This window comes from Pseudomonas sp. FP2300 (assembly GCF_030687595.1).
In the GTDB taxonomy this organism is placed as follows: domain Bacteria; phylum Pseudomonadota; class Gammaproteobacteria; order Pseudomonadales; family Pseudomonadaceae; genus Aquipseudomonas; species Aquipseudomonas bijieensis.
Genome location: NZ_CP117440.1, coordinates 5,041,892 through 5,098,544, shown reverse-complemented (window position 1 = coordinate 5,098,544; position 56,653 = coordinate 5,041,892). Strand labels below are relative to the sequence as shown.

The 56,653-nt window shown below is 60.9% G+C and carries 52 protein-coding genes and 1 pseudogene (2 of these 53 cut by a window edge); 33 read left to right on the top strand and 20 right to left on the bottom strand.

What is annotated here, in order from left to right:
• The 4 genes from PSH86_RS22505 to PSH86_RS22490 all read left to right on the top strand — a co-directional run.
• A protein-coding gene (locus PSH86_RS22505; protein WP_163857280.1) for a long-chain-acyl-CoA synthetase crosses the window boundary here: on the top strand, positions 1–850 show its final stretch. The gene continues 977 nt to the left of window position 1, outside the view; the window shows 850 of its 1,827 coding nt (coding positions 978–1,827); the start codon falls outside the window, past its left edge; its stop codon occupies positions 848–850.
• A gap of 94 nt (positions 851–944) precedes the next feature.
• On the top strand, positions 945–1,463 hold the full coding sequence (locus PSH86_RS22500; RefSeq protein ID WP_305485027.1) for an ankyrin repeat domain-containing protein: 519 nt from the start codon (positions 945–947) through the stop codon (positions 1,461–1,463).
• A 233-nt stretch (positions 1,464–1,696) separates the two neighbouring features.
• Entirely contained in the window at positions 1,697–2,227 is a 531-nt protein-coding gene (locus PSH86_RS22495; protein WP_305485025.1) for a hypothetical protein, read from the top strand.
• Between the two features lie 71 nt (positions 2,228–2,298).
• Positions 2,299–2,490, top strand: a complete 192-nt coding sequence (locus tag PSH86_RS22490) for a PLDc N-terminal domain-containing protein (protein ID WP_003204476.1) — start codon at positions 2,299–2,301, stop codon at positions 2,488–2,490.
• Positions 2,491–2,549: 59 nt separating this feature from the next.
• Here the strand turns inward: PSH86_RS22490 and PSH86_RS22485 are convergent, their stop codons facing one another.
• From PSH86_RS22485 to gcl, 9 genes are all read right to left on the bottom strand, one after another.
• Positions 2,550–3,737 carry an MFS transporter gene (locus PSH86_RS22485; protein ID WP_109754477.1) on the bottom strand — a complete coding sequence of 396 codons (1,188 nt, stop codon included), beginning with the start codon at positions 3,735–3,737 and terminating at the stop codon, positions 2,550–2,552.
• A 251-nt stretch (positions 3,738–3,988) separates the two neighbouring features.
• Positions 3,989–4,987 (bottom strand): sulfate ABC transporter substrate-binding protein, encoded by a 999-nt coding sequence (locus PSH86_RS22480; protein WP_109754476.1) that lies wholly within the window; start codon positions 4,985–4,987, stop codon positions 3,989–3,991.
• 94 nt (positions 4,988–5,081) lie between these two features.
• Complete coding sequence (locus PSH86_RS22475) at positions 5,082–5,906, bottom strand: ion transporter (RefSeq protein ID WP_109754475.1); 825 nt, start codon at positions 5,904–5,906, stop codon at positions 5,082–5,084.
• Positions 5,907–5,926: 20 nt separating this feature from the next.
• Entirely contained in the window at positions 5,927–6,826 is a 900-nt protein-coding gene (locus PSH86_RS22470) for an urea transporter (protein WP_305485021.1), read from the bottom strand.
• A gap of 126 nt (positions 6,827–6,952) precedes the next feature.
• Positions 6,953–8,368: a pyruvate kinase gene (pyk, locus tag PSH86_RS22465; protein ID WP_305485018.1), complete on the bottom strand. Its 1,416-nt coding sequence runs from the start codon at positions 8,366–8,368 to the stop codon at positions 6,953–6,955.
• Positions 8,358–9,638, bottom strand: a complete 1,281-nt coding sequence (locus PSH86_RS22460; protein ID WP_305485015.1) for a glycerate kinase — start codon at positions 9,636–9,638, stop codon at positions 8,358–8,360. Before PSH86_RS22460 ends, pyk begins: the two co-directional genes overlap by 11 nt.
• Before the next feature lie 148 nt (positions 9,639–9,786).
• Positions 9,787–10,677 (bottom strand): 2-hydroxy-3-oxopropionate reductase, encoded by an 891-nt coding sequence (locus PSH86_RS22455; RefSeq protein ID WP_109754471.1) that lies wholly within the window; start codon positions 10,675–10,677, stop codon positions 9,787–9,789.
• Between the two features lie 138 nt (positions 10,678–10,815).
• Positions 10,816–11,589 carry a hydroxypyruvate isomerase gene (gene hyi / locus PSH86_RS22450; protein WP_305485010.1) on the bottom strand — a complete coding sequence of 258 codons (774 nt, stop codon included), beginning with the start codon at positions 11,587–11,589 and terminating at the stop codon, positions 10,816–10,818.
• Positions 11,590–11,718: 129 nt separating this feature from the next.
• Positions 11,719–13,494, bottom strand: a complete 1,776-nt coding sequence (gene gcl, locus PSH86_RS22445) for a glyoxylate carboligase (RefSeq protein WP_212801291.1) — start codon at positions 13,492–13,494, stop codon at positions 11,719–11,721.
• Positions 13,495–13,761: 267 nt separating this feature from the next.
• Between gcl and PSH86_RS22440 the strand changes: the two genes are divergently transcribed.
• Together PSH86_RS22440 and PSH86_RS22435 are read left to right on the top strand one after the other, a co-directional pair.
• The gene (locus PSH86_RS22440; RefSeq protein ID WP_109754468.1) at positions 13,762–14,202 is read left to right on the top strand and encodes a heme-binding protein; all 441 of its coding nucleotides are present in this window, start codon (positions 13,762–13,764) and stop codon (positions 14,200–14,202) included.
• 123 nt (positions 14,203–14,325) lie between these two features.
• Positions 14,326–14,586: pseudogene (locus PSH86_RS22435) on the top strand (transposase); the annotation flags it as partial.
• Positions 14,587–14,719: 133 nt separating this feature from the next.
• On the opposite strand, the gene PSH86_RS22430 reads toward PSH86_RS22435, so the two are convergent.
• Positions 14,720–15,328, bottom strand: coding sequence for a TetR/AcrR family transcriptional regulator (locus PSH86_RS22430; protein ID WP_305485005.1), 609 nt, complete (start codon positions 15,326–15,328; stop codon positions 14,720–14,722).
• Positions 15,329–15,459: 131 nt separating this feature from the next.
• On the opposite strand from PSH86_RS22430, the gene PSH86_RS22425 reads away from it, so the two are divergent.
• Positions 15,460–16,374 (top strand): DUF808 domain-containing protein, encoded by a 915-nt coding sequence (locus tag PSH86_RS22425; protein ID WP_163857297.1) that lies wholly within the window; start codon positions 15,460–15,462, stop codon positions 16,372–16,374.
• Between the two features lie 132 nt (positions 16,375–16,506).
• Here PSH86_RS22425 and PSH86_RS22420 read toward each other — a convergent pair whose 3' ends face one another.
• Together PSH86_RS22420 and PSH86_RS22415 are read right to left on the bottom strand one after the other, a co-directional pair.
• A complete protein-coding gene (locus tag PSH86_RS22420; RefSeq protein WP_109754466.1) occupies positions 16,507–17,295 on the bottom strand; it encodes a VacJ family lipoprotein in 789 nt (262 codons plus the stop codon).
• On the bottom strand, positions 17,288–18,586 hold the full coding sequence (locus PSH86_RS22415; protein ID WP_109754465.1) for a serine/threonine protein kinase: 1,299 nt from the start codon (positions 18,584–18,586) through the stop codon (positions 17,288–17,290). Before PSH86_RS22415 ends, PSH86_RS22420 begins: the two co-directional genes overlap by 8 nt.
• A 426-nt stretch (positions 18,587–19,012) precedes the next feature.
• Here PSH86_RS22415 and PSH86_RS22410 point away from each other — a divergent pair, with 426 nt between their 5' ends.
• The 3 genes from PSH86_RS22410 to PSH86_RS22400 all read left to right on the top strand — a co-directional run bounded on the left by PSH86_RS22410 (position 19,013) and on the right by PSH86_RS22400 (position 22,149).
• Complete coding sequence (locus PSH86_RS22410) at positions 19,013–19,864, top strand: glycine betaine ABC transporter substrate-binding protein (RefSeq protein ID WP_109754464.1); 852 nt, start codon at positions 19,013–19,015, stop codon at positions 19,862–19,864.
• Positions 19,865–20,182: 318 nt separating this feature from the next.
• Positions 20,183–20,494: a DUF485 domain-containing protein gene (locus PSH86_RS22405; protein ID WP_060741155.1), complete on the top strand. Its 312-nt coding sequence runs from the start codon at positions 20,183–20,185 to the stop codon at positions 20,492–20,494.
• A complete protein-coding gene (locus tag PSH86_RS22400) occupies positions 20,491–22,149 on the top strand; it encodes a cation acetate symporter (protein WP_116833184.1) in 1,659 nt (552 codons plus the stop codon). The genes PSH86_RS22405 and PSH86_RS22400 overlap by 4 nt, the downstream gene beginning before the upstream one ends.
• A gap of 277 nt (positions 22,150–22,426) precedes the next feature.
• Here PSH86_RS22400 and gltA read toward each other — a convergent pair whose 3' ends face one another.
• The gene (gene gltA / locus PSH86_RS22395; protein WP_092224685.1) at positions 22,427–23,716 is read right to left on the bottom strand and encodes a citrate synthase; all 1,290 of its coding nucleotides are present in this window, start codon (positions 23,714–23,716) and stop codon (positions 22,427–22,429) included.
• A gap of 365 nt (positions 23,717–24,081) precedes the next feature.
• Here gltA and sdhC point away from each other — a divergent pair, with 365 nt between their 5' ends.
• From sdhC to PSH86_RS22340, 11 genes are all read left to right on the top strand, one after another.
• A complete protein-coding gene (gene sdhC, locus PSH86_RS22390; RefSeq protein ID WP_003179220.1) occupies positions 24,082–24,456 on the top strand; it encodes a succinate dehydrogenase, cytochrome b556 subunit in 375 nt (124 codons plus the stop codon).
• On the top strand, positions 24,450–24,818 hold the full coding sequence (gene sdhD / locus PSH86_RS22385) for a succinate dehydrogenase, hydrophobic membrane anchor protein (protein ID WP_003204438.1): 369 nt from the start codon (positions 24,450–24,452) through the stop codon (positions 24,816–24,818). The genes sdhC and sdhD overlap by 7 nt, the downstream gene beginning before the upstream one ends.
• 3 nt (positions 24,819–24,821) lie before the next feature.
• Positions 24,822–26,594, top strand: coding sequence for a succinate dehydrogenase flavoprotein subunit (gene sdhA, locus PSH86_RS22380; protein ID WP_116833183.1), 1,773 nt, complete (start codon positions 24,822–24,824; stop codon positions 26,592–26,594).
• An 11-nt stretch (positions 26,595–26,605) separates the two neighbouring features.
• Entirely contained in the window at positions 26,606–27,310 is a 705-nt protein-coding gene (locus tag PSH86_RS22375) for a succinate dehydrogenase iron-sulfur subunit (protein ID WP_018610098.1), read from the top strand.
• 262 nt (positions 27,311–27,572) lie between these two features.
• On the top strand, positions 27,573–30,404 hold the full coding sequence (locus tag PSH86_RS22370; RefSeq protein WP_109754461.1) for a 2-oxoglutarate dehydrogenase E1 component: 2,832 nt from the start codon (positions 27,573–27,575) through the stop codon (positions 30,402–30,404).
• A 44-nt stretch (positions 30,405–30,448) separates the two neighbouring features.
• Complete coding sequence (gene odhB / locus PSH86_RS22365; protein WP_092201798.1) at positions 30,449–31,672, top strand: 2-oxoglutarate dehydrogenase complex dihydrolipoyllysine-residue succinyltransferase; 1,224 nt, start codon at positions 30,449–30,451, stop codon at positions 31,670–31,672.
• 111 nt (positions 31,673–31,783) lie between these two features.
• Complete coding sequence (lpdA, locus tag PSH86_RS22360) at positions 31,784–33,220, top strand: dihydrolipoyl dehydrogenase (RefSeq protein ID WP_109754460.1); 1,437 nt, start codon at positions 31,784–31,786, stop codon at positions 33,218–33,220.
• 196 nt (positions 33,221–33,416) lie between these two features.
• Positions 33,417–34,583: an ADP-forming succinate--CoA ligase subunit beta gene (gene sucC, locus PSH86_RS22355; RefSeq protein WP_003179235.1), complete on the top strand. Its 1,167-nt coding sequence runs from the start codon at positions 33,417–33,419 to the stop codon at positions 34,581–34,583.
• Positions 34,583–35,467 carry a succinate--CoA ligase subunit alpha gene (sucD, locus tag PSH86_RS22350; RefSeq protein ID WP_014339581.1) on the top strand — a complete coding sequence of 295 codons (885 nt, stop codon included), beginning with the start codon at positions 34,583–34,585 and terminating at the stop codon, positions 35,465–35,467. The genes sucC and sucD overlap by 1 nt, the downstream gene beginning before the upstream one ends.
• Before the next feature lie 486 nt (positions 35,468–35,953).
• The gene (brnQ, locus tag PSH86_RS22345; RefSeq protein WP_116833182.1) at positions 35,954–37,267 is read left to right on the top strand and encodes a branched-chain amino acid transport system II carrier protein; all 1,314 of its coding nucleotides are present in this window, start codon (positions 35,954–35,956) and stop codon (positions 37,265–37,267) included.
• A gap of 232 nt (positions 37,268–37,499) precedes the next feature.
• Complete coding sequence (locus tag PSH86_RS22340; protein WP_176689297.1) at positions 37,500–38,237, top strand: DUF599 domain-containing protein; 738 nt, start codon at positions 37,500–37,502, stop codon at positions 38,235–38,237.
• Between the two features lie 70 nt (positions 38,238–38,307).
• Here the strand turns inward: PSH86_RS22340 and PSH86_RS22335 are convergent, their stop codons facing one another.
• The gene (locus PSH86_RS22335; RefSeq protein ID WP_109754457.1) at positions 38,308–38,556 is read right to left on the bottom strand and encodes a hypothetical protein; all 249 of its coding nucleotides are present in this window, start codon (positions 38,554–38,556) and stop codon (positions 38,308–38,310) included.
• A gap of 158 nt (positions 38,557–38,714) precedes the next feature.
• Here PSH86_RS22335 and PSH86_RS22330 point away from each other — a divergent pair, with 158 nt between their 5' ends.
• The 4 genes from PSH86_RS22330 (at position 38,715) to PSH86_RS22315 (ending at position 42,439) form a co-directional block, all read left to right on the top strand.
• Complete coding sequence (locus PSH86_RS22330; protein WP_092171195.1) at positions 38,715–39,191, top strand: PaaI family thioesterase; 477 nt, start codon at positions 38,715–38,717, stop codon at positions 39,189–39,191.
• Complete coding sequence (locus tag PSH86_RS22325) at positions 39,188–39,649, top strand: PaaI family thioesterase (protein WP_109754456.1); 462 nt, start codon at positions 39,188–39,190, stop codon at positions 39,647–39,649. Before PSH86_RS22330 ends, PSH86_RS22325 begins: the two co-directional genes overlap by 4 nt.
• An 87-nt stretch (positions 39,650–39,736) precedes the next feature.
• Positions 39,737–41,641 (top strand): molecular chaperone HtpG, encoded by a 1,905-nt coding sequence (htpG, locus tag PSH86_RS22320; protein WP_305484978.1) that lies wholly within the window; start codon positions 39,737–39,739, stop codon positions 41,639–41,641.
• Positions 41,642–41,710: 69 nt separating this feature from the next.
• The gene (locus tag PSH86_RS22315; RefSeq protein ID WP_249015420.1) at positions 41,711–42,439 is read left to right on the top strand and encodes a dienelactone hydrolase family protein; all 729 of its coding nucleotides are present in this window, start codon (positions 41,711–41,713) and stop codon (positions 42,437–42,439) included.
• 131 nt (positions 42,440–42,570) lie between these two features.
• On the opposite strand, the gene PSH86_RS22310 is transcribed toward PSH86_RS22315, so the two are convergent.
• Complete coding sequence (locus tag PSH86_RS22310) at positions 42,571–43,431, bottom strand: pirin family protein (RefSeq protein ID WP_305490384.1); 861 nt, start codon at positions 43,429–43,431, stop codon at positions 42,571–42,573.
• 125 nt (positions 43,432–43,556) lie between these two features.
• On the opposite strand from PSH86_RS22310, the gene PSH86_RS22305 reads away from it, so the two are divergent.
• Both PSH86_RS22305 and PSH86_RS22300 read left to right on the top strand, forming a co-directional pair.
• The gene (locus PSH86_RS22305; RefSeq protein ID WP_176689299.1) at positions 43,557–44,567 is read left to right on the top strand and encodes an amidohydrolase family protein; all 1,011 of its coding nucleotides are present in this window, start codon (positions 43,557–43,559) and stop codon (positions 44,565–44,567) included.
• A 210-nt stretch (positions 44,568–44,777) separates the two neighbouring features.
• On the top strand, positions 44,778–45,242 hold the full coding sequence (locus PSH86_RS22300; protein WP_305484971.1) for a DUF3859 domain-containing protein: 465 nt from the start codon (positions 44,778–44,780) through the stop codon (positions 45,240–45,242).
• 195 nt (positions 45,243–45,437) lie between these two features.
• On the opposite strand, the gene fabB is transcribed toward PSH86_RS22300, so the two are convergent.
• From fabB to PSH86_RS22275, 5 genes are all read right to left on the bottom strand, one after another.
• Positions 45,438–46,658, bottom strand: a complete 1,221-nt coding sequence (fabB, locus tag PSH86_RS22295) for a beta-ketoacyl-ACP synthase I (protein WP_109754451.1) — start codon at positions 46,656–46,658, stop codon at positions 45,438–45,440.
• A gap of 11 nt (positions 46,659–46,669) precedes the next feature.
• Positions 46,670–47,185, bottom strand: a complete 516-nt coding sequence (fabA, locus tag PSH86_RS22290) for a 3-hydroxyacyl-[acyl-carrier-protein] dehydratase FabA (protein ID WP_003204400.1) — start codon at positions 47,183–47,185, stop codon at positions 46,670–46,672.
• A gap of 248 nt (positions 47,186–47,433) precedes the next feature.
• Positions 47,434–49,335, bottom strand: a complete 1,902-nt coding sequence (locus PSH86_RS22285) for an ATP-binding protein (RefSeq protein ID WP_109754450.1) — start codon at positions 49,333–49,335, stop codon at positions 47,434–47,436.
• The gene (locus PSH86_RS22280) at positions 49,332–50,264 is read right to left on the bottom strand and encodes an ABC transporter substrate-binding protein (protein ID WP_176689300.1); all 933 of its coding nucleotides are present in this window, start codon (positions 50,262–50,264) and stop codon (positions 49,332–49,334) included. The genes PSH86_RS22285 and PSH86_RS22280 overlap by 4 nt, the downstream gene beginning before the upstream one ends.
• Positions 50,265–52,388 (bottom strand): TonB-dependent siderophore receptor, encoded by a 2,124-nt coding sequence (locus PSH86_RS22275; protein ID WP_305484965.1) that lies wholly within the window; start codon positions 52,386–52,388, stop codon positions 50,265–50,267.
• A gap of 199 nt (positions 52,389–52,587) precedes the next feature.
• On the opposite strand from PSH86_RS22275, the gene PSH86_RS22270 reads away from it, so the two are divergent.
• The 6 genes from PSH86_RS22270 to PSH86_RS22245 form a co-directional block, all read left to right on the top strand.
• Positions 52,588–53,613, top strand: coding sequence for an NAD(P)H-dependent glycerol-3-phosphate dehydrogenase (locus tag PSH86_RS22270; RefSeq protein WP_109754447.1), 1,026 nt, complete (start codon positions 52,588–52,590; stop codon positions 53,611–53,613).
• 30 nt (positions 53,614–53,643) lie between these two features.
• Positions 53,644–53,991 carry a DUF4389 domain-containing protein gene (locus tag PSH86_RS22265; RefSeq protein ID WP_109754446.1) on the top strand — a complete coding sequence of 116 codons (348 nt, stop codon included), beginning with the start codon at positions 53,644–53,646 and terminating at the stop codon, positions 53,989–53,991.
• Entirely contained in the window at positions 53,988–54,440 is a 453-nt protein-coding gene (sixA, locus tag PSH86_RS22260) for a phosphohistidine phosphatase SixA (protein ID WP_176689302.1), read from the top strand. Before PSH86_RS22265 ends, sixA begins: the two co-directional genes overlap by 4 nt.
• Before the next feature lie 52 nt (positions 54,441–54,492).
• A complete protein-coding gene (locus tag PSH86_RS22255) occupies positions 54,493–54,936 on the top strand; it encodes a hotdog fold thioesterase (protein ID WP_024617123.1) in 444 nt (147 codons plus the stop codon).
• A gap of 275 nt (positions 54,937–55,211) precedes the next feature.
• A complete protein-coding gene (locus tag PSH86_RS22250; protein ID WP_109754444.1) occupies positions 55,212–56,006 on the top strand; it encodes an alpha/beta fold hydrolase in 795 nt (264 codons plus the stop codon).
• Positions 56,003–56,653, top strand: the 5' portion of a protein-coding gene (locus tag PSH86_RS22245; protein WP_109754443.1) for an alpha/beta hydrolase. The gene runs 201 nt beyond the window's last position; only the first 651 of its 852 coding nucleotides appear in the window; the start codon lies at positions 56,003–56,005; its stop codon lies off the right edge, out of view. Before PSH86_RS22250 ends, PSH86_RS22245 begins: the two co-directional genes overlap by 4 nt.

The following is a 56,653-nucleotide window of genomic DNA, read 5'->3' as shown; positions in this document are numbered from 1 at the left end:
GAAGAAAATGATCGGCAACGGCCTGCGGCCCGGGGCCTGGTCGACCTTCAAGACACGTTTCGGCATCGACCACATCTGCGAGCTGTATGCGGCCAGCGACGGCAATATCGGCTTTACCAACATCCTGAATTTCGACAACACCGTCGGTTTTTCCCTGATGGGCTGGGAACTGGTGCAGTACGACCATGACAGTGGCCTGCCGTTGCGCAATCTGCAGGGGCGTATGCAAAAAGTGCCCAGGGGCCAACCGGGCCTGCTGCTGGCGCGGATCGACGAAAAGGCGCCGCTGGACGGCTACACCGAGCAGGCCTTGACCGAAAAAACCATCTGCCGGGATGTCTTTGCGCCGGGCGACCGTTATTTCAACACAGGCGACCTGTTGCGTAACATTGGCTTCGGGCATGGGCAGTTCGTTGATCGCCTCGGTGATACCTATCGTTGGAAGGGCGAAAACGTCTCCACCACGGAAGTCGAAAATGTGTTGCTGCAACATCCCCAGGTAGCCGAGGCGGTGGCCTACGGCGTGGAGATCAACGGCACCAATGGCCGTGCCGGCATGGCGGCGATCACTCCGTCCGAATCCCTGGCGACCCTGGATTTCAGCGAGCTGTTGCAGTTCTTGCAATGCAAGTTGCCCGCCTATGCCGTGCCGCTGTTCCTGCGCATCAAGGTGAAAATGGACACCACCGGCACCTTCAAGTACCAGAAGACCCGCCTCAAGGCCGAAGCGTTCGACCCATGCGTCACCGGGGATGAACCGGTCTATGCCTGGCTGCCGGGCACCGATACTTATGTGCGGGTGGATCGGCAACTGGCGACCCGGATCCAGGACGGACAACTGCGTTATTGATTCTGGCTATGGCGGGCACAGTGAAAAAAGGGATGACAGCGCCCGGGTCCCTCGGGAAACTAGCCGTTTTGCGAAGACCCGAGTGGAGTTTCCCATGTCCGATACAAGCCGCCAGATGACCCCGGAAGAGGCTGCGGAGTTTGCCGAACAGGTGTTCAACGTCGCACGCCAGGGCGATGCAGCCATGATGGCCGCGCTGCTGAGCAAGGGCCTGCCGCCCAACCTGCGTAACCACAAGGGTGACACCCTTTTGATGCTGGCCGCTTACCACGGGCATGTGGAAACGGTGAAGGTGCTGCTGGAGCACAAGGCCGATCCGGAAATCCGCAACGACAACGGCCAGAGCCCGATTGCCGGTGCGGCGTTCAAGGGCGACCTGGCAGTGGTTTCGGCGCTGGTGGACGGCGGCGCGCAGGTGGAAGGCGCCTCCTTCGATGGCCGTACCGCACTGATGATGGCGGCGATGTTCAACCGGGTGGAAATCGTCGACTACCTGATCGGCAAAGGCGCTGATCCGAAAGCCAAGGACGCCAACGGCGTCTCGGCCCTGGATGCGGCCAGGACCATGGGGGCGGTGGACTCCACGGCGCAGTTGGAAAAGTTGTTGGGCTGACAGGCTAAACACCGATCCCGACGGCTTTTGTGGCGAGGGAGCTTGCTCCCGCTGGGCTGCGCAGCAGCCCCAAACCCAGCCACCGCAACCTGTCAGGTTTACCCTGTTCAGCGGATTTACGACTGCTTCGCAGCCGAGCGGGAGCAAGCTCCCTCGCCCCGGGTTCCTGACTCGACCGATGTGATGCGCTATCCTGCCCACCCTCAAAACACCTTCGCCACAGGATTCACCCCATGAAAGCCGCCCTCATCGAACTCATCGGCAAAATCAGCTCCGGCTGCCTTGGCGAGGCTGACATCGAGCGAATCGCCGACGAAGCGGCCCAGGCCTACGCCGATCCGACAGCTTTCCTGGCGGCCAACCCCGATATCAACTACGACGACACCTTCCCTATCTCGTTGGGTGAGTGGGTGGTAGTGGGCAGCCTGCCGGACACCGTGCTGTTCCAGGCCGACACTTACGTGGACCTGTTCGAACAGATCGTCGCCTCGTTCGGCCCCGGCGTGGCGTTCAATCTCAAGCCAAAGCAACTGGCGAAAACCGAAGCCTTGACCGCGCTCAACCGTATCCAGATCCAGATGAGCAGCCTGAACAAGGAAAACGGCGGCTACGTGCTGATGAACTTCAGCCAGTTGCTCGACGATGAATTGCAAATGGTGCTGGTCTACGGCAACGACGTGCCGCGGGTACTGCAACTGTGTGCCGAAGTCGGCATCGCCGCCGCGCCGTCCCTGGAAGCCCTCAAGATCGCGGTCCACGTCTGAAGCAATAAAACGGAACCCTTGCCTGGGGCCCGCTATCCTAAGGGTGCCTATCACCATTTGGGAGCGACACCATGGGTTCCACCTTCAACGGCCTGGTCGGCCTGATTATCCTGGCGCTCGATATCTGGGCGATCATCAATGTACTCAAGAGCGGCGCGGAAACCGGGATGAAAATCCTCTGGGTGCTGCTGATCCTGCTGTTGCCAGTGCTGGGCCTGATCATCTGGGCGATTGCCGGGCCGCGTGGCAACGTGCGGATTTGACCGCTCCACAACAATGCCCGGTCGCTTCGAACGACCGGGCATTTTTTATGCGTGGGTATTCAGGCCGTTGCCAGGGAAGGTTTCTGCGAGGCGCTCAAGAAACGTAGCAAGGCCAACAGCGGGAAGGCGCTGCCGACGATCACCACCCACAACCAGCCGCCGTGTTCGTACACCGCACTGGCAATCGATGAGCCGAAGGCGCCACCGACGAAGATACTGGTCATGTACAGCGCATTCAGGCGGCTGCGGCTCTTGGCATCGAGTGCGTAGATGGTGCGCTGGCCCAGGACCATGTTCATCTGCACACAAAAATCCAGGACCACCCCGGTCACCGCCAGGCCAATCACGCTGTAGAGCGGATGGATGAATGCTGGCAGGAAGCTCAGGCTAGCGAACAGCATCGCCAGTAGCGAGGCAATGCGGGTATGGCCGGCATCCGCCAGGCGACCGGCGATGGGCGCGGCGATGGCGCCTATGGCACCGACCAGGGCGAACAGGGCGATTTCAGTCTGGGACAGGCCATGGACGCGTGACAGTTCCAGCGGCACGGCGGTCCAGAATAGGCTGAACGTGGCGAACATGCAGGCTTGGTAGAAAGCCCGTTGCCGCAACAACGGTTGTTGGCGTAGCAGGGTGCCGAGCGAGCCCAGCAGTTGGCCATAAGTGGCGCTATGGTCGGGTTGGCGCTTGGGCACGGTCAGTGCCAGGACGATGCTGATCGCGGCCATCAACGCGGCGGCGATGATGAACATGGTCCGCCAGCCGAAGTGATCGGCCACGACGCTGGAGATCGGCCGCGCCAACAGGATCCCCAGCAGCAGGCCGCCCATGATCCCACCGACGACCCGGCCCCGGGATTCTTCCGGCGCCAGGTGCGCGGCCAACGGAATCAGGACTTGCACCGACACTGAACTGAACCCCACCAGCAGGGAGACCAGCAAGAATACATTCGGCTGGTCAGTGAACGCCGCCCCCAACAGGCTGGCAATCGCCACCAGCGTGGTGAGGATCATCAGCCGGCGGTTCTCCAGCAAGTCCCCCAGCGGCACCAGGAAAAACAGGCCCAAGGCATAACCGATCTGGGTCAACGAGACGATCAGGCTGGCCATGGTGCTGCTCAGGCCGACATCCGGCGCGATCAGTTCGATGATCGGTTGGGCGTAGTAGATGTTGGCGACGATGGCTCCGCAGCAGAAGGCGAACAGCAGGACCATGCCTCGGGTCAGGGTGGCGGGGTGGGCACTCATGGCAATCTCGTCAGAACAGGAAAGATGGCGTGAGGCTAAAGAGTTGTGCCGCTCTGGAACAGCGCTTTGTGGCTGATATCAGACATGCCTGTGGTTGATGATGGTTGCTGTGATGAGTGCTTTATGTGGCGAGGGAGCTTGCTCCCGCTTGAGTGCGAAGCGCTCATCGTTTTTCAGGGCGGCTTCGCCACCCAGCGGGAGCAAGCTCCCTCGCCACAAAAGCTCTCTGGCAACCCTATGCGATCAGTGCCTCACTGCCCGCTGTAGATCTGGTCGAAAATCCCACCGTCATTGAAGTGAGTCTTCTGCACCGTGCGCCAGTCGCCGAAGGTTTTTTCCACGGACAGGAAGTCCACTTTCGGGAAACGGTCGGTGTACTTGGCCAGTACCGCCGGGTCCCGTGGACGCAGGTAGTTGGCGGCGGCGATTTCCTGGCCTTCGGGCGACCACAGGTACTTGAGGTAGGCCTCGGCGGCCTCGCGAGAACCTTTCTTCTCGACCACTTTATCGACCACGCTCACCGGTGGCTCGGCTTCGGCAGAAACGCTCGGATAGATGACTTCGAACTGATCGCGGCCAAATTCGCGGGCGATCATCTCGGCTTCGTTTTCAAAGGTCACCAGCACATCGCCGATCTGGTTGGTCATGAAGGTGGTGGTGGCGGCGCGACCGCCGGTGTCGAGCACCGGCGCCTGCTTGAACAGCTTACCGACGAAGGCCTTGGCCTTGTTCTCGTCACCGCCATTCTTGAGCACGTAGCCCCAGGCCGACAGGTAGGTGTAGCGACCGTTGCCGGAGGTTTTCGGGTTGGGCACGATCACCTGCACACCGTCCTTGAGCAGGTCAGGCCAATCTTTCAGCGCTTTCGGGTTGCCTTTGCGCACGATGAATACGGTGGCCGAAGTGAACGGGGCACTGTTGTTCGGCAAGCGGGTGACCCAGTTTTCGGGCACCAGTTTGCCGTTGTCCGCCAGGGCGTTGATGTCGGTGGCCATGTTCATGGTGATGACGTCCGCCGGCAGCCCGTCGATCACCGAGCGCGCCTGCTTGCTGGAACCGCCGAATGACATCTGCACGGTGATGTTTTCGTTGTGCTCGGCTTGCCAATGTTTCTGGAAGGCGGTGTTGTAGTCCTTGTAGAAATCACGCATCACGTCGTAGGAAACGTTGAGCAGGGTCGGGGCGGCGTGAGCCAGGTTGCCAAAGGCCAGGCCAGCGGCGAGAAGGGAGGCGCCAAAGAAGTTCTTCACTGCGAATTCCTTTTTATTTGAAAGGGGTTCCGGGCAATTAGCCAGCACACTAGCGGCAAGCTAATAGGCCATCAAGCATTAAAAAGTGCTTTGCTTATTCCAATTTCTTAAACAACGCATTGCCACAGCGGGAGCAGAAAGCGGCACCGTGTTCGTGGTTGTTTTTGCTGCACACCGGGCAATCGTGCTTGAGCTGGTCACCGCGCATGGCCGTGGCCAGCTCTGCCGTGAAAATACCCGTAGGCACGGCGATGATCGAGTAACCGGTGATCATCACCAGGGATGACACCACCTGGCCCAGTGGCGTCTTGGGCACGATATCGCCGAAGCCCACCGTGGTCAGTGTCACGATAGCCCAATAGATGCCCTTGGGAATGCTGGTGAAACCGTGCTCAGGGCCTTCGATCACATACATCAGCGTGCCGAAGACGGTCACCAGGGTCGAGACGCTGACCAGGAATACAATGATTTTCTGTTTGCTGCCCCGCAGCGCCGCCATCAGGTAGTTGGCTTGCTTGAGGTAAGGACTGAGCTTGAGCACGCGGAAAATCCGCAGCATGCGGATGATCCGAATGATCAGCAGGTATTGGGCATCGCTGTAGTACAGCGCCAGGATCCCCGGCACGATCGCCAGCAGATCCACCAGGCCGTAGAAACTGAAGGCATAGCGCAACGGCTTGGGCGAGCAGTACAGGCGCAGGCCATATTCGACGATGAAGATGAAGGTGAAGCCCCACTCGATACCGGCCAGCAGGGCCGCATAGTTTTTGTGCACGCTGTCGATGCTGTCGAGCATCACGATCACCAGGCTGGCGAGGATGATCAACAGCAGGGTGCTGTCGAAGCGTCGGCCGGCCACGGTGTCGGTCTGGAAGATGATCACGTAGAGGCGTTCACGCCAGTTGTCGCTGCTTTGCATAATCTTCGCCTGAATCGGAATCAGCGAAGCCTAGGGCGATTGCCCCGCAGAGCGCAAGGCGCGCTGTCGAGGCTGGCCTGGCGCCACGCTCGGCCGGTGGCCTGGATCAACCAGCAGGCGAGGATGAACGGTGCGGTCAGGGGCGGCAGACCGAGGGCGATAAAGCCTGGCGTGAGCAAAACCGCCAGGAGGATGCCCATCAGCGGCAGCCATGGGCGGCGTTGTTGGCTGAGGGCCAGCGCCACCAACGCCGGGTTGTAACCGCCCAGGCCGGAAAGGGCGGTTGGGTTCTCATGCTGTAACAATGCGCAGGCAAGGCCGGCGGCGGAACCGAACAATGCCCAACCGGCGGCGCGACGGTCGGCCAGTAGCAGGCCCACAACAATCAGCGCACCGGCGGCAGGGTGGCCGAGAAACATGACTTGGCCCAGCCCGCTCAAATGAGCGGCCAGCAGGTTGGGTATCGTCATTTCAATCGAGGTGCCGGGGGACGGCGGCAGGGTGAAGCCCATCAGCAGCCAAGCCAACCCTACAAAGGGCGCGGTGTAGGCGGGCAGGCACTGAGGGCCTCGGGTGCGCTTGAGCCATTGCTGGGTCAGCATTGTGCCGAGACCGCCTGCGGCAATGATCAGCGGTGGTAACAGCACGGACCAGGGCAATACAAGACTCAGCAACAAGCCCAGCAGGATGCCGTTGTAGCTGAACAGGCCGGCTTGCCGGTCAGCCTTGGCGTAACCGCGTCGCTGGGCCGTGAGCAACCCGGCCACCCCACCCAGCAACGCGCCACCGACCAGGGCGGGTGCAGTGAGCAGAATCGCCAGCAGGCACAGCAGGCCGCACAGCGGATGGCGCTGGAGGAAGATCTGGCTGAAACCGTTGAGCAGGGCGGTGGCCCAGTCGGGGCAGTGGGTATGGGGCATGGCGGATATGTCTGATGGACCGAGTTGCCCTCATCGCGAGCAGGCTCGCTCCCACGCACGGGATTTGCGGCGATCACAAAACCTCCTGTGGGAGCGAGCCTGCTCGCGATGTGGCCAGTACAGGCGCTAGAGCAACGTCTCAATGCGCAACGAATTGGTCGACCCCGGCTGCCCGAACGGAACGCCTGCGGTGATCAGCAAGGTATCGCCACGCTGGGCCATGCCCTGGGCCTGGGCAATTTCCAGAGCGGTGGAACACACCTCATCGACCTGCCGCAGCCGATCATTGACCACCGAGTGCACGCCCCAGGCCACGGTCAGGCGGCGGGCGGCCAGCAGGTTCGGCGTGAGGTTGAGGATCGGCACCGTCGGCCGTTCCCGCGCCGCTCGCAAACTGGAGCTGCCCGATTCGCTGTAGTTCACCAGCACCGCCACCGGCAGGATGCTGCTGATGCGCCGGATCGCGCAGCTGATGGCATCCGACACCGTGGCTTCGGCTTTTGGCCGGCTGACGTCCAGTTGAGACTGGTAGTCGGGACCGCTTTCCACCTGGCGGATGATCTTGCTCATCATCTGCACGGCTTCGAGTGGGTAATCGCCTGAAGCGGTTTCCGCCGATAGCATCACCGCATCGGCCCCTTCGGCCACGGCGTTGGCTACGTCGGTGACTTCCGCACGGGTCGGTGCCGGGGAGAAACGCATCGATTCGAGCATCTGGGTCGCCACCACTACCGGTTTGCCGAGGGCGCGACAGGTGCCGATGATGTTCTTCTGGATCTGCGGCACGCTCTCGGCCGGCACCTCGACGCCCAAGTCTCCGCGAGCCACCATGATTGCGTCGCTCAATTCGGCGATTTCCCGCAGTTGGGTCACCGCCGATGGCTTCTCGATCTTCGCCATCAGGAACGCCTTGTCGCCGATCAGCGCCCGGGCTTCGCGGATGTCCTCGGGGCGCTGCACGAACGACAGCGCTACCCAGTCCACGCCCAGTTCCAGACCGAAATTCAAGTCACGCCGGTCCTTGGCCGTCAGCGGGCTCAGGTCGAGCACGGCCTGGGGCACGTTCACACCTTTGCGGTCGGACAACTCACCGCCATTGAGCACTTCGGTATCGATGGCGTCGGCGTGCCTGGCAGTCACGCGCAGGCGCAACTTACCGTCGTCCAGCAGCAGGTCCATGCCGGGCTCCAGGGCCGCGATGATTTCCGGGTGAGGCAGGTTGACCCGGTGTTGATCACCGGGCGTCGGGTCCAGGTCCAGGCGCAGGGCCTGGCCGCGTTGCAGCAGGACCTTGCCGTCGGCGAATCGGCCAACCCGCAGCTTCGGGCCTTGCAGGTCCATGAGGATACCCAGCGGGTAATTGAGCTGCTGCTCGACGTCACGAATCCACTGGTAGCGCTGGGCGTGGTCGGTATGCTCGCCGTGGCTGAAGTTCAGACGGAAGATGTTCACGCCAGCCTGTACCAGCTCGCGGATGTCATCGATGCCACGGGTGGCGGGGCCGAGGGTCGCGAGGATCTTGACCTTTTTATCAGGCGTCATGGTTGGGCTCCTCGAGGATCAGGATGGCGCGAAAGTCGTTGACGTTGGTGCGGGTCGGCTCGGTGACGATCAACCCATCCAGGGCGGCGAAGTAGCCGTAGCCATTGTTGTTATCCAACTCGTCGCTGGCGCTCAGGCCCAGTTCGGCGGCGCGGCGATAGCTGTCCGGGGTCATGAGGGCGCCGGCGTTGTCTTCGGAACCGTCGATGCCGTCCGTGTCTCCGGCCAGCGCGTAGATGCCAGGGTGGCCCTTGAGGCTGTCGGTCAGGCTCAGCAGGAATTCGGCGTTGCGTCCGCCACGGCCATTGCCGCGCACGGTGACGGTGGTTTCGCCACCGGAAAGGATCACGCACGGCGCCGCCAGTGGCTGGCCATGCAAGGCGATCTGCCGGGCGATGCCAGCGTGGACTTTCGCCACTTCCCGGGATTCACCTTCCAGGTCGCCGAGGATCAATGGGCTGAAACCAGCCTGGCGCGCCTTTACCGCCGCCGCTCCCAGCGATTGCTGGGGACGGGCGATCAATTGGAAGTGGCTGCGGGCCAGGCTTGGGTCGCCGGGCTTGACGGTTTCCGATTCGGGGCTTTGCAACCAGTGGCGCACCGAGGCCGGCACATCGATGTGGTAGCGCTTGAGGATCGCCAGGGCTTCGGCCGATGTGCTCGGATCGGCCACGGTGGGGCCGGAGGCGATGACCGTGGCGAGGTCCCCTGGTACGTCGGAGATTGCGTAGGTGTAGACCGTCGCCGGCCAGCAAGCCTTGCCCAGGCGTCCGCCCTTGATCGCCGAGAGATGCTTGCGCACGCAATTCATCTCGCCGATGGTCGCACCGGACTTGAGCAAGGCTTTATTGATCGATTGTTTGTCGGCCAGGGTGATGCCTTCGGCGGGCAAGGCGAGCAGGGCAGAACCGCCGCCAGACAGCAGGAAGATGACGCGATCGTTTTCGCTGAGGTTGCTCACCATGTCCAGTACCCGCTGGGCCACGGCCAGGCCAGCGGCATCAGGCACCGGGTGGGCGGCCTCCACGACTTCGATTTTCTGGCAGGGCGCGCCATGGCCGTAGCGGGTTACCACCAGGCCAGAGACTTCGCCCTGCCAGCAGCGCTCGACCACTTGGGCCATGGCGGCGGCCGCCTTGCCGGCGCCGATGACGATCACCCGACCGCTGCGATCGGTTGGCAGATAGCGTTCAAGGACGTGCTGCGGATGGGCCGCGTCGATGGCTGTGGCAAACAGCTCGCGCAGCAATTGTTGCGGATCGACCGACATGGCGGGCTCCCGATTCTTATTATTGGCTGAGTGACGCATGACCTGTGGGAGCGAGCCTGCTCGCGATGAGGATCTGACATCCAACATCGATGTCGACTGAAAGTCCGCTATCGCGAGCAGGCTCGCTCCCACAGGGTTATGGGGTATGTCAGTTATCGCGAATGGAGAAACTGGCCATATGTTCCAGCCCCTTGATCAACGCCGAGTGATCCCAGTTGCTGCCACCGATGGCCGCGCAGGTGCTGAACACTTGCTGGGCATTGGCGGTGTTGGGCAGGTTGATGTTCAGTTCCCTGGCGCCTTGCAGGGCCAGGTTCAGGTCCTTCTGGTGCAGGCTGATGCGGAAGCCCGGGTCGAAGGTACCCTTGATCATGCGCTCGCCATGCACTTCGAGGATCTTCGACGAAGCGAAGCCGCCCATCAGGGCTTCACGGACCTTGGCGGGGTCGGCGCCGTTTTTCGCGGCGAACAACAGGGCTTCGGCCACGGCCTGGATGTTCAGGGCGACGATGATCTGATTCGCCACTTTGGCGGTCTGGCCGTCGCCGTTACCGCCCACCAGGGTGATGTTCTTGCCCATGGCCTGGAACAGCGGCAGGGCGCGCTCGAAAGCGGCGCTGTCGCCACCGACCATGATGCTCAGGGTCGCAGCCTTGGCCCCGACTTCACCGCCGGACACCGGGGCGTCGAGGTACTGGGCGCCTTTTTCATTGATCTTCGCCGCGAATGCCTTGGTGGCGGTGGGGGAGATCGAACTCATGTCGATCACGATCTTGCCCGCTCCCACGCCAGCCGCCACGCCATCGGCGCGGAACAGCACGTCATCGACCTGCGGGGTGTCCGGGACCATGACGATGATGAACTCGGCTTCCTGGGCCACTTCCTTCGGGTTGGCCAACGCCACCGCGCCGCCGGCCAGCAGATCGGCCGGGGCCGCGTCGTGGTGCTGGGACAGGAACAGGCTGTGCCCGGCCTTTTGCAGGTTCAAGGCCATGGGGTGGCCCATGATGCCGGTGCCGATGAATCCGATTTTAGCCATGGGGAAATCCTCTTGTTTTTGTATTGCTTCAAGCAAATGGGAGACAGTTTTTTTGTGGGAGCGAGCCTGCTCGCGATGGCGGTTCTACATTCAACAAAGATGCTGGCTGGACTACCGCTATCGCGAGCAGGCTCGCTCTCACAAGGTTTTCAACCAGCCCAATCCCGCTTCGGTGCTGGTCAGCGGCTTGTATTCGCAGCCGACCCAACCCTGGTAGCCGATGCGGTCCAGGTGTTCGAACAGGAAGCGGTAGTTGATTTCCCCCGTACCCGGCTCGTTGCGGCCCGGGTTGTCCGCCAGTTGCACATGGTTGATCTCGCCCAGGTGCGCCGACAGGGTCCGGGCCAGGTCACCTTCCATAATCTGCATGTGGTAGATGTCGTATTGCAGGAACAGGTTGGCGCTGCCCACTTGCTCGCGAATCGCCAGGGCCTGGGCGGTGTTGTTCAGATAGAAGCCGGGAATGTCGCGGGTGTTGATGGCTTCCATTACCAGCTTGATGCCTTTGGCTTGCAGCTTCTCGGCGGCGTACTTCAAGTTGGCGACGAAGGTTTTCTCCACCAGGGTTTCAGAGCAGTTCTGCGGACGAATTCCCGACAAGCAGTTGACTTGGGTGTTGCCCAGCACCTGGGCGTAGGCAATCGCCAGGTCGACACCGGCGCGGAATTCCTCGACCCGGTCCGGCAGGCAGGCGATGCCGCGCTCGCCCTTGGCCCAGTCGCCGGCTGGCAGGTTGAACAGTACTTGGGCCAGGCCGTTGGCATCGAGCAAGGCCTTGAGTTCGGCCGAGCTGTAGTCGTAAGGGAACAGGTATTCGACGCCCGTGAAACCGGCCTTGGCGGCGGCTTCGAAACGGGCGAGGAAATCCTGCTCGGTGAACAGCATGGACAGGTTGGCGGCGAAACGCGGCATGGTAGGTCTCCGGCAAATATTTGTAGGTCCCTGTGGGAGCGGGCTTGCTCGCGAAAGCGGTGTGTCAGCCGACATCTTTGTTGGATCTGAAACCGTCTTCGCGAGCAAGCCCGCTCCCACACTGGTATGTCAATCGAGCAACGAAATGGCTGTCGGTGCATCGTTGCCCACTAGCGCCAAGTCTTCAAACTCATTGACAGCGTTGATCTCGGTGCCCATGGAAATATTGGTGACCCGCTCCAGGATGATCTCGACGATCACCGGCACCTTGAACTCCTCGATCATCGCCTGGGCCTGGCGCAGGGCCGGTTGGATACCGGCCGGTTCGAACACCCGCAGCGCCTTGCACCCCAGGCCTTCGGCCACGGCGATGTGGTCCACGCCATAGCCGTTGAGTTCCGGGGCGTTGAGGTTGTCGAAGGACAGTTGCACACAGTAGTCCATGTCGAACCCGCGTTGGGCCTGGCGAATCAGGCCCAGGTAGGAGTTATTTACCACGACGTGGATGTAAGGCAGCTTGAACTGCGCTCCCACCGCCAGCTCTTCGATCATGAACTGGAAATCATAGTCACCCGACAGCGCGACGACCTTGCGACTGGGGTCGGCCTTGACCACCCCCAGCGCGGCCGGAATGGTCCAGCCCAACGGGCCGGCCTGGCCGCAGTTGATCCAGTGCCGTGGCTTATAGACATGGAGGAATTGCGCCCCGGCGATCTGTGACAGGCCGATGGTGCTGACGTAGCAGGTGTCCTTGCCGAACACCTGGTTCATTTCTTCATACACACGCTGTGGCTTGACCGGCACGTTGTCGAAGTGGGTCTTGCGCTGCAGGCTGGCCTTGCGTTGCTGGCAGTCTTGCAGCCAGGCGCTGCGGTTTTTCAGTTTGCCGGCGGCTTGCCACTCGCGGGCCACTTCGATGAACACCGTCAGGGCCGAGGCGGCGTCGGAAACGATGCCCAGGTCGGGCGTGAATACGCGGCCGATCTGGGTCGGCTCGATGTCCACGTGAATGAACGTGCGGCCTTCGGTGTAGACGTCCACCGAACCGGTATGACGGTTGGCCCAGCGGTTGCCGACGCCCAGCACCAGGTCCGATTTGAGCAAGGTGGCGTTGCCGTAGCGGTGGGAGGTTTGCAGGCCGACCATGCCGACCATCTGCGGATGATCGTCGGGAATGGTGCCCCAGCCCATCAAGGTAGGGATGACGGGGATGCCGGTCAGCTCGGCGAACTCCACCAGCAGCTCGCTGGCATCGGCATTGATGATGCCGCCGCCGGCCACCAGCAATGGCCGCTCAGCCTGATTGAGCATCGCCAGGGCTTTCTCGATCTGCACGCGGTTGGCCGCGGGTTTGGCCAGGGGCAGCGGTTGGTAGGCGTCGATGTCGAATTCGATCTCGGCCATCTGCACATCGAACGGCAGGTCGATCAGCACCGGGCCCGGCCGGCCGGAACGCATTTCATAGAAGGCTTTCTGAAACGCGTACGGCACTTGGCCCGGCTCCAGCACGGTGGTCGCCCACTTGGTCACCGGCTTGACGATGCTGGTGATATCCACGGCCTGGAAGTCTTCCTTGTGCATGCGGGCGCGGGGTGCTTGCCCGGTGATGCACAGGATCGGGATCGAATCGGCCGAAGCGCTGTAGAGCCCGGTCACCATGTCGGTGCCGGCCGGCCCCGAGGTGCCAATGCATACGCCGATGTTGCCAGCCTTGGTCCGGGTGTAACCCTCGGCCATGTGCGAGGCGCCTTCAACGTGGCGAGCGAGGACGTGATCGATGCCACCCACCTTCTGCAAGGCCGAGTACAGCGGGTTGATTGCAGCACCCGGGATGCCGAAGGCGGTGTCCACGCCTTCACGGCGCATCACCAGGACGGCGGCTTCGATTGCTCTCATTTTGCTCATGGTTTTGTGCCTCTTACGTTTTGTAATTGTATACAAGTGGCTTTGCGCAGAGTGTATTCATGGCAAACGGCGCAGGTCAATTCATTTCATCAAGCGCCTGTTTCATTCGTCTGAACCTAGGTTTTGCTGCGGTATTTCATCACTTGATGGAAATTAAGAAAATTATTGTATACAAAAATATGTGTAGTTGTGTTCTATTTGTTGTGTTCGGTTTTGCTGAAAGTGAAGCCAGCAAGGCTCTCCCATAACAAAAGAAGGACAGCACCCATGAGCGTTCTAACCTTGGAAATTGCCGTCAACCTGGCGGGGCAGGCCCTTGCCGCGGGTCGTGAAATCAGCGCCGCACCCTTGACCGTCGCGGTCCTGGACAGCGGCGGGCACCTGGTTGCCTTGCAACGCGAAGACGGCGCCAGCCTGCTGCGCCCACAAATCGCCATCGGCAAGGCCTGGGGCGCCATCGCCCTGGGCAAAGGCTCGCGCCTGCTCGCCCAGGACGCCCAGCAACGCCCGGCGTTCTTTGCCGCGTTGAATGGGTTGGGGCAGGGCAGCGTCGTACCGGCCCCGGGTGGGGTGTTGATCAGGGATCAGGATGGGAGGGTGCTGGGGGCGATTGGTGTCAGTGGGGATGTTTCGGATGTGGATGAGCAGGTGGCGGTCAGGGCCGTGGAGGCGGTGCTGTTGAGGGCGGATGTGGGGGTTACTATTTGATTTGCGGTGGTTGATCGTTCGCTATCGTGAGCAGGCTCGCTCCCACAGAGGGTGGAGTTGGGCACAGATTCTGCAAACGCCGCAAATCCACACTGTGGGAGCGAGCCTGCTCGCGATGGCCATGATCATTTCCATTGGTTGATCGAATTGCGCAGGGGATCTTTGAGTGAGTTGATGCAAAGGACCAAATCATTGAGTACCAAAGCTGTAAATCTGCGCCTGGGTAATAAAGTCAGCCTTTGGCAGCAAGGATTTCATGACCGGGCCCTGCGGCGGGAGGACGAGTTGATAATAATGGCTCGCTATGTCGTCGCTAACCCATTGCGGGCTGGCCTGGTGAAGCGACTTGGCGATTATCCGCTGTGGGATGCCATTTGGCTTTGACATGAAATCGAGTTACCGCTATCGCGAGCAGGCTCGCTCCCACAAGGGATTTAGGTTGCTCGCAGAATCTACATTCACAGCAGAACCCTGTGGGAGCGAGCCTGCTCGCGATGGCGGCTACTCGGTCCTGAGCCTAGCGATCCACCTCACACCCCTTCAACACCAACCGGATAATCGTCTGCGCCGCCGCTTCGTAATCCGCTTCATCGAGCTTGGCCTTGCCGGTCACGGCGCTGATCTGCCAGTCGAAATCGGCATAGGTCTGGGTGGCGGCCCAGATGCTGAACATCAGGTGGTTGGGGTCGATGGGGGCGATCTGGCCGCGGTCGATCCAGGTCTGGATGCAATCGATGTTGTGCCGGGCCTGGGCGTTGAGTTGTTCCACCAGGTCGTGGCTCAGGTGCGGGGCGCCGTGCATGATTTCGCTGGCGAAGACTTTCGAGGCGAAGGGCAGGTCGCGGGAGATGCGGATCTTGGAGCGGATGTAATGGCTCAGCACTTCACCGGGCACGCCGTCGGCATTGAATGGTGTCGAAGCCTGGAGAATCGGCTCGATGATGCTTTCCAAGACCTCGCGGTAGAGGTTTTCCTTGGATTTGAAGTAGTAGTAGACGTTGGGTTTGGGCAGGCCTGCCTTGGCCGCGATGTCGCTGGTCTTGGTCGCGGCGAAGCCCTTGTCGGCAAATTCTTCGCTGGCGGCACGCAGGATCAATTCTTTGTTGCGCTCGCGGATCGTGCTCATAAACCCAGGGGTTCCTTGCCTATTCTGGCGGTGGCGCATGGTAGCACCGGCCTCGCGCGGCGCTCAAGAATGCCCTATGGGGGCGCTGCTCGCGGTATGCTGCGCAGCATTATTGTTCAAGGAGCCCCTCCATGGCCGGAAGCAGTTTGCTGGTACTGATCGACGATATCGCCACCGTGCTCGACGACGTAGCGTTGATGACCAAGATGGCCGCCAAGAAAACCGCCGGGGTACTCGGCGATGACCTGGCGCTCAATGCCCAGCAAGTCTCTGGTGTGCGTGCCGAGCGGGAACTGCCGGTTGTGTGGGCGGTGGCCAAGGGATCGTTCATCAACAAGTTGATCCTGGTGCCGTCGGCGCTGGCGATCAGCGCCTTCGTGCCCTGGCTGGTGACGCCACTGTTGATGGTGGGCGGCGCCTACCTGTGTTTCGAAGGCTTCGAAAAACTGGCCCACAAGTTCCTTCACAGCAAGGCCGAAGACCAGGCCGAACACGCGCAACTGGTCGAGGCGGTGGCGGATCCGGCGGTCGATCTGGTGGCGTTTGAAAAGGACAAGATCAAAGGCGCGGTACGCACCGACTTCATTCTGTCGGCGGAAATCATCGCCATCACCCTTGGCACTGTCGCCAATGCGCCGCTGACCCAGCAGGTCGTTGTGTTGTCGGGCATCGCCATCGTCATGACCGTTGGCGTCTATGGCCTGGTGGCCGGGATCGTCAAGCTCGATGACCTGGGGCTCTGGCTGACGCAGAAGCCCGGACAAGTCGCCAAAAGCATCGGCGGCGCCATCCTGCGCGCCGCGCCCTACATGATGAAAAGCCTGTCGGTGATCGGCACTGCGGCGATGTTCCTGGTGGGCGGCGGCATCCTCACCCATGGCGTGCCGGTGGTGCATCACTGGATCGAAGGCGTGACGGCCAGCGCCGGCGGTGCCGGGTTTATCGTGCCGATGTTATTGAATGCGGTGGCGGGGATTGTCGCGGGGGCAGCCGTGTTGGTGGGTGTGCTGGCGGTTGGCAAAGTCTGGAAGGCGCTGAAAGGCTGAATCGGGCAATACATAACCATTGTGGGAGCGAGCCTGCTCGCGATGAGGGCCTGACAGTCAGCTTCATGTCGGCTGACAGATCGCTATCGCGAGCAGGCTCGCTCCCACAGTGGGTTTTGGGGTAGCCAGAAGTTATTCGGCAATCTGCAGTTTGCGCGATTCGGTGTACACGTAGCGCACCTTTTCATACTCGAACGGCGAGTTCAGTTGCCCATAGCGGAAGCTGGTCTGGTAGCGCTTGTCCACGCCACGCAGGAGCAGGAGTTCCGGGTGGTTGCCGCTGACTTCGGAGACGTTCAGGAAGTTGATCGCAGATTCAGCCGTATAGTCCACCAGCAGGCCTGAGGTGTCGCGCAGGTTCGAAGGGCCGAAGATCGGCAGCACGAAGTACGCGCCGCCGGGCACACCGTAGAAGCCCAGGGTCTGGCCGAAGTCTTCGCTCTGGCGCGGCAGGCCCATGGCGGTGGCCGGGTCCCACAGGCCGGCAATGCCGACGGTGGTGTTGAGCAACAGTCGCGCGGTGGTTTCCATCGAACGCTTGCCCTTGAATTGCAGCAGGCTGTTCATCAGGTTCGGCACGTCCCCCAGGTTATTGAAGAAGTTGCTCACCCCGGTGCGCACGAAGCTGGGCGTGACGTAGCGGTAGCCGTCGACCACGGGCAGGAATACCCACTGGTCGAAGCGGTAGTTGAAGTGATAGACCCGACGGTTCCAGGACTCCAGCGGGTCATAGACGTTCAGGGCGTTGAGCGTGGAGCGCTCGAACTCGCGCTGGTCCAGTCCCGGGTTGAACTTGAGCTTGGTCAGCGGTTCCTTGAAACCGTCCGAATCCACCACCACAGGCGCATTGGCCTTGCTGTTGTCGGCATGGACCATGCCCGCACTCATTAACGCGGCGATAAGCAGCAGGTATTTAGCCACGGAAAAACTCCAGCATGGCGTCGCTGTTGACGCGGTAGTTAAGGTTGCCGCAGTGGCCGCCCAGTGGATAAACCGTCAGGCGATCGCCAAAGGTCTTGCGTAGGAAGCCCAGGTCGCCCGGGCCAAGAATGACGTCGTCGGCATTGTGCATGACGGAAATCTTCGGGCTGTCGTGCAGGTAATCCTTCAGCGCGTACAGGCTGACCTGGTCGACCAGTTGCAGCAGGCTGCCGCCGTCGGTGCGCGCGCGCCACATGGGGATCACCTGCTCGGTGAGGTAACAGTCGAAATCGCATTGCAGCGCGCGCTTGAGGAACGGCGTCAGGCTGGTGCTTTCGGTAATCGGGAACTTGGGCGGGATGATCAGGCCGCGACGATTGATCAGGTCCGAGGTGAACGCGATGTCGGCCGCCGAGAAACGGAACGAGGTGCCAATCAACATCGCCATCTGTTCGTTGCTCAGGTGCTGCTTGGACTGCTGGAAGTCATAAAGCAGGGCGTCGTTGAGGTCGATGTAGCCCTTTTGCTGGAAGTAGCGGGTCAGCTTGTTCAGCACCAGTTCATAGAAGGTCGTGGTGCTGTTGATGCCCTTGACCTCGGTCTGGACCAGTTTGTCCAGGTTGGTGATCGAGGTGTAGAGGTTCACCGGTGGGTTGAGCAACAGCACTTTCTTGAAATTGAAGCTGCGCCGGGTTTCGTCCAGGTGGGCGACGAAGGCCGCATCCAGGCCGCCGAGGCTGTAGCCGGTGAGGTAATACTCGGTCACGGGCAGCTTGGGGTTTTGCGCGCGCACGGCTTGCATCACCCGGTACATGTCCTCGGCGTCTTCCTTGGAAATGCCTGGCGTGGCGAAGCGCGAAGCGGCACTCATGAAGTCGAAGCTGGTGGGCGATGACAACTGCACGACGTGGTAGCCGGCCTTGTAGTAGAGGCGCTTGAGGTATTCATTGATGCTACTGTCAAAGCGCGCACCGGTGCCGGCGATCAGGAAAATCAGCGGCGCGGGCTTGTCCTGGGTGGCCATGCGGTAGGTGAGGCTTTTCACCGGCCAGAAGTTGTCCGGCAGGATGAACTCGCGTTCCGGGCGCAGGGTCAGGCTGTGGTCGGCCTGGTTGATGTCTTCGATCAGCGGCAGCTCCGGACGCAGGTCCGGCGGCGTGGTGGCGATGGTCGCCTCGAACGGGTTGGTCAAGGGGTAGCCATAGCTGGCGGCGTCAATATCTGCCGCCAGCGCGGACGCACTCAGGATAAGGCCGCCGAGAAGGGCAGCGAAGCGCAAGGAACGGAGCATGACTGAATCCCTTAGAGGAAGGTGCCGAATGAGGTTCGCAGGCTATGACCACCGAAGCAGAGCCAAGTGCCATGACGGGCACAAAACAGGCGCGGACGGGGTGCGATAGTAGCGGGACGATACACGGTCGGGCGTGGTGGCGGCTAGTTATCTGGCGTTTGCCGGATTTGACCGCAAAATCTTTCGTGTGGCGCTGGTGCTAATGCCTGGAACAAAGGGGGGATGGCGTTCTGATGTCGTTTCTCGTTGCTTCGACGTCGCAGGCAGAGCAGGTTCCGGATCGGCGCAGGTTGATGATCAACGAGTCAGTACTCCACTGGCGTGCGGGCCGGTTTGCAGGTGAGCGTGATGGGGGCGCTGAGCACCATAACAATACGTTGACGTCGCTCGGCATCCGCCGGGCGCAGCACTTTCGGGGAAGTAACGATGAAGATGCGACGACTCTTGGGCGCAGGTGCCGCACTGGTACTGGCGATCAGCTCCACCCTGGCCAGCGCCGAAACCAAAACCCTGAGCATCGGTTACGTTGACGGCTGGTCCGACAGCGTCGCGACCACCCACGTGGCCGCCGAAGTGATCAAGCAGAAACTTGGTTATGACGTGAAACTGCAAGCGGTCGCGACCGGGATCATGTGGCAAGGCGTGGCCACCGGCAAGCTCGACGCGATGCTCTCGGCCTGGCTGCCGGTGACTCACGGCGACTATTGGACCAAGAACAAAGACAACGTGGTCGATTACGGCCCCAACTTCAAGGACGCGAAAATCGGCCTGATCGTGCCGGAGTACGTCAAGGCCAAGTCGCTCGAGGATCTCAAGACCGACGATTCCTTCAAGAAGCGCATCGTCGGCATCGACGCCGGTTCAGGCGTGATGCTCAAGACCGAACAGGCGATCAAGGATTACGACCTGACCGGTTATCAACTCAAGGCCAGTTCCGGCGCCGGCATGATCGCCGAGCTGACCCGTGCCGAGAAGAAAAACGAATCCATCGCCGTCACCGGTTGGGTGCCGCACTGGATGTTCGCCAAGTGGAAACTGCGCTTCCTGGAAGACCCGAAAGGCGTCTACGGCGCGGCTGAGACTGTAAACAGCATCGGCAGCAAGGAGCTGGACACCAAGGCCCCGGAAGTGGCTGCGTTCCTGAAGAAATTCCAGTGGGCGTCGAAAGACGAGATCGGCGAAGTCATGCTGGCGATCCAGGAAGGCGCCAAGCCGGAAGCCGCTGCCAAGGACTGGGTCGCCAAGCACCCGGATCGCGTGGCGGAGTGGATCAAGTAATCGACCTGGTCTGACTGTTCCGAAAACCGCATGAGCGTGTGTCATGCGGTTTTTTTGTGCCCGAAATTCTCAAGTGCATGCAAATCCCTTGTGGGAGCGAGCCTGCTCGCGATAGCGGTGCATCTGCTTGCATCTATGCTGAATGTGCTACTGCAATCGCGAGCAGGCTCGCTCCCACTTGAGGAGGGCGTAGCTAAAGTTTGCGGAAAACTGGCAAAACCGTCATGTCGTTCTAATACTAAGGTCGTCTGGAACCTCGCCTTGAGCCGCATAGAGTAGAGTCGTTCCAATTAAATCTGTGCTGCGAGGATAAAAACAATGAACGACAGCATTTACCTCTCGATTCAAAACAGCCCGCGCTTCAAGGAGCTGGTGAGAAAAAGGGAAAAGTTCGCCTGGATTCTCTCGGCGATCATGCTTGGGCTGTATTCCGGCTTCATTCTTCTGATCGCCTACGGGCCACACATTCTCGGGGCCAAGATCACGCCTGAGTCCACCATTACCTGGGGCATTCCCATCGGTGTCGGTCTGATTGTCTCGGCCTTCATCCTGACCGGTATTTACGTGCGGCGCGCCAACGGCGAGTTCGACGACCTGAACAATGCGATTCTCAAGGAGGCTCAGCAATGATCCGGCGTCTACTGGCTCTATTGAGCATCGCAGCGTTCGCTCCGGGCGCCTGGGCGGCTGAAGCCCTGACCGGTGCCGTGCAGAAACAACCCCTCAACGTCGCGGCTATCCTGATGTTCGTGGCCTTCGTCGGCGCGACTTTATACATCACCTACTGGGCATCCAAGAAAAACAACTCGGCGGCCGACTACTATGCGGCCGGCGGCAAGATCACCGGCTTCCAGAACGGCCTGGCAATCGCGGGCGACTACATGTCGGCAGCGTCCTTCCTGGGTATTTCCGCCCTGGTGTTTACCTCTGGCTACGATGGCCTGATCTACTCCATCGGCTTTTTGGTGGGCTGGCCGATCATTCTGTTCCTGATCGCCGAGCGCCTGCGTAACCTGGGCAAGTACACCTTTGCCGATGTGGCGTCCTATCGCCTGGGGCAAACCCAGATCCGCAGTCTGTCCGCCTGCGGCTCGCTGGTGGTGGTGGCGTTCTACCTGATCGCGCAAATGGTCGGTGCCGGCAAGCTGATCCAGCTGCTGTTCGGCCTGGACTACCACGTCGCGGTGATCCTGGTGGGTGTCCTGATGTGCCTCTACGTGCTGTTCGGCGGCATGCTGGCCACCACCTGGGTACAGATCATCAAGGCGGTGCTGTTGCTGTCGGGTGCTTCGTTCATGGCGTTGATGGTCATGAAGCACGTCAACTTCGACTTCAACATGCTGTTTGCCGAAGCGGTCAAGGTGCACCCTAAAGGCGAGGCGATCATGAGCCCTGGCGGTTTGGTGAAGGATCCGATCTCGGCCTTCTCCCTGGGCCTGGCACTGATGTTCGGTACCGCCGGCCTGCCACACATCCTGATGCGCTTCTTCACCGTGAGCGATGCCAAGGAAGCGCGCAAGAGCGTACTGTATGCCACTGGTTTCATCGGCTACTTCTACATCCTGACCTTCATCATCGGCTTCGGCGCGATCCTGCTGGTCAGCACCAACCCGGCCTTCAAGGACGCGGCAGGTGCCTTGCTCGGTGGTAATAACATGGCGGCGGTGCACCTGGCCAACGCCGTGGGCGGCAGTATCTTCCTGGGCTTCATTTCGGCCGTAGCGTTCGCCACCATCCTGGCGGTGGTAGCAGGCCTGACCCTGGCCGGTGCCTCGGCGGTGTCCCATGACCTGTATGCCAGCGTGATCAAGAAAGGCAAGGCCAACGAGAAAGAAGAGATTCGTGTGTCGAAAATCACCACCATCGCCCTGGCGGTGCTGGCGATCGGCCTGGGTATCCTGTTCGAGAAGCAGAACATCGCGTTCATGGTGGGCCTGGCGTTCTCCATCGCGGCGAGCTGCAACTTCCCGGTACTGCTGCTTTCGATGTACTGGAAGAAACTGACCACCCGTGGCGCCATGATTGGTGGCTGGCTGGGCCTGGTCAGTGCCGTGGGCCTGATGGTGCTCGGTCCGACCATCTGGGTGCAGATCATGGGTCACGAGAAGGCGATCTTCCCGTATGAATACCCGGCGCTGTTCTCCATGGCGATTGCCTTCGTCGGCATCTGGTTCTTCTCCATCACCGACAAATCGGCTGAAGGCGCAAACGAGCGGGCGCTGTTCTTCCCGCAGTTCGTGCGTTCGCAGACTGGTTTGGGGGCGAGCGGGGCGGTTAACCATTGATGTAGTGGTAAGTGCTTGAAGAAATACCCCGGTCGAGAGGCTGGGGTATTTTTTTGTGTGCGATAACAGTGGTGTGAGTGATGACGCCATCGCGAGCAGGCTCGCTCCCACAAGGGGAGTGCATTCCAGTGTGGGAGCGAGCCTGCTCGCGATGCGCCGGGTCTGTCACAGCAGATTCTGGATCAGATAAGGAGGGCACAAACAAAACAGCCCCTGCTCTTATATAAGAAGCAGGGGCTGTTTTGGTGCAGCTTGGGACCTTATTGCAAGGCAGGTCTTACTTGCGGTCTTCCAGCTTGGTGATGTCACGCGACTCGTAGCCGGTGTACAACTGGCGTGGGCGGCCGATCTTGTACGGGCTGGAGAGCATTTCCTTCCAGTGGGAGATCCAGCCCACGGTCCGCGCCAGGGCGAAGATCACGGTGAACATGCTGGTTGGAATGCCGATCGCCTTGAGGATGATCCCCGAGTAGAAGTCGACGTTCGGGTACAGCGAGCGCTCGATGAAGTACGGGTCGGTCAGGGCGATCTCTTCCAGGCGCATGGCCAGTTCGAGTTGCGGATCGTTGGTGATCCCCAGTTCCTTGAGCACTTCGTCGCAGGTCTGCTTCATGACGGTGGCGCGCGGGTCGCGGTTCTTGTAGACCCGGTGACCGAAGCCCATCAGCTTGAACGGATCGTTCTTGTCCTTGGCCTTGGCGATGAACTTGTCGATGTTCGAGACATCGCCGATTTCATCGAGCATGGTCAGTACCGCTTCGTTGGCACCGCCGTGGGCAGGGCCCCAGAGTGCGGCGATACCGGCGGCGATACAGGCGAACGGGTTGGCACCCGAGGAGCCGGCCAGGCGCACGGTGGACGTGGAGGCGTTCTGCTCGTGGTCGGCATGGAGGATGAAGATCCGGTCCATGGCCTTGGCGAGTACCGGGCTGATCGGTTTGATCTCGCACGGGGTGTTGAACATCATATGCAGGAAGTTCTCTGCATAGGTCAGGTCGTTGCGCGGGTACATCATGGGTTGGCCCATGGAGTACTTGTAGACCATGGCTGCCAGGGTTGGCATCTTCGCCACCAGGCGGATCGCGGAGATTTCGCGATGCTGGGGGTTATTGATGTCCAGGGAGTCGTGGTAGAAGGCCGAGAGGGCGCCGACAACGCCGCACATGACGGCCATCGGGTGGGCATCGCGACGGAAGCCGTTGAAGAAGGTCTTCAACTGCTCGTGAACCATGGTGTGGTTCTTCACGGTGCTGACGAACTGGGCCTTTTGCTCTGCGGTTGGCAGCTCGCCGTTGAGCAGCAGGTAGCAGGTTTCCAGGTAGTCCGATTTTTCAGCCAGTTGCTCGATCGGGTAGCCGCGGTGCAGCAGGATGCCGTTGTCGCCGTCGATGTAGGTGATTTTCGACTCGCACGAGGCGGTCGACATGAAACCTGGGTCAAAGGTGAAACGGCCCGTGGCCGTCAGGCCCCGTACGTCGATTACATCGGGACCAACGGTGCCGGTTAAAATGGGCAGCTCGACGGGGGCTGCGCCCTCGATGATCAACTGCGCTTTTTTGTCAGCCATGTGGCCTCCTATTAATGCTTGAAATCATCAGACAGACCCCCCACGCAGGGCCCGCACCACTATAGTGAGATAAATCCGAATGTCAATTTGCCTAAAGTCTTGCTCCAGAAGGCTTTAACCGGACTTTTTCCGCGAAATTGCCTGCCGTTTACGCCTTTTGCCGCATATGTGCAATGCGCTATTAGGGGAAGGTGAACGCGTTGTCATTAGTAGCCTAACTGTCTATACTCGGCCACCGACCGCCAGGGGCTTTTGGGCCTGCTTTCTTGGGGGTCGTCACTCCCTGGGTGGTGAGTACCTGACCAGTGCGCGCCCCAACAACTTTGCCCTGATTGTTAGGGGCTCTTCAGTGTGAAAAAAAAGCCGTGAAAAGCCAACGACCTGTAAACCTAGACCTAAGGACCATCAAACTCCCAGTCACTGCTTACACGTCCATTCTTCACCGTATTTCCGGTGTCATCCTCTTCGTCAGCCTGGCCATCATGCTTTATGCATTGGACAAGTCGCTCGATTCGGAAGAAGGCTTCGGTCAGGTGAAAGCGTGTCTGACCAGTCCGCTAGCCAAGCTAGTGATTTGGGGCATCCTGTCCGCCTTGCTGTATCACTTGGTCGCCGGTGTGCGCCACTTGATCATGGACATGGGCATCGGTGAGACGCTGGAAGGCGGCAAGCTGGGCTCGAAAATCATTATCGCCGTGTCTGCGGTGCTGATCGTTCTGGCAGGAGTCTGGATATGGTAACCAACGTCACGAACCTTTCGCGTTCGGGCCTCTATGACTGGATGGCCCAGCGTGTGTCTGCGGTCGTTCTCGCGGCTTACTTCATTTTCCTGATCGGATATGTCGTGGCAAACCCTGGCCTGGGCTATGCCCAATGGCATGAACTGTTCGCAAACAACTGGATGCGTATCTTCAGTCTGCTGGCACTCGTCGCACTGGGCGCTCACGCCTGGGTCGGCATGTGGACCATCGCGACCGACTACCTGACGCCAATGGCGTTCGGCAAATCGGCGACTGCCGTACGTTTCCTCTTCCAGGCAGTATGCGGCGTTGCGATGTTCGCTTACTTCGTCTGGGGTGTGCAGATTCTCTGGGGTATCTGATCCATGGCTAACATTCCAACGATTTCTTTCGACGCCATCATCATTGGTGGTGGCGGTGCCGGCATGCGCGCAGCGCTGCAACTGGCACAGGGCGGTCACAAGACTGCCGTGATCACCAAGGTTTTCCCGACCCGTTCGCACACTGTATCCGCCCAGGGCGGCATTACCTGCGCCATTGCTTCGGCCGATCCGAACGATGACTGGCGCTGGCACATGTACGATACCGTCAAGGGTTCCGACTACATCGGTGACCAGGACGCTATCGAATACATGTGTCAGGAAGGCCCGGCCGCGGTGTTCGAGCTGGACCACATGGGCCTGCCGTTCTCACGTACCGAAACCGGCCGCATCTACCAGCGTCCGTTCGGTGGTCAGTCCAAGGACTACGGCAAGGGCGGCCAGGCTGCGCGTACTTGCGCGGCGTCCGACCGTACCGGTCACGCACTGCTGCACACCCTTTATCAGGGCAACCTGAAGGCCGGTACCACGTTCCTGAACGAGTACTACGCCGTTGACCTGGTGAAAAACCAGGACGGCGCCTTCGTCGGCGTGATTGCGATCTGCATTGAAACCGGCGAAACCACCTACATCCGCGCCAAGGCCACCGTGCTGGCGACCGGCGGTGCTGGCCGTATCTACGCTTCCACCACCAACGCCCTGATCAACACCGGTGACGGCGTCGGCATGGCCCTGCGTGCTGGCGTTCCGGTGCAAGACATCGAAATGTGGCAGTTCCACCCGACCGGCATCGCCGGCGCCGGTGTACTGGTGACCGAAGGTTGCCGTGGTGAAGGTGGTTACCTGATCAACAAGCACGGCGAGCGTTTCATGGAGCGTTATGCTCCGAACGCCAAGGACCTTGCCGGTCGCGACGTCGTGGCTCGTTCGATGGTTAAAGAGATCATCGCCGGCAACGGCTGTGGCCCGAACGGCGACCACGTGATGCTCAAGCTCGACCACCTGGGCGAGGAAGTGCTGCACAGCCGCCTGCCAGGTATCTGCGAGCTGTCCAAGACCTTCGCTCACGTCGACCCAGTCGTTGCGCCGGTTCCAGTGGTTCCAACCTGCCACTATATGATGGGCGGCGTTGCCACCAACATCCACGGCCAGGCGATCACCCAGAACGCCGAAGGCGTCGACGAAATCATCCCTGGCCTGTTCGCAGTGGGTGAAGTGGCGTGCGTATCGGTTCACGGTGCCAACCGCCTGGGCGGCAACTCGCTGCTCGACCTGGTGGTCTTCGGCCGCGCTGCCGGCCTGCACCTGGAGAAGGCGCTGTCCGACGGTATCGAGTACGACGACGCCACCGACGCCAACATCGAAGCGGCCCTGGCGCGTCTGTCCGCCCTGAACGAGCGTACCGAAGGCGAAGACGTGGCGACCCTGCGTCGCGAGTTGCAAAACTGCATGCAGAACTACTTCGGTGTATTCCGTACCGGCGAATACATGCAGAAGGGTATTGCCCAGCTGGCACAATTGCGTGAACGAATCGCCAACGTGAAGATCAACGATAAGTCGCAGGCGTTCAACACTGCCCGTATCGAAGCGCTGGAACTGCAGAACCTGCTGGAAGTGGCTGAAGCTACCGCCATCGCTGCCGAAGTACGTAAAGAGTCCCGCGGCGCTCACGCCCGTGAAGACTTCGAAGATCGTGACGACGAAAACTGGCTGTGCCACACCTTGTACTTCCCGGGTGAAAAACGCGTCTCCAAGCGTGCCGTGAACTTCTCGCCGAAGACTGTTCCGACTTTTGAACCTAAGATTCGGACTTATTAAGGGTGGCCGCCATGTTGCAAGTCAGTGTTTATCGCTACAACCCTGATCAGGACGCTGCGCCGTTCATGCAGGATTTCCAGGTCGATACCGGTGGTAAGGACCTGATGGTGCTGGACGTGCTGGCCCTGATCAAGGAACAGGACGAAGGTTTTTCCTATCGTCGCTCTTGCCGCGAGGGCGTTTGCGGCTCCGACGGCATGAACATCAACGGCAAGAACGGCCTGGCCTGCATCACGCCGCTGTCCGCCGTGGTCAAGGGCAACAAGCTGATCGTTCGTCCGCTGCCAGGTTTGCCGGTTATCCGTGACCTGGTCGTCGATATGAGCATCTTCTACAAGCAATACGAGAAGGTGAAGCCATACCTGCAGAATGACACGCCGGCTCCGGCCATCGAGCGTCTGCAGTCTCCGGAAGAGCGTGAGAAGCTCGACGGTCTGTACGAGTGCATCCTGTGCGCCTGCTGCTCGACCTCGTGCCCATCCTTCTGGTGGAACCCGGACAAGTTCCTGGGCCCGGCCGCCCTGCTGCAAGCGTACCGCTTCCTGGCAGACAGCCGTGACACCAAGACGTCCGAGCGTCTGGCTGCACTGGATGACCCGTTCAGCGTATTCCGCTGCCGCGGGATCATGAACTGCGTCAACGTCTGCCCGAAAGGCCTGAACCCGACTAAGGCCATCGGTCACGTACGTAACATGTTGCTGCAAAGCGGCGTGTGATTCAGCTGCTGTACCCGTAGAACCGCTGTACCCGTAAAGGCCAGGGCGTGGGCTTCAACCCGCGTCTTGGCTATAACCAGAACAGCCGCTCACAAAGCGGCGGTTCTTATTTTGAAGAAATGAGACAAGCAGGGGCATCCGGGCTGGTACCCGGACTATCAGCGTGATCCTAAGTGGCTTGTTTTAGTCGCTGCACTCGGACTTCTGCAAGTTTGCTCGGTGTTTTCGCCGGTGGTGTTCCCCTAATCGAGGGTGACCAAGCATGCAAGAAAGCGTGATGCAGCGCATGTGGAACAGTGCCCACCTCTCCGGTGGTAACGCTGCCTATGTGGAAGAGCTCTACGAGCTCTACCTGCACGACCCTAACGCTGTGCCAGAAGAATGGCGCACCTACTTTCAGAAGTTGCCGGCTGACGGTAACTCTGCCACTGATGTTTCGCACTCGACGATTCGCGATCATTTCGTGCTGCTGGCAAAGAACCAGCGCCGCGCTCAACCGGTGTCTGCCGGCAGCGTGAGCTCCGAGCACGAGAAGAAGCAAGTTGAAGTGCTGCGACTGATCCAGGCCTACCGGATGCGAGGCCACCAGGCAGCCCAGCTCGACCCGCTGGGGCTGTGGCAGCGTCCTGCACCTGCAGACCTGTCGATCACTCACTACGGCTTGACCAATGCCGACCTTGATACGACCTTCCGTGCCGGCGACCTGTTCATCGGCAAAGAGGAAGCGAGCCTACGCGAAATTCACGAAGCGTTGCAGCAGACATATTGCCGCACCATCGGCGCTGAATTTACGCACATCACCGATTCCGAGCAGCGCCAGTGGTTCCAGCAGCGTCTGGAAAGCGTTCGTGGCCGTCCGACGTACTCCGCCGAGATCAAGAGCCACTTGCTCGAGCGCGTCACTGCCGGTGAAGGCCTGGAGAAATACCTGGGCACCAAATACCCGGGCACCAAGCGTTTCGGCCTGGAAGGCGGCGAAAGCCTGATTCCGATGCTCGACGAGCTGATCCAGCGTTCCGGTTCCTACGGCACCAAGGAAGTCGTCATCGGCATGGCCCACCGTGGCCGTCTGAACGTGCTGGTCAACACCTTCGGCAAGAACCCGCGCGAGCTGTTCGACGAGTTCGAAGGCAAGAAGAAGGTCGAGCTGGGCTCCGGTGACGTCAAGTACCACCAGGGCTTCTCGTCCAACGTGATGACCACCGGCGGTGAAGTCCACCTGGCCATGGCATTCAACCCGTCCCACCTGGAAATCGTTTCCCCGGTGGTCGAGGGGTCGGTCCGTGCCCGTCAGGATCGTCGCAACGACCCGACTGGCGAGAAGGTGCTGCCGATCTCCATCCACGGTGACGCGGCATTCGCCGGTCAAGGCGTGGTCATGGAAACCTTCCAGATGTCGCAGACCCGCGGTTTCAAGACCGGCGGCACCGTGCACATCGTGATCAACAACCAGGTCGGCTTCACCATCAGCAACCCGCTGGACTCGCGTTCCACCGAGTACGCAACCGACGTCGCGAAAATGATCCAGGCGCCGATTCTCCATGTGAATGGCGATGACCCGGAAGCCGTGCTGTTCGTGACTCAGTTGGCCATCGACTACCGCATGCAGTACAAGCGCGACGTGGTGATCGACCTGGTCTGCTACCGTCGTCGCGGCCACAACGAGGCCGACGAGCCAAGCGGCACCCAGCCGTTGATGTACCAGCAGATCGCCAAGCAGCGCACCACCCGTGAACTGTATGCCGAGCGCCTGACCCAAGGCGGCGTGCTGGATGCCGAGCGCGTCCAGGAAAAAGTCGATGAATATCGCAATGCCCTGGATAACGGCCTGCACGTTGTAAAAAGCCTGGTCAAAGAGCCGAACAAAGAGCTGTTCGTGGACTGGCGTCCTTATCTGGGCCATGCCTGGACCGCGCGTCACGACACCCGTTTCGACCTCAAGACCCTGCAGGAACTGTCCGCCAAGCTGCTGGAAATCCCGGAAGGCTTCGTGGTTCAGCGCCAGGTCGCGAAAATCTACGAAGACCGGCAGAAGATGCAAGCCGGCGGCCTGCCGATCAACTGGGGTTACGCCGAAACCATGGCGTACGCGACCCTGGCGTTCGAAGGTCACCCGATTCGCATCACCGGCCAGGACGTAGGTCGCGGTACTTTCTCGCACCGCCATGCGGCGCTGCACAACCAGAAAGACGCCAGCACCTACATCCCGCTGCAACACCTGTACAAAGGCCAGCCCCGTTTCGACCTGTACGATTCGCTGCTGTCCGAAGAAGCCGTCCTGGCGTTCGAATATGGCTATTCCACCACCGAGCCGAATGCGCTGGTGATCTGGGAAGCCCAGTTCGGCGACTTCGCCAACGGCGCCCAGGTGGTTGTCGACCAGTTCATCACCAGCGGCGAGCACAAGTGGGGCCGTCTCTGCGGTCTGACCATGCTGTTGCCACACGGTTATGAAGGGCAGGGGCCGGAGCACTCTTCGGCACGTCTGGAGCGTTACCTGCAACTGTGCGCCGAGCACAACGTCCAGGTCTGCGTACCGACCACCCCGGCACAGATCTACCACCTGCTGCGTCGTCAGGTCATCCGTCCGCTGCGCAAGCCGTTGATCGTGCTGACACCGAAGTCGCTGCTGCGTCACAAACTGGCGATCTCCACGCTCGAAGATCTGGCCGAAGGCTCCTTCCAGACCGTCATTTCGGAAATCGACACCCTGGACGCGGCGAAGGTGACTCGCCTGATCCTGTGCAGCGGCAAGGTCTACTACGACCTGCTGGAAAAACGTCGTGCCGAAGGCCGCGAAGACATCGCCATCGTGCGTATCGAGCAGCTTTACCCGTTCCCGGAAGAAGACCTGATGGAGGCCATCGCGCCTTACACCAACCTCACCCACGTGGTGTGGTGTCAGGAAGAACCGATGAACCAGGGCGCGTGGTACAGCAGCCAGCATCATCTGCGTCGCAGCATTGGCAACCATAACAAGGCCCTGGGCCTTGAATATGCTGGCCGTGATGCTTCCGCTGCACCTGCGTGTGGTTATGCGTCGATGCACGCCGAGCAGCAGGAAAAACTGCTGCAAGATGCTTTCACTGTTTAACGCCTTCGCGCTGACTGAAACCGAATTTTAAGGACCCACAGATAATGGCTATCGAAATCAAAGCCCCGTCATTCCCGGAATCGGTTGCCGATGGCACCGTTGCCACCTGGCACAAGAAACCAGGCGAGGCCGTCAAGCGTGACGACCTGATCGTCGACATCGAGACCGACAAGGTCGTGCTGGAAGTATTGGCCGAAGCTGACGGCGTGCTGGGCGCAATCGTTGCCGAGGAGGGCGCTACCGTTCTGTCGAACCAGGTCCTGGGCTCGATCGAAGAAGGCGGCGCTGCCGCCGCCGCTCCTGCCGCCGCCGCTGCACCGGCTGCCGCCCAGGCCGCTGCTCCAGCTGCCGACGGCGAAGACGATCCAGTCGCTGCGCCTGCTGCGCGCAAGATCGCCGAAGAGAACGGCATCAACATCGCTTCCGTTGCCGGTACTGGCAAGGGGGGTCGTGTGACCAAGGAAGACGTGGTTGCCGCCGTTGCCGCCAAGAAAGCCGCTCCAGCCGCCGCACCCGCCAAGCCAGCCGCGCCTGCTGCTGCCGCGCCGGTGTTCGCTGCCGGTGATCGTGTTGAAAAACGCGTTCCGATGACCCGCCTGCGGGCCAAGGTTGCCGAGCGTCTGGTCGAAGCCCAGTCGAACATGGCGATGCTGACCACTTTCAACGAAGTCGACATGACCGAAGTCATGGCCCTGCGTTCGAAGTACAAGGATCTGTTCGAGAAGTCCCACAACGGCGTACGCCTGGGCTTCATGTCGTTCTTCGTCAAGGCTGCCACCGAAGCGCTGAAACGTTTCCCGGCCGTCAACGCGTCGATCGACGGTTCCGACATCGTCTACCACGGCTACGCCGACATCGGTGTTGCGGTTTCCAGCGACCGTGGCCTGGTGGTCCCGGTACTGCGTAACGCCGAGCTGATGAGCCTGGCCGAAATCGAAGGCGGCATCGCCACCTTCGGCAAGAAGGCCCGTGACGGCAAGCTGTCCATCGAAGAGATGACCGGCGGTACGTTCACCATCACCAACGGTGGTACATTCGGTTCGATGATGTCGACCCCGATCGTCAACCCGCCGCAAGCGGCTATCCTGGGCATGCACAACATTCTGCAACGTCCGATGGCGATCAACGGTCAGGTCGTGATTCGTCCGATGATGTACCTGGCACTGTCCTACGATCACCGCCTGATCGACGGTAAAGAAGCCGTGACTTTCCTGGTAACCATCAAGAACCTGCTTGAAGATCCGGCTCGTCTGCTGCTGGATATCTGATTTCGCCGCGAGGGCCGGTCGGTTGACCGGCCTCTTGCTGAAACAACCGGTTTCGTCCCCACGACGGTCACCACAAGTGACCGTCCGGTTTGATTCGAAAAGGAATGACTCATGACTCAGAAATTCGACGTGGTAGTGATTGGTGCGGGCCCTGGCGGCTACGTAGCGGCCATCAAGGCCGCGCAACTTGGCCTTACCACTGCCTGCATCGAGAAATACACCGATGGCGAGGGCAAGCTGGCCCTGGGCGGTACTTGCCTGAACGTCGGTTGCATTCCATCCAAGGCGCTGCTGGACAGCTCCTGGAAGTACAAGGAAGCGAAAGAAAGCTTCAACGTCCACGGTATCTCCACCGGCGAAGTCAAGATGGACGTCGCAGCGATGGTTGGCCGCAAGGCTGGCATCGTCAAGAACCTGACCAGCGGTGTTGCCACCCTGTTCAAGGCTAACGGCGTGACCTCGATCCAAGGCCACGGCAAGCTGTTGCTGGGCAAGAAAGTCGAAGTGACCAAGCCAGACGGTTCGGTTGAAGTGATCGAAGCCGAGAACGTGATCCTGGCACCGGGCTCGCGTCCGATCGACATTCCACCGGCTCCAGTCGATCAGAACGTGATCGTCGACTCCACCGGCGCCCTGGAATTCCAGTCCGTGCCAAAACGCCTGGGCGTGATCGGCGCTGGCGTGATCGGCCTGGAGCTGGGTTCGGTCTGGTCGCGCCTGGGCGCACAAGTGACCGTGCTCGAAGCCCTCGACACCTTCCTGATGGCCGCTGACACCGCGGTTTCCAAGGAAGCGCTGAAGACCCTGACCAAGCAAGGCCTGGACATCAAACTGGGCGCTCGCGTGACCGGTTCCAAGGTCAACGGTGAAGAAGTCCTGGTGAACTACACCGACAGCAACGGCGAACAGACCATCACCTTCGACAAGCTGATCGTTGCGGTCGGCCGTCGCCCGGTGACCACCGATCTGCTGGCTGCCGATAGCGGCGTGGAAATCGACGAGCGCGGTTTCATCCAGGTTGACGATCAATGCGCCACCACCGTACCAGGCGTCTTCGCCATCGGTGACGTGGTACGCGGCATGATGCTGGCGCACAAGGCGTCCGAAGAAGGCATCATGGTCGTCGAGCGCATCAAGGGCCACAAAGCCCAGATGAACTACGACCTGATCCCATCGGTCATCTACACCCACCCGGAAATCGCATGGGTCGGTAAAACCGAGCAGGCCTTGAAAGCCGAAGGCGTTGAAGTTAACGTCGGCACCTTCCCGTTTGCCGCCAGTGGCCGTGCCATGGCAGCCAACGATACCGGTGGTTTCGTCAAAGTGATCGCCGATGCCAAGACGGACCGCGTGTTGGGCGTTCACGTCATTGGCCCAAGCGCTGCCGAGCTGGTACAGCAAGGCGCGATCGGTATGGAATTCGGCACCAGCGCTGAAGACCTGGGCATGATGGTCTTCTCCCATCCGACCCTGTCTGAAGCCTTGCACGAAGCGGCCCTGGCCGTAAATGGCGGCGCCATCCACGTGGCCAACCGCAAAAAGCGTTAATAGACAATAAGAAACCACGGCGGTATGGCCCGTCGTGAGCCTTGCGAGCAAGACTCACCGCGGAATATCCGCTGGACGCAGCCTTGCGTAGCCGAACCGGTTGACCGGAAAGCTACGCAAGCAGCAGTCACAGGTGGTGCGGCACCAGAACGGTGCAGCACCGAATGCGCAGTACCTAACGAAGACGGTAATAAGCATGAATCTTCACGAGTATCAGGGTAAGCAGCTGTTCGCTGAGTACGGCCTGCCAGTATCCACCGGTTACGCGGTAGACACCCCGGAAGCGGCAGCAGAAGCTTGCGACAAAATCGGCGGCAGCGAATGGGTTGTCAAAGCCCAGGTTCACGCCGGTGGTCGCGGTAAAGCGGGCGGCGTAAAGCTGGTTCGCAGCAAAGAAGACGCCAAAGCCTTCGCACAGCAGTGGCTGGGCAAGCGTCTGGTGACTTACCAGACTGACGCCAACGGTCAGCCAGTCACCAAGATCCTGGTTGAATCGTGCACTGATATCGCTAAAGAGCTGTACCTGGGCGCGGTCGTTGACCGTTCGAGCCGCCGCATCGTGTTCATGGCTTCCACCGAAGGTGGCGTGGACATCGAGAAAATCGCTCACGACACCCCTGAGAAAATCCTCAAGGCCACCATCGACCCACTGGTTGGCGCACAGCCATTCCAGGGTCGCGAGCTGGCATTCCAGCTGGGCCTGGAAGGCAAGCAGGTCACTCAATTCGCCAAGATCTTCGTAGGTCTGGCCAAGCTGTTCCAGGACCACGACCTGGCGCTGCTGGAAGTGAACCCGCTGGTGATCAAGGCCGACGGCGACCTGCACTGCCTCGATGCCAAGATCAACATCGACGCCAACGCCATGTACCGTCAGCCTAAGCTGAAGACTTTCCACGATCCGTCGCAGGACGATCCGCGCGAAGCGCACGCTGCCAAGTTCGAACTGAACTACGTGGCCCTGGAAGGTAACATCGGCTGCATGGTCAACGGTGCCGGCCTGGCCATGGGTACCATGGACATCGTCAACCTGCATGGCGGCAAGCCAGCCAACTTCCTCGACGTGGGCGGTGGTGCTACCAAGGAACGCGTAACCGAAGCGTTCAAGATCATCCTGTCCGACACCAACGTCGCTGCAGTACTGGTCAACATCTTCGGCGGCATCGTTCGTTGCGACATGATTGCCGAAGGCATCATCGGCGCCGTGAAAGAAGTCGGCGTGAAAATCCCGGTTGTTGTTCGCCTCGAAGGCAACAACGCTGAGCTGGGCGCTAAAGTACTGGCAGAAAGCGGTTTGAACATCATCGCTGCTACCAGCCTGACCGACGCTGCTCAACAAGTTGTCAAAGCTGCGGAGGGCAAATAATGAGCGTCCTGATCAATAAAGACACCAAGGTTATCTGCCAGGGTATTACCGGTTCGCAAGGTAGTTTCCACACCCAGCAAGCCCTGGAATACGGCACCAAGATGGTTGGCGGCGTAACTCCGGGCAAAGGCGGCACCGAGCACCTGGGCCTGCCAGTGTTCAACACCGTGAAAGACGCTGTAGCTGCCACTGGCGCCACCGCCAGCGTGATCTACGTTCCAGCTCCTTTCTGCAAGGATTCCATCCTTGAAGCAGCGTTCGGCGGCATCAAGCTGATCGTTTGCATCACCGAAGGCATCCCGACCATCGACATGCTGGAAGCCAAGGTCAAGTGCGACGAGCTGGGTATCACCCTGATCGGCCCTAACTGCCCAGGCGTGATCACTCCAGGCGAATGCAAGATCGGCATCATGCCAGGTCACATTCACTTGCCAGGCAAGGTCGGTATCGTTTCCCGTTCCGGCACCCTGACTTACGAAGCCGTGAAGCAGACCACTGACGCCGGTTTCGGTCAGTCGACTTGCGTCGGCATCGGTGGTGACCCGATCCCAGGTTCGAACTTCATCGACATCCTGAAGCTGTTCCAGGAAGACCCGAAGACCGAAGCGATCGTCATGATCGGTGAGATCGGCGGTTCCGCTGAAGAAGAAGCTGCTGCCTACATCAAGGCCAACGTGACCAAGCCGGTTGTTTCCTACATCGCTGGTGTGACTGCTCCTCCGGGCAAGCGCATGGGCCATGCTGGCGCAATCATCTCTGGCGGCAAAGGCACTGCAGACGAGAAGTTCGCTGCACTGCAAGACGCAGGCGTGAAAACCGTGCGTTCGCTGGCAGACATCGGCAAGGCCCTGGCCGAGCTGACAGGCTGGGAAATGAAGAAGTAAGTTTCGGCTGACCTTTTCGTTCCAGCAACAAAGGCCACCTTCGGGTGGCCTTTGTCGTTTCTGGCCGTGTGACTGGGAAATATGTAGAGGGGGCTCTTGTGGCGAGGGAGCTTGCTCCCGCTCGGCTGCGCAGCAGTCGTAAACCATACAGCGCCGCTTTACCTGAATAGATCCGGTTGTCTGTATTGGGGCTGCTGCGCAGCCCAGCGGGAGCAAGCTCCCTCGCCACAGGGGCACTCTAGATACTGGGGGAGACCCGGAAAAATAGATACGTAAACGCGACACGGGGACGTCGCACATCGGATACTTCGCCCCTTTACAGTGCGTTTTATCGCCAAATTCGTTAGGCTAGCAGCCATTTTTGCGACTGCTGCCCACAAGGAAGCGACGCGCTAAACGGGTCGGTCTTATACGGATCGACAGCATTTCCCTCACCCATAAGGGAAATCCCTCTCTAAATTCCGATTCAGTAGTGTGGTTTCCTTAATGAAAGTGTTGAAAGGCCAGGACATCCTGGCACTTGGTTTCATGACATTTGCCCTGTTCGTCGGGGCCGGCAACATCATCTTCCCGCCTATCGTCGGTTTGCAATCCGGGCCTCATGTCTGGATGGCGGCGCTGGGCTTTTTGATCACGGCGGTCGGCCTGCCGGTCATCACCGTCGTCGCACTGGCCAAGGTCGGTGGCGCGATGGATGCCTTGAGCAGCCCCATCGGCAAGGTCGCCGGCGGCTTGTTGGCAGCGGTGTGCTACCTGGCTGTCGGCCCGCTGTTCGCCACGCCGCGTACCGCCACCGTTTCGTTCGAAGTCGGCCTCGCACCGTTGACCGGTGAAAGCCCGCTGGCGCTGTTGCTCTACAGTGCAGCGTATTTCCTCCTGGTGTTCTTCATCTCGCTCTACCCGGGCCGCCTGCTGGACACCGTTGGCCGTTTCCTCGCGCCATTGAAGATCATCGCCCTGGCCGTGCTGGGGATCGCGGCGTTTGCCTTGCCCGCTGGCGATATCGGCGTGGCAACTCCCGAGTACGTTGCGGCGCCGTTTTCCCAGGGGTTCATCAATGGTTACCTGACCATGGATACCCTCGGTGCGCTGGTGTTCGGCATCGTTATCGTCAACGCGATCCGCTCCCGGGGCGTCGAGTCGCCGGCCCTGATCACCCGCTACGCCATCATTGCCGGGCTGATCGCCGGGGTGGGCCTGGCACTGGTCTACGTCAGCCTGTTCCGCCTGGGTTCGGGCAGCCATGAAGTGGCAGTGGGCGCGACCAACGGCGCTGCTGTGCTGCATGCCTACGTGCAACACACGTTCGGCAGCCTGGGCAGCGGTTTCCTGGCAGTGCTGATCTCCCTGGCGTGCCTGGTGACCGCAGTCGGCCTGACCTGCGCCTGCGCCGAGTACTTCAGCCGCGTGCTGCCGCTGTCCTACAAGACGCTGGTGGTGATCCTAGCGGCGTTCTCGCTATTGGTGTCCAACCTGGGCCTGACCAAGCTGATTGCTTTCTCGATCCCGGTCCTGACCGCGATCTACCCGCCGTGCATCGCCCTGGTGGCCCTGAGCTTCTGCAAGGACTTCTGGCACGAGCAGGGGCGCATCGTTGGCCCAGTGATGCTGGTGTCGTTCCTGTTTGGCCTGATCGATGCGCTCAAGGGCGCCGGGCTGGCGGACTGGATGCCGACGCAACTGGCCCACCTGCCGCTGAGCGAACAAGGCCTGGCCTGGCTGGTGCCTTCGGTGATGACCCTGGCGGTCGCGGTGGTGTGTGATCGTCTGCTGGGCAAGCGCAGCGAAGCACTGGCTTAAGCAGCTTCAGGCAGATTCACCGGCTACAACCGAAATGCCCCGTATCAATCGATACGGGGCATTTTTTTGGGTGCGGTGTCTTTTTTCGTGGACTGTGGGAGCGAGCCTGCTCGCGATAGCGTCGGAACTGTCGATATAGAAGTGAAAGTTATATCGCTATCGCGAGCAGGCTCGCTCCCACAGGGTTCGCTGATATTATTGCCGCAGAGTTTGTTTCGTCACAGGAAATCGAATGTCATTCATCCAAGCCAACCTGATCCATCTGCTTGCCGCCGCCTGGTTCATCATCTGCTGGGCGGGCTACACCCGTTACGCCACCTGGAAGGCGCGCGACACGGCCTGCCTGGCCAGTGTGATGCACCTGTACCGCGAGGACTGGATGCGCCGCATGCTGTTGCGTGAGAATCGTATCGCCGATGCCAGCGTGATCGGCAATCTCGAACGCAATGCCTCATTCTTCGCCTCCAGCACGCTGATCATCCTGGCCGGTATCCTGACGGTGCTCGGGGCGTCTGATCGGGCGGTGTCGTTGTTGGCCGACATACCCATGGTGCAACAGGCTTCCCAGGGCATGGCGGAGGTCAAGTTGCTCTGCCTGGCATTGGTGTTCGTATATGCGTTCTTCACGTTCAGTTGGTGCATGCGCCAATACAACTTCGCAGCGGTGTTGGTGGGTTCGGCGCCGATGATCGGCGAGCGTCATGTCTCGGAGCAGGAGCGCAAGGCGTTTGCACTCAGGGCGGCGCGGGTCATCTCCATGGCGGCCAACCAATTCAACTTTGGCCTGCGTGCCTATTACTTCGGTATGACCATGTTGGCGTGGTTCGTCAGCCCCTGGTTATTCATGTTGATGAGTGCTGGCGTGGTGTTCGTGCTGTATCAGCGCGAATTTCATTCCGATGTGCTGGATGTGATGGTCTATACCCCCACGGAAGCGCCAGCGCCCGAGGTCGCCAAGGACGCGGCGTGACAGGCGTCTCCAAATCGCAGGCAAAAGAAAACCCGCACCAGGCGGGTTTTCTTTTACTGCTAAAACCGTATTAGTTGGTTTTAGGCGCGGTAGCAGGGGCTTCTTTCGCAGCTGCTTCGTTCGATTCAGCCTGAGCTTTGGCGGCATCGGCGTTTTCTTTTGCCGCGTCGTTCACTTTATCCTGTGCTTTGTTCATGTCTTGCTGAGCTTGCTCGGCGTGTTTTGCGGCATCTTGAGCCTTGTCCTCGGATTTTTTATCGCAGGCAGCGAGACCGAGGGAGGCGGCCAACATCAAGGCAATAGCAAAAGTCTTACGCATGGGGTGTTTCTCCTTATGGAAATAACTACTGGCCTTTTGAGCGACCCCCCTCAGGTTAAGTTCCTCTTTTGCTACAGATATATAACTTTGCACGGTCGCGGAACTTTAGCGGACACGCCTGTTGCCAGGCCTATAAACAAACAAGGGCATTGATGGACATGGCTGAAGATCCCATTTTTGAGCGTGCCACGCGCTTTTTATCCGCCCTGCGGCATTGCCAGGTGTTGGGCTTGAAGTTGCACAGCGCCAGTCGTGATGGGCTGACGCTCATCCTGCCGTTCAGCCCGCAAATCGTTGGCAATCCCCTGACGGGCATCATCCATGGTGGCGCGTTGACTTCATTGATGGACAGCGCGTGCGGCATGTCGACCTTGTGTGTGCTGCCACAATTCGAAGTCTGCCCCACCCTCGACCTGCGCATCGACTACATGCACGCCGCCGAACCCCACAAGGACGTCTACGGCTTCGCCCAGTGCTATCGGGTGACCCCGGACGTGATCTTCACCCGCGGTTTCGCCTATCAGGACGACCCCGAGCAACCCATCGCCCATGTGGTGGGCACGTTCATGCGCCTGGGCCAGCATGCCAGGGGCATGGGAAAAGCCAGTCCGATGACCGCCGTGGGCCAGCCATGACCGATACCACCCAGGAACAACTACGCCGCGCCTGTGAGCAGGGCGACTACGCACTGCTGCTCGCCTCGATCCCCTATGCCCAACTCATCGGCGTCGACTGCACGCGCCAGGGCGACGATTTGGTATTTCGTTTGCCGGCCAACAAGGACAACATTGGTAACCCTTTACTGCCGGCCATCCACGGTGGGGTCATTGCTGGTTTCATGGAACTGGCGGCTGCGGTGCATCTGTTGATCGCCACCGGCGCACCGGGCGTGCCGAAAATCATCGACTTTTCCCTGGATTACCTACGCACCGGGCAGTTTCGCGACACCTACGCCAAATGCCAGGTCTGGCGCCAGGGTCGGCGGGTCGCCAACGTCGCGATCACCGCCTGGCAAGACGTCGAGGCCGAACCCATCGCCACCGCCCGGGCGCATTTCAAGATCCAGGAACCTTCAAAACCCGCGCGCCCTTGAAATCATCCCCTTTGCCCCCACCTTGTGGACATCCCGCCGCCAATCTCAGCGAGGCGGACACCACCATCCACTTGGAGTTTGATGACCATGAGCGTGGAAACTCAAAAGGAAACCCTGGGCTTCCAGACCGAGGTGAAGCAGCTGCTGCACCTGATGATTCACTCGCTGTATTCGAATAAGGAAATTTTCCTTCGCGAGCTGATTTCGAACGCCTCTGACGCTGTCGACAAATTACGTTTCGAAGCCCTTTCCAAGCCTGAACTGCTGGAAGGCGGCGCTGAGCTGAAAATCCGTGTGAGCTTCGACAAGGACGCAAAAACCGTCACCCTCGAAGACAACGGCATCGGCATGAGCCGCGAAGAGGTGATCACGCACCTGGGCACCATCGCCAAGTCCGGCACCGCCGATTTCATGAAGAACCTGTCCGGCGACCAGAAGAAAGACTCCCACCTGATCGGTCAGTTCGGCGTCGGTTTCTATTCCGCGTTCATCGTGGCCGACCAGGTCGAAGTGTTCAGCCGCCGTGCCGGCCTCGCTGCGAGCGCAGGCGTGCACTGGTCGTCCAAGGGCGAAGGCGAGTTCGAAGTCGCTACCATCGACAAGGCCGATCGCGGTACCCGCATCGTGCTGCACCTCAAGTCCGGCGAAGACGAGTTTGCCGATGGCTGGCGCCTGCGCAACATCATCAAGAAGTACTCCGACCACATCGCGCTGCCGATCGAGTTGCCGAAGGAAGTCGCCGCTGCCGAAGGTGAAGAAAAACCGGAAGTGGAGTGGGAAACCGTCAACCGCGCCAGTGCCCTGTGGACCCGTCCGCGCACTGAAGTGAAGGACGAGGAATACCAGGAGTTCTACAAGCACATCGCCCACGACTACGAGAACCCGCTGAGCTGGAGCCATAACAAGGTCGAAGGCAAGCTGGAATACAACTCGCTGTTGTACGTGCCGGCCCGTGCGCCGTTCGACCTGTACCAGCGCGAAGCGCCACGCGGGCTGAAGCTGTACGTGCAGCGTGTGTTCGTGATGGACCAGGCCGAATCGTTCCTGCCGCTGTACCTGCGCTTCATCAAGGGTGTGGTCGATTCCAACGACCTGTCCCTGAACGTTTCGCGGGAAATCCTGCAGAAAGACCCGATCATCGACTCCATGAAGTCGGCGCTGACCAAGCGCGTGCTGGACATGCTGGAAAAGCTGGCGAAGAACGAGCCCGAGCAGTACAAGAGCTTCTGGAAAAACTTCGGCCAGGTGATGAAGGAAGGCCCGGCCGAGGACTTCGCCAACAAAGAGAAGATCGCCGGCCTGCTGCGCTTTGCCTCGACCCAGGGTGACGATGGCGAGCAGATCGTTGGCCTGGCCGATTACCTGGCCCGCGCCAAGGAAGGCCAGGACAAGATCTACTACCTGACCGGTGAAACTTATGCACAGGTCAAGAACAGCCCGCACCTGGAAGTCTTCCGCAAGAAAGGCATCGAAGTGCTGCTGCTGACCGACCGCATCGACGAGTGGCTGATGAGCTACCTCAACGAGTTCGACGGCAAGAGCTTCGTCGACGTGGCTCGTGGTGACCTGGACCTCGGCAACCTGGATTCGGAAGAAGACAAGAAAGCCGCCGAAGAAGTCGCCAAGAGCAAGGAAGGCCTGGTCGAGCGAATCAAGACGGCCTTGGGCGATGCTGTCAGCGAAGTGCGGGTCTCGCACCGCCTGACCGACTCCCCGGCGATCCTGGCTATCGGTGAGCAGGACCTCGGTCTGCAGATGCGCCAGATCCTCGAAGCCAGCGGCCAGAAGGTCCCGGACTCCAAGCCGATCTTCGAATTCAACCCGGCCCACCCGCTGGTGGAAAAACTCGACAACGAGCAGAGCGAAGAGCGCTTCGGCGATCTGTCGCACATCCTGTTCGACCAGGCGGCCCTGGCAGCTGGCGACAGCCTGAAGGACCCGGCGGCGTATGTGCGTCGCCTGAACAAGCTGTTGGTTGAACTGTCAGCTTAAGCAAGTGCAGGAAAAACCCGCTTCGGCGGGTTTTTTCATTTCTGGTGTTCCGTTCAAGAGGAGTCCGTCATGAGTCAGGTTACGGTTCGTTCGCTGGTCTATCAGATCGAAGGTCAAAATTATGAAGGTCGCCTGGCCTTCGACGTCAGCCAGCAGGGTTCGCGCCCGGGGTTGCTGATGGCGCCCAATTGGATGGGCGTAGGGGCGGGGGCCGAGGAGATCGCCAAGTCGGTAGCCGCTAACGGCTATGTCGTGTTGATCGCCGATTTGTACGGCCAGGATGTACGCCCGAGCAATGCCGATGAGGCCGGGGCAGCGATGATGCCGCTCAAGAATGACCGGGCGTTGTTGCGCCAGCGCATGCAGGCGGCGCTCGAGCAATTGCTGAATCAGGGCGAAGCGGAGGTCGATGCGTCGAAACTCGCTACGTTCGGTTTCTGCTTCGGTGGCTGCTGTGCCCTGGAGCTGGCTCGCAGCGGTGCGCCGCTCAAAGCTGCGGTTTCATTCCACGGTACCCTCGATACACCGAATCCGGCCGATGCGCAGAACATCAAGGGCGCGGTGTTAGTGATGCATGGCGCCTCCGACCCGCTGGTGCCGAAAGAGCAACTGCCAGCCTTCGAAGACGAAATGAACGCCGCTGGTGTGGATTGGCAACTGCTGAGCTACGGTGGCGCGGTGCATTCGTTCACCGACCCGCAGGCCAATGTGCCGGGCAAGATGATGTACGACGCCAAGGTCGCCGGGCGTGCGTTCCGGTCGATGCATAACTTGTTGGATGAGGTGTTCAAAGACTGAGGTTGGGTTGAAGCAGAACCCTGTGGGAGCCGAGCTTGCTCGCGATGGCGGTGTATCAATCGGCATTGATACCGACTGACACACCGCCATCGCGAGCAAGCTCGGCTCCCACAGGTTCAATGGCACCCGTTCTAGGGCAACTCGATCCGCTCGCTTTCCCCCAGCACAGTCGGCCAGTCCCCGGCCGCCCAGCGCCGGCGGGCCTCATCGATCCGGGCCGGGTCGCTGGAGACGAAGTTCCAGTTGATCCGTCGCGGCCCATCCAATGGCGCGCCGCCGAACAGCACGGCATGGCAGTCGCTGTCGGCAAACAGCGTCATCTCTTCGCCGACCGGCAGGACCACCAGCGAATGGGGTTCCACCGGTTCACCTTCAAGCCGTGCTTCGCCGCTGAGTACATACAGCGCCCGCTCTTCATGTTCGGTGGGAATCAGCAGCGACGTCGCAGTTTGCAGGTTCAATTCGGCATACAACGTAGGCGACAGCACCGGTACCGGTGATTCCAGGCAAAAGCCTGACCCGGCGATCATGCGGATGCTGACCCCCAGGTTATCGCTGACCGGCAGGCTGTGTGCCGGGTGATGGCTGTAGTGCCCCGGGCCCTCTTCGTGGGACTTGGGCGAGGCCAGCCAGACTTGCAACCCATGCATGATGAAAGCGTTGTTCAGCAGCGATTCGGGCGTACGCTCGACATGGGCAATGGCGCTGCCGGCGGTCATCCAGCTGACATCGCCAGCCTCCACCACCTGGTCGGAACCGAGGCTGTCCTTGTGCTGGAGTTTGCCCGCGAACAGGTAGGTGAGGGTGGACAGGCCGATGTGGGGATGCTGGCGGATGTTCATGCCTCTGCCGGCCGGATAGGTGGTTTGCAGCATGTGATCGAAAAACACGAAAGGCCCGACACTGCGGCATTTGGCGGACGGCAGTGGGCGAAGAATCGGCTGGCCTTCGACGTCTTCGGCGCGGGGGTGAACGGTCAGGGGCGTGGTCATGTTGTCTTCCAGGTTGAACAACGGTTGCACGAAGCATAACCCGCCGCCGGCAGACGCGGCAGAGGCGCCTTGAACCCCGGCGGGACGGTTGGGGTCTACGCTGTTCATGGCTTTTGGAGACCCCCATGCCCTTGACCCGTTTGATCTTCGCCTGGCTGCTGGTCGTTTCGAGTAGCGGTGCCGTGGCCCGCGAATATGCCTACAGTGATGCGCATCTGCATTACGTCGATTTCTTTCAGGAAACCGCCGGCATGCCCAAGCTGCTCCAGGCGATGGCGGACAATCGTATCGAGCATGTGATGATTTCCGGTGTTCCGGTGGCCAAGAAATGGCATGAGGACGAGCCCAAGCGTCCTCGTTATTACGCCGGTGACGACGCGGATGCCTATTGGTACAGCGCCACCGACGTGATTGTCGCCGCCGCGGTGAGCAAGCTGACCGCCGAGCAACGCCAGCACTTTCATCCGTTCCTGTCGGGCTTCAATCCCAACGACAAGAACTCCGCCGCCCACATTCAACGCATGCTCGATCTCTACCCAGGATTGTGGCAAGGCATCGGCGAGGTATTCACTCGCCATGATGACCTCACGGCGCTCACCTCGGGCGACACCCCGAGGGCCAACAACGAAGCCATGACGCGGATCTATCACCTGGCGGCCGAGAACGACCTGCCGGTGATGCTGCATTCCAACATCACTTCCAAGCGCGAGAAAAACCCGTTGTACCTGGCAGAAATCGAGGAGCCGCTGCGCAATCACCCACACACACGCTTTATCTGGGCCCACGCCGGCACCAGCATGGAAATCCATCGCCACCAGACCCGCCTGGATTTTCTGTTGCCGACCCTGAGTCGCATGCTCGAGGCCTACCCCAATTTGTACATAGACCTGTCCTGGAGCGTGCTCACGCCGTACTTGCTGGACGAGGCGGGCAAGCCCCGGGACGAATGGGTAAAGCTGGTGGAGCGCTTTCCCGAGCGCTTCATGGTGGGGTCGGATGTGGTCGGGCGTTTCGACAAGCTGGGTAAGGAATTGCGCAGCTTCGATCCGTTCCTGGATGCCTTGCCGGAGGACGTGGCGAGGAAAGTGGCGCGGGATAACTTCCTTTCGGTATTGCCGCGTTCAGTGGCTCGCTGAGTCCGCTTTTGTGGCGAGGGAGCTTGCTCCCGCTGGGCTATGCAGTAGCCCCAACGTCTGGCGACTGCTGCGCAGTCGAGCGGGAGCAAGCTCCCTCGCCACAGGTCAATCCTATCCCCGGGCTATTGGTGGTATGACCAACATCGCTTTGTCATCAGCCTGTCACGCCCGCGTCATACCCTCGCGCTCATCTCAATCAAGGAGCGCACTATGCACCTCACCCGTTCAAGCGCACTGGTCGCGCTGTTGTTGACCTGCGGTCTGGCACAGGCCGAAGTCCGTGTCGAAGGTCCGGTGGAATACGGCGTCTTCGAAGGGCCGCAAGCCGAGCTGCAATCGGGAGAGCGGGTCCTGCGGCGCAGCAACGAACAGATCCGCCAGACCGAAAGCGTGCCGGCGAAGCTGGGCACCAAGTTCGGCATGCGCTACCAGTTGGCCGGCAAGGTCGCCGATGACCAGCCGTTGACCCTGTTGTACTTCACCCCCGGCATCCGCACTCCCGATGGCGTGCGTCACGATAAATTCGAAGTCATCCAGAAACTGGTGCCTGGCGCGCCGCAGGATGTGATGGCCTACGAGTTCACCGAAAGCCACGAAGTGGTACCGGGGGAGTGGCGGTTCATGGTGTTCCAGGGTGATCGGCTGCTGATGCAGCAGCGATTTGTCGTGCGCTGAATCCATCCACCACAGATCAAAAACTGTGGGAGCGAGCCTGCTCGCGATGGCGGTGGGACAGTCTCAGAAATGTCGACTGACATACCGCTATCGCGAGCAGGCTCGCTCCCACAAATGAACCCAGGTGTATTTGCCAGGCAAAAAAACGCCCCGAACCAGTCGGGGCGTTTTTCTGTGTGGCGTTAGCGGCGGGGCTTACTTGCCCTGCCAGCGCTTCAGTACCAGGGTGGCGTTGGTGCCACCGAAGCCGAAGCTGTTGCTCATCACGGTATTGATTGTGGCGTTTTCGCGAGTCTTGGTCAGGATTGGCAGGTCGGCCACTTCCGGATCCAGCTCATCGATGTTGGCCGAACCGGCCATGAAGTTGCCTTCCATCATCAGCATGCAGTAGATCGCTTCGTGAACGCCGGCGGCGCCCAGGGAGTGACCCGACAGGCTCTTGGTGGAGCTGATGGCCGGGGCCTTGTCGCCGAACACTTCGCGCACACCTTTCATTTCCGCGACGTCGCCGACCGGAGTCGAGGTGCCATGGGTGTTGAGGTAGTCGATCGGTGCATCGACGGTGGACATGGCCATCTGCATGCAACGCACGGCGCCTTCACCGCTTGGTGCGACCATGTCGTAGCCGTCGGAAGTGGCGCCGTAGCCGACGATTTCCGCGTAGATTTTCGCGCCACGGGCCAGGGCGTGTTCCAGCTCCTCGACCACGACCATGCCGCCGCCGCCAGCGATGACGAAGCCATCACGGTCGGCATCGTAGGCACGGGAAGCTTTTTCCGGCGTGTCGTTGCGCTTGCTGGACAGGGCACCCATGGCATCGAACAGGAACGACTGGCTCCAATGTTCTTCTTCACCGCCGCCGGCGAACACGATGTCCTGCTTGCCCATCTGGATCTGCTCCATGGCGGTACCGATGCAATGGGCACTGGTGGCACAGGCAGAGGCGATGGAGTAGTTCAGGCCCTTGATCTTGAACGGCGTGGCCAGGCAGGCGGAAACCGTGCTGCTCATGGTCCGCGTGACGCGGTATGGGCCGACGCGCTTGACGCCTTTTTCGCGCAGGATGTCCAGCGCTTCCATCTGGTTCAAGGTGGAGGCGCCACCGGAGCCGGCGATCAGGCCGGTACGCGGGTTGGAAACCTGCTCTTCGGTCAGGCCGGAATCAGCGATGGCGTCCTTCATGGCCAGGTAGGCGTAAGCCGCCGCATGGCCGACGAAACGGTAGATCTTGCGATCGATCAGCTCTTCGAGGGGAAGGTCAATGGAGCCGGAAACCTGGCTACGCAGACCCATTTCAGCATATTCCGGGTTGAACCGGATGCCAGGGCGACTTGCACGCAGGTTAGCGGAGACGGTCTCTTTGTCATTGCCCAGGCACGAAACGATGCCCAGACCAGTGATAACGACGCGGCGCATGCGGATAACCCTTAGAAGTTGTCAGTGGAGGTGAAAACGCCGACCCGGAGGCCTTCGGCGGTGTAGATCTCGCGACCGTCCACGGCAACCGAACCATCGGCAATGGCCATGTTCAGCTTGCCCTTGAGGACGCGTTTGATATGAATGTTATAGGTGATTTTCTTGGCGGTCGGCAGGACCTGACCAAAGAACTTCACTTCGCCCGAGCCCAGGGCGCGACCACGACCCGGCAGGCCTTGCCAGCCGAGGAAGAAACCGACCAATTGCCACATGGCATCCAGGCCCAGGCAGCCCGGCATGACCGGATCACCTTCGAAGTGGCAGGCGAAGAACCACAGGTCCGGAGTGATATCCAGCTCGGCGACCAATTCACCTTTGCCGTACTTGCCACCCTCTTCGCTGATATGGGTGATGCGATCCACCATCAGCATGTTCGGGGCGGGCAGTTGCGCGTTACCTGGGCCGAACAGCTCACCGCGACTGCAGCGCAGCAGATCTTCCCGGGTAAAGGCGTTTTGTTTGGTCATGCGAGCTCCTCAATAGTCCCGTGCGGCAGGGTGGGGCAAATCTTCCCGGCCGATCGAAGCGTTCATGCCTCGAATCGACAGCCTACTCATAGACTATTGCGTTGTAGTGAAAGTCACAGCACACGGGAAATGAATGTACACCTGTGCACTGAAATTTTTATTCAAGCCCCAATCGAGGCTTGTTCGGGTGCCTAAGACTGCCGCACTTTCGCCTTTCACGCCAGTCACAGATGGTCCAGTGGCCTGTTCTAGTTCACCCAGCGCTGCAGAATCTGCTGCAGATCGATCCTTTTGAACGGCTTGGCCAGGTAATCGTTCATGCCCGCCGCGAGGCAGGCTTCGCGGTCGCCCTGCAACGCGTTGGCCGTCAGGGCGATGATGGGCACCTCGCCGCAGCCCGGCAACTGACGGATCTGCCGCGTGGCTTCGTAGCCATCGATGATGGGCAGCCGGCAATCCATGAGGATCGCCTCGAAAATCAGGCTTTCGGCGCTGCGTACCGCCTGGGCGCCGTCGGTGGCGACACTGACGGTGAAGCCCAGGCTGCGCAGCATGGCTTCGATCACCGTCTGATTGACCGGATTGTCCTCCACCAGCAACACGTTGCGGCCTTCGCCGTCGCCGCTGCCGACGGCCAGTCGCGGCGCCAGGGGCGTTGGCGTCTGGCGCGACAGGGCCAGCGGGATCTCGAGGGTGAACACCGAGCCCCGACCTTCTTCGCTCTGGGCCCGCAGTGTGCCGCCCATGCGTTCGGCCAGGGTACGGGCGATCGGCAGGCCCAGGCCAGTGCCGCCGTAGCGCCGGGAGATCGAACTGTCGGCCTGCTGGAAGGCATCGAACATGCGCTCCAGGCTCTCGGCCGGGATACCGATGCCACTGTCGCGCACCGTACAGGTGAACCACAGCAGTTCGTGGTCCAGGGCTTGCCATTGGCATTGCACGGTGACGCGGCCTTGCTCGGTGAATTTCAGGGCGTTGCCGATCAGGTTCACCAGAATCTGCCGTATCCGCGTCGGATCGCCCTGGACCTGCAGGGCCTGCATGTCGTCCGGGACCAGCAGGTCCAGGCCCAGCTTGCGCTGCGCAGCGCTGTGCTGAAAAGACTGCGCGCAACTGCCCACCAGCTCCGCCAGGTTGAACGGGATGTGCTCCAGTTCCAGGGCCGAGCGTTCGATGCGCGAGAAGTCGAGGATGTCGTTGATCACCTTCAGCAGGTGTTCGGTGGATTCTGACGCCAGCGCCGTGTACTCGTGCTGCTCGTCGGTCATGCGGGTGGTTTCCAGCAGTTGCAGCATGCCCAGTACGCCGTTCATGGGCGTGCGCAGTTCATGGCTCATCATCGCCAGGAACTCGGACTTTGCGCTGTTGGCTTTTTCGGCCTCTTCGCGGGTCTTGATCAGTTGAGCCATGGCCTGGTGCTGTTCGCGGCTGGCTTGCTCCAGACCGCCGGCCAGGTTGTTGATGTGCCGCGACAAGGCCCCCAGTTCGGCGTCATCGACGATGGGCAGTGGGGTGCTGTAGTCGCCTTGCTGGATGGCCTTGACCGCATTGCCGATGTCGCGGATCGGCCGTGACAGGTTGGTTGCCAGCCGACGCGCCACCAGGAAGGTGAACAACAGGGCGAACAGCGCCAGGATCGCGGCCTTGAACAGGATCTCCTGCTGTCGCTGACTGAAGGCGTCGCTGGACATGCCGACGATCACGCGGCCCAGGTAGTCTTCGCCGGACGCCTCGACGGATGTGCTGTTGCCCTGCAGGAAATCATTGTTCAGGGCAATGCGCTGCAGGCGCACCGGGGCCTGGAAGACTTCGATCTGCTGGGCGCGGCTGCGGGTTTGTTCGGGTTGTTCGACGTACACCAAGACTTTGTCGGTACTGTCCTGGACCTCCAGGAAGCGCACGTGTGGGGTCGCCAGGGTCGCGGTGAGCAGGCTTTCCAGGACTTCGTTGTTGCCGGAAATCACCCCGTACTCCGTGGCGGGAGCCAGTTGGTTGGCGATCAGTTGCCCGGTGTGATTGAGTTCCTGGCGCAAGTCCTGGATCCGCACGAAGGTAAAGAAGCTGATCAGCAGCACGGTCAGCAGCAACGCCGGGCCGAGGGCGATGAGCTGGGTACGGGTGTTGATGTCCCAACGGCGACGCAAGGTCATGGTCGGTGTTCTCCTTCGGCCAACGTTGCCGCGACGGATTCGGCGTCAATCGGTTCGATCCCCAGTGAGCGGGAGACCTGCCGGTTGCCCAGGACTTTGAAACGGTCTGGATACAGCGTGCGCGGCCAGGTCGTGGCGGGGCGGTCGAGCAACTCGTCGAGAATCGCCAGCCAGTCTTGTTGGTCGCTGTAGGTACTGGCCAGGCTGCCGGCCTTGACGAAGGCGGCGCTGGGCCCGATCAGGGCGCGTTGCCGGGCATAGCTGCTGAGCAGCAGGTTCTTTACGGTCTTGGGGTTGTACAAGTCGGGGTCGTCGAGGCCCAACAGCACGTCGCTCTGGCCCAGCAGGTTGTGCAGGGGGCGGCTGTCGTTGGTGTCGTCCCAGCGTTCGCTGACGATGGCCAGGCCCAGTGGTGCCGCGGCTTGTTGGATGTCCTTGAGCAGGAATTCGCTGTGGGTGTCGTAAAGCACGCCGACGCGTCGCACTTGCGGCAGGATGGTGCGGATCAGCCGTAATTGCCGCGCCATCGGTGGATCGCTCCACAGCAGGCTCAGGTGAGCCGGCGTCGTCTCGCCCAGGCGGTCGCGGGCTTGCTGGCGGCTGATACGCAATACCAGGGTGGCCGGTCCCCGGGCGTCTTGCAGGCGCCAGTCGAGGCTGGGCAGGTCAAGCAGGACCAGGCGGATATTGCCCGGCAACTTGTCTGGTGCCGGTAGATTGGCCAGCGGGGTAAACCGCACGCTGTCTTCGGGGCGCAGGGCTTTCAGGGCCTGGGTGAAAGACTGCACGCCGGGGCTGTCCGCGGCACCGGTCAACAGGACTTCGGCCGCCCTAGCCTGGATGGGCGCCAGCCACGCAGCAAACACCAGGCATAGCGCCAGCGTCAGGCGGCCATGAAATGGCGACTTGCGGAGTGGATGCCGAGACATCTAGAACGACAACTCCGCGCTGAAGTACACGACATGGCGGGAGTCGTAGCGGTTGTCGCTGAAGGTGGTGGGCTGGTTGTCCAGGCGTTGTTGCAGGACCCCCGCCAATTCCAGGCTGGCCTTGCCCAGGGGGATACGCCGGGCGAGGCGGGTGTCCACCCGTTCGAAGCGATAGCCGTTCAGGGCGTCGGCGCCGTAATAGAACAGCGCGCTGTTCCAGCCCTGGCCCCAGTCCCGTAGCCAACCGGCCGAGCCGCTGTTGCGGGCGGTCAGTTGCTCGTCGAGGGGGTTGCTGGCCTGGGCATCGACATAGGCGTAGGTCAGGCGCAGACGGTCGGCGCTGGTCACACGCCAGTCGAACTGGGTTTCGGCCCCGGAAAACTGGGATTGGTTGGCGTTGCTGGCGATGTACTGATTGTTGCGCAGCGGCTCGCTGATCATGCCGGTGATTTCGTCATGAAACAGTTTCACGTCGACCGCCAGCCCCAGGTCCACGAAATAACCGTTGTAGCCCAGTTCCCGGGAGCGCATGTGCTCTTGTTCCAGGTTGCCCGGGCCGCGCGTCCGGACGAAGTAACGGGCGCTGTTCTGGCCGAAGGCGGCGGGTTGCAGGTTGGTGACCTGATAGCTCCAGTTGACGTTGTTCTCGAACATGTCCGGGGAGCGCACAGCTTCGGAGTACACCGCCCGCAGGCCGTGGCGCGGGGTGATCAGGTAGTTGACCGCGACCCGTGGAGTCAGCGAGCTGCCGGTCAGGCGGGTGTCTTCGAACATCGCGCCGCCCTGCAACAGCCAATGCTCGGTGGCCCGCCATTCGAGCTGCCCGAACAGGCGCCAGGTGGTGTCGTCCAGGGTGCCGTTGAAGTACGTCTCCGAGTCGGCCCGGTCGTAGCGATAGTTGGCCCCAGTGACCAGGCGCAGGCTGTCGGACAGGCTCAGGGTGTCCTGGATCTCCAGGTCGTAACGCGATTCCCGGGCGCTCTGGTCGATATCGCCGCACAGGGTTTGCGAGGCGCCGTTGCGCCACTGGTCGAGCACCTGATTGGCCAACGCCTGTTCCTGTGGCGTGCCGGCTGGCGCGCCGCTGTTGATGTAGCTGGGGATATTGCGCGCCAGCTTCTCGGCATAGTAGGGGTTGAGTTGCCACAGGTCGGTCAGTTGCGGGCTGAAGGACACCTCGGCATCGCAGGCGCGCCAGGTCTGCTGGCGATCCCAGTGTTGAATCGAGCCTTGTACATAAATGCTGTGGTCGGGGTCCAGATCGAGGTTCCAGCGCAGCGAGCCGGCGTAGTCCTTGGCGATGACGTCGGAGTTATCCCCGGCGGCGGTAATCCCGGCAAACACGGGGCGGTAGGTATAGGGCCGCTGGTTGGTCCCGTCCTTGGCGTTCAATTGCCAGTCGATGCTCTGTCGTTCGTCCAGGGTCTGGCTGACGGACAAGTTGAAGCGGTTCAGGCGACGACTGTCGCGGTAATCGGCGCCGTTGCGGTCGCTGTCAAAGCCATCGTCTTCCTGGCCGGACAGCGACAGCCGCAGGTCACCGCCTTCCCAGCCGCTGCCCTGGCTGGCGTACCAGTCGCTGATGCCGCGTTGGCCCCGGGTGATTTTCAGCCGGGTGCCGTGGCTGTCGGCGGGGGCGCGGGTGATGATGTTGACCACTGCCATCAGTGCGTTGGCGCCGTAGCTGACGGTGTTGGGCCCGCGAAAGACTTCGATCCGCTCGATGTCTTCCATGGCCACCGGGATGTCGCTCCAGTCTACCGTTGCCAACCCGGCGCGATACACCGAGCGGCCATCGATCAGCACCTGCATGCGGCGGGCTTCGCTGGCGTTGGTGCCGTGGTAGTTCACGGTGGCCTGGTTGCCGCTGATGTTGCCGACCATCATGCCCGGCACCAGGCGCAGCAGTTCGCTGATATCGCGGGCGCCGCTGGCCTTGATCAACTCGCTGTCGAGCACGGTCATGCTGCCCGGCACCGCCGCTGGCGATTGCTTCAGGCGCGTGGCCGTCAGCACCTGGGGCAGGGGCTGGCTGTCCACGAACAAGTCGTCGCCTAGCACTGGCGGGCTGATGATCAGTGCCAATAACAGGGACGAACCTGGACGGGAGGGGCCAACGGACACGGCACAGCCTTTGATAATGGGAGGATGGCGGGCATGTTAACCGAGCTGAACGACTTTTCCATTCACGTTGACAGCATTTTCCTAGGAATTGATGGTCAGCTTCCTACAGCTGGCGGTAATTGTTGCCGGGGCTGGTCGCGATCTGGCCGCTCCGTATAATGCCCCGCATTGCCACTTGGTATGGATGAACGGATTGCATATGACTGAACAGCGCCCGATTGCGGTCCTGGGGGGCGGAAGTTTCGGTACCGCCGTGGCTAACCTGCTGGCCGAGAATGGTCACCCGGTGCGCCAGTGGATGCGTGACCCGGAGCAGGCCGAGGCCATCCGGGTCAACCGCGAGAACCCGCGTTACCTGAAGGGCATCAAGATCCGCCCGGAAGTGGAACCGGTGACTGACTTGCAGGCAACCCTGGAGGGTAGCGACCTGTTCTTCGTCGCCTTGCCGTCCAGCGCCTTGCGTTCGGTACTGGCGCCCTATGCCGAGCGCTTGAGCGGCAAGCTGTTGGTGAGCCTGACCAAGGGCATCGAAGCCCAGACCTTCAAGCTGATGAGCGAGATTCTCGAAGAAATCGCCCCCAAGGCCCGGATCGGTGTGATCTCCGGGCCGAACCTGGCGCGGGAAATCGCCGAGCATGCCCTGACCGCCACAGTGGTCGCCAGTGAAGATGAAGAGCTGTGCCAACGGGTCCAGGCCGCCTTGCATGGCCGCACCTTTCGGGTCTACGCCAGTGCCGACCGTTTCGGTGTGGAACTGGGCGGGGCATTGAAGAACGTCTATGCGATCATTGCCGGCATGGCGGTGGCGCTGGGCATGGGCGAGAACACCAAGAGCATGCTGATCACCCGTGCGCTGGCGGAAATGACCCGTTTCGCCGTCAGCCAGGGCGCCAATCCGATGACCTTCCTGGGACTGGCCGGCGTGGGCGACCTGATCGTCACCTGTTCCTCGCCCAAGAGTCGCAATTACCAGGTCGGTTTTGCCCTCGGCCAAGGCTTGAGTCTCGATGAGGCCGTGTCGCGCCTGGGTGAAGTGGCCGAAGGGGTCAACACCCTCAAGGTGCTCAAGGCAAAATCCCAGGAGGCGGGAGTGTACATGCCGCTGGTCGCCGGGCTGCACGCGATTCTGTTCGAAGGGCGCACGCTTGAACAGGTGATCGAGCTGTTGATGCGTGGCGAACCGAAGACCGACGTCGATTTCATTTCCACCAGCGGTTTCAATTGAACCGCTATTGATCGCAAGCAGGAGCGAGCCATGAACGATCCGCAAGGGCAACCCCAATACGAATCCATCCTGCTGCGTGTGCTGTGGATGGTGATTTATCTGCTGGTCTGGCAGGTGGCGCAATTCATCCTCGGTGCCGTGGTGCTGGTGCAATTGATCTATCGGCTGATCTACGGCGCGCCCAGTGCCAGCCTGATGAATTTCGGCGACAGCCTGAGCCAGTTCCTGGCCCAGATCGGCCGTTTCGGCACTTTCCACAGCGACCAGAAACCCTGGCCGTTCGCGGACTGGCCGACTCCGCGCACGCCTGAAGGCGAAGCCCCTCACACCGTGGCACCGGCCCCGCATCCCGTCCGGGACGAGGAACCGAAGCTATGAAATTGTGGGTATTGCGCCATGGTGAGGCTGAGCCGTACGGTGCCCGTCCCGATCCGGAGCGGGCCCTGACGGCTCACGGTCGCGAGGAAGTGTTGCGCAGTGCCGCGCACTTGATCGGCCAGCCGCTGACCGCCATTTACGCCAGCCCCTATCTGCGCGCCCAGCAGACCGCACAACTGGTGCGCGAAGCGCTGGGTTTTCAGCCTGAGCTGATCACGGTGAACTGGCTCACGCCGGACACCCGGCCGCAAAAAGTCCTGGAGCGCCTCGAGGACCAGGACAATGTGCTGCTGGTCAGCCATAACCCTTTGGTGGGCAGCCTGCTGGGCTTTCTGCAACACGGCCACCTGCAACACCCCGAGCAAGTGCAAACCGCCGGGCTGGCTGAGCTGGAAGGCGACATGCCGCTGGCCGGAACGATGAGGCTCAAAGGGATCAGGCATCCCTGAACCGGTCGATTGCAGCACTGGGCAAAACAACAATCACACAGGAAGGGCAACGATGAGTCTGTGGCGCACCACCCCCAACATCGAGCAACTGAACGCCGCCGGTAGAAACACCATCAGCGAAGTGCTGGACATTCGTTTCGAGTCTTTCGACGACGAATCCCTGACCGCCAGCATGGTGGTCGATCAGCGCACCCACCAGCCGTTCGGCCTGCTGCATGGCGGTGCTTCGGTGGTGCTGGCCGAAACGGTCGGGTCCATGGCCGCCTATCTCTGTGTCGATGCCAGCAAGTTCTACTGCGTGGGCCTGGAAATCAATGCCAACCATCTGCGCGGCGTGCGCAGCGGACGGGTGACCGCCACGGCCCGGATGGTTCATCTGGGCCGCACCACCCAGGTCTGGGACATCCGCCTGGTCAATGACGAGGGCAAGGTCAACTGCGTGTCGCGCCTGACCATGGCGGTGGTGCCGCTGGGCGAGCAACCGCCGGCGCGTTGATGCTCTAGTGGGATGCAATCCTGTGGTGAGGGGATTTTCTGTGGGAGCAAGGCTTGCCCGCGATGGAGTCGACGCGCAACACCTGATCCACCCCAGCGTCTGCATCGCGGGCAAGCCTTGCTCCCACAAGTCTCCTCGCCACATGGGGCAGTGCTCACAGCTTGATAGCCCCATAGCCCAACCCCGACTGTCATCATTCCTGTCAGTTACGGTCATTGCCGTGCCGTCGGGTTCTGCGGACAATCTGCCCCAGTTCCCCCAACGGATCGGCTGTCATGTCGCAACAGATATTTTTCACCCACGCCAATGGTTTTCCTTCGGCCACCTACGGCAAGCTGTTCGCTGCCCTGGCGCCGCAGTACCAGGTCGCGCATCTGGAGTTGCACGGGCATGACCCGCGTTTCCCGGTGGACGATAACTGGCACAACCTGGTGGATGAACTGATCCATCACCTGGAACAGCAACCGGCGCCGGTATGGGGCGTCGGGCATTCCCTGGGTGGTGTGCTGCACCTGCACGCGGCGTTGCGTTGCCCACAGCTGTATCGCGGCGTGGTCATGCTCGATTCGCCGGTGCTGACCCGTACCGACCAGTGGGTGATCCTGGCCGCCAAGCGCCTGGGTTTCATCGACCGCCTGACCCCGGCTGGCCGGACCCTGGGGCGGCGTGAGGAGTTCGCTGACCTGGCGTCGGCGCGAGAGTATTTTGCTGGCAAGACCCTGTTCCGCGGTTTTGACCCGGAATGCTTCGACGCCTACCTGCAACACGGCTTGCAACAAGTCGGCGACCGGTTGCGGTTGCGCTTTGACCCCGCCACTGAAATCAGTATCTACCGCGGCGTGCCGCACACCAGTCCCGGGCGACCCCGCAAGCTCAAGGTGCCGCTGGCGGTGGTGCGCGGCCGGCAGAGTCGGGTGGTGATGCGTCATCACACCCGTTCGGTGGGGCGCATGCCCCATGGCGAGTCCCTGAGCATGCCCGGCGGCCATATGTTCCCCCTCGAACGTCCACAGGACACGGCCAACCTGCTCAAGAACCTGTTCCAGCGTTGGGAAGGGCGCAGCGCATGAGTGTGGTCGAGGAAGTCCGCCTGAGCCTGCCTCACATCGAGCTGGCGGCCCACTTGTTCGGCCCGGAAGACGGGCTGCCGGTGATTGCCCTGCACGGTTGGCTGGACAACGCCAACAGCTTCGCGCGCCTGGCGCCCAGGCTCGAGGGCCTGCGAGTGATTGCCCTGGACATGGCCGGCCATGGGCACTCCGGGCATCGACCAGCCGGTGCCGGCTATGCCCTCTGGGACTACGCCCATGATGTGCTGCAAGTCGCCGAACAACTGGGTTTGAAGCGTTTCGCCCTGTTGGGGCATTCCATGGGCGCCATTGTGTCGCTGGTGCTGGCCGGTTCCCTGCCGGAACGGGTGACGCACCTGGGCTTGATCGACGGGGTGATTCCTCCTACAGCCAAAGGCGATAACGCCGCCGAACGCATGGGCATGGCCCTGCAGGCGCAGCTGGATTTGCAGCAAAAACGCAAGCCGGTCTACAAAACCCTCGACCGGGCCATCGAGGCGCGGATGAAGGGGCTGGTGGCGGTCAGCCGCGAGGCCGCCGAATTGCTGGCCCAACGCGGCCTGATGCCGGTGCCCGGGGGCTATACCTGGCGCACCGACAACCGCCTGACCCTGCCATCGCCCCTGCGCCTGACCGATGAACAGGCC

What these genes read in the sequence shown, in the direction of transcription:
- PSH86_RS22500 (WP_305485027.1), top strand. Translation starts at nt 945, where the DNA reads ATGTCCGATACAAGCCGCCAGATGACCCCGGAAGAGGCTGCGGAGTTT.
- PSH86_RS22495 (WP_305485025.1), top strand. Translation starts at nt 1,697, where the DNA reads ATGAAAGCCGCCCTCATCGAACTCATCGGCAAAATCAGCTCCGGCTGC.
- PSH86_RS22490 (WP_003204476.1), top strand. Translation starts at nt 2,299, where the DNA reads ATGGGTTCCACCTTCAACGGCCTGGTCGGCCTGATTATCCTGGCGCTC.
- PSH86_RS22485 (WP_109754477.1), bottom strand. Translation starts at nt 3,737, where the DNA reads ATGAGTGCCCACCCCGCCACCCTGACCCGAGGCATGGTCCTGCTGTTC.
- PSH86_RS22475 (WP_109754475.1), bottom strand. Translation starts at nt 5,906, where the DNA reads ATGCAAAGCAGCGACAACTGGCGTGAACGCCTCTACGTGATCATCTTC.
- PSH86_RS22470 (WP_305485021.1), bottom strand. Translation starts at nt 6,826, where the DNA reads ATGCCCCATACCCACTGCCCCGACTGGGCCACCGCCCTGCTCAACGGT.
- pyk (WP_305485018.1), bottom strand. Translation starts at nt 8,368, where the DNA reads ATGACGCCTGATAAAAAGGTCAAGATCCTCGCGACCCTCGGCCCCGCC.
- PSH86_RS22460 (WP_305485015.1), bottom strand. Translation starts at nt 9,638, where the DNA reads ATGTCGGTCGATCCGCAACAATTGCTGCGCGAGCTGTTTGCCACAGCC.
- PSH86_RS22455 (WP_109754471.1), bottom strand. Translation starts at nt 10,677, where the DNA reads ATGGCTAAAATCGGATTCATCGGCACCGGCATCATGGGCCACCCCATG.
- hyi (WP_305485010.1), bottom strand. Translation starts at nt 11,589, where the DNA reads ATGCCGCGTTTCGCCGCCAACCTGTCCATGCTGTTCACCGAGCAGGAT.
- gcl (WP_212801291.1), bottom strand. Translation starts at nt 13,494, where the DNA reads ATGAGCAAAATGAGAGCAATCGAAGCCGCCGTCCTGGTGATGCGCCGT.
- PSH86_RS22440 (WP_109754468.1), top strand. Translation starts at nt 13,762, where the DNA reads ATGAGCGTTCTAACCTTGGAAATTGCCGTCAACCTGGCGGGGCAGGCC.
- PSH86_RS22430 (WP_305485005.1), bottom strand. Translation starts at nt 15,328, where the DNA reads ATGAGCACGATCCGCGAGCGCAACAAAGAATTGATCCTGCGTGCCGCC.
- PSH86_RS22425 (WP_163857297.1), top strand. Translation starts at nt 15,460, where the DNA reads ATGGCCGGAAGCAGTTTGCTGGTACTGATCGACGATATCGCCACCGTG.
- PSH86_RS22415 (WP_109754465.1), bottom strand. Translation starts at nt 18,586, where the DNA reads ATGCTCCGTTCCTTGCGCTTCGCTGCCCTTCTCGGCGGCCTTATCCTG.
- PSH86_RS22410 (WP_109754464.1), top strand. Translation starts at nt 19,013, where the DNA reads ATGAAGATGCGACGACTCTTGGGCGCAGGTGCCGCACTGGTACTGGCG.
- PSH86_RS22405 (WP_060741155.1), top strand. Translation starts at nt 20,183, where the DNA reads ATGAACGACAGCATTTACCTCTCGATTCAAAACAGCCCGCGCTTCAAG.
- PSH86_RS22400 (WP_116833184.1), top strand. Translation starts at nt 20,491, where the DNA reads ATGATCCGGCGTCTACTGGCTCTATTGAGCATCGCAGCGTTCGCTCCG.
- gltA (WP_092224685.1), bottom strand. Translation starts at nt 23,716, where the DNA reads ATGGCTGACAAAAAAGCGCAGTTGATCATCGAGGGCGCAGCCCCCGTC.
- sdhD (WP_003204438.1), top strand. Translation starts at nt 24,450, where the DNA reads ATGGTAACCAACGTCACGAACCTTTCGCGTTCGGGCCTCTATGACTGG.
- sdhA (WP_116833183.1), top strand. Translation starts at nt 24,822, where the DNA reads ATGGCTAACATTCCAACGATTTCTTTCGACGCCATCATCATTGGTGGT.
- PSH86_RS22375 (WP_018610098.1), top strand. Translation starts at nt 26,606, where the DNA reads ATGTTGCAAGTCAGTGTTTATCGCTACAACCCTGATCAGGACGCTGCG.
- PSH86_RS22370 (WP_109754461.1), top strand. Translation starts at nt 27,573, where the DNA reads ATGCAAGAAAGCGTGATGCAGCGCATGTGGAACAGTGCCCACCTCTCC.
- odhB (WP_092201798.1), top strand. Translation starts at nt 30,449, where the DNA reads ATGGCTATCGAAATCAAAGCCCCGTCATTCCCGGAATCGGTTGCCGAT.
- lpdA (WP_109754460.1), top strand. Translation starts at nt 31,784, where the DNA reads ATGACTCAGAAATTCGACGTGGTAGTGATTGGTGCGGGCCCTGGCGGC.
- sucC (WP_003179235.1), top strand. Translation starts at nt 33,417, where the DNA reads ATGAATCTTCACGAGTATCAGGGTAAGCAGCTGTTCGCTGAGTACGGC.
- sucD (WP_014339581.1), top strand. Translation starts at nt 34,583, where the DNA reads ATGAGCGTCCTGATCAATAAAGACACCAAGGTTATCTGCCAGGGTATT.
- brnQ (WP_116833182.1), top strand. Translation starts at nt 35,954, where the DNA reads ATGAAAGTGTTGAAAGGCCAGGACATCCTGGCACTTGGTTTCATGACA.
- PSH86_RS22340 (WP_176689297.1), top strand. Translation starts at nt 37,500, where the DNA reads ATGTCATTCATCCAAGCCAACCTGATCCATCTGCTTGCCGCCGCCTGG.
- PSH86_RS22335 (WP_109754457.1), bottom strand. Translation starts at nt 38,556, where the DNA reads ATGCGTAAGACTTTTGCTATTGCCTTGATGTTGGCCGCCTCCCTCGGT.
- PSH86_RS22330 (WP_092171195.1), top strand. Translation starts at nt 38,715, where the DNA reads ATGGCTGAAGATCCCATTTTTGAGCGTGCCACGCGCTTTTTATCCGCC.
- PSH86_RS22325 (WP_109754456.1), top strand. Translation starts at nt 39,188, where the DNA reads ATGACCGATACCACCCAGGAACAACTACGCCGCGCCTGTGAGCAGGGC.
- htpG (WP_305484978.1), top strand. Translation starts at nt 39,737, where the DNA reads ATGAGCGTGGAAACTCAAAAGGAAACCCTGGGCTTCCAGACCGAGGTG.
- PSH86_RS22315 (WP_249015420.1), top strand. Translation starts at nt 41,711, where the DNA reads ATGAGTCAGGTTACGGTTCGTTCGCTGGTCTATCAGATCGAAGGTCAA.
- PSH86_RS22310 (WP_305490384.1), bottom strand. Translation starts at nt 43,431, where the DNA reads ATGACCACGCCCCTGACCGTTCACCCCCGCGCCGAAGACGTCGAAGGC.
- PSH86_RS22305 (WP_176689299.1), top strand. Translation starts at nt 43,557, where the DNA reads ATGCCCTTGACCCGTTTGATCTTCGCCTGGCTGCTGGTCGTTTCGAGT.
- PSH86_RS22300 (WP_305484971.1), top strand. Translation starts at nt 44,778, where the DNA reads ATGCACCTCACCCGTTCAAGCGCACTGGTCGCGCTGTTGTTGACCTGC.
- fabB (WP_109754451.1), bottom strand. Translation starts at nt 46,658, where the DNA reads ATGCGCCGCGTCGTTATCACTGGTCTGGGCATCGTTTCGTGCCTGGGC.
- fabA (WP_003204400.1), bottom strand. Translation starts at nt 47,185, where the DNA reads ATGACCAAACAAAACGCCTTTACCCGGGAAGATCTGCTGCGCTGCAGT.
- PSH86_RS22285 (WP_109754450.1), bottom strand. Translation starts at nt 49,335, where the DNA reads ATGACCTTGCGTCGCCGTTGGGACATCAACACCCGTACCCAGCTCATC.
- PSH86_RS22280 (WP_176689300.1), bottom strand. Translation starts at nt 50,264, where the DNA reads ATGTCTCGGCATCCACTCCGCAAGTCGCCATTTCATGGCCGCCTGACG.
- PSH86_RS22270 (WP_109754447.1), top strand. Translation starts at nt 52,588, where the DNA reads ATGACTGAACAGCGCCCGATTGCGGTCCTGGGGGGCGGAAGTTTCGGT.
- PSH86_RS22265 (WP_109754446.1), top strand. Translation starts at nt 53,644, where the DNA reads ATGAACGATCCGCAAGGGCAACCCCAATACGAATCCATCCTGCTGCGT.
- sixA (WP_176689302.1), top strand. Translation starts at nt 53,988, where the DNA reads ATGAAATTGTGGGTATTGCGCCATGGTGAGGCTGAGCCGTACGGTGCC.
- PSH86_RS22255 (WP_024617123.1), top strand. Translation starts at nt 54,493, where the DNA reads ATGAGTCTGTGGCGCACCACCCCCAACATCGAGCAACTGAACGCCGCC.
- PSH86_RS22250 (WP_109754444.1), top strand. Translation starts at nt 55,212, where the DNA reads ATGTCGCAACAGATATTTTTCACCCACGCCAATGGTTTTCCTTCGGCC.